At 61.6% G+C, this 57671-nt stretch carries 44 protein-coding genes and 1 pseudogene (1 of these 45 only partly in view); 16 read left to right on the top strand and 29 right to left on the bottom strand.

Going from position 1 to position 57671, the window contains the following annotated elements; genetic code table 11:
- From fliE to HOLFODRAFT_RS21680, 18 genes are all read right to left on the bottom strand, one after another.
- A protein-coding gene (fliE, locus tag HOLFODRAFT_RS0215375) for a flagellar hook-basal body complex protein FliE (RefSeq protein WP_005034702.1) crosses the window boundary here: on the bottom strand, positions 1-281 show its 5' portion. 37 nt of this gene lie to the left of the window's left edge; 281 of the gene's 318 nt are visible here — the first part of the coding sequence; the start codon lies at positions 279-281; its stop codon lies beyond the left edge, outside the window.
- The gene (flgC, locus tag HOLFODRAFT_RS0215370; RefSeq protein ID WP_005034700.1) at positions 281-739 is read right to left on the bottom strand and encodes a flagellar basal body rod protein FlgC; all 459 of its coding nucleotides are present in this window, start codon (positions 737-739) and stop codon (positions 281-283) included. Before flgC ends, fliE begins: the two co-directional genes overlap by 1 nt.
- 8 nt (positions 740-747) lie before the next feature.
- Positions 748-1128, bottom strand: coding sequence for a flagellar basal body rod protein FlgB (locus HOLFODRAFT_RS0215365; RefSeq protein WP_005034697.1), 381 nt, complete (start codon positions 1126-1128; stop codon positions 748-750).
- A 19-nt stretch (positions 1129-1147) separates the two neighbouring features.
- Positions 1148-2278 (bottom strand): flagellar basal body P-ring protein FlgI, encoded by a 1131-nt coding sequence (locus HOLFODRAFT_RS0215360; protein WP_005034696.1) that lies wholly within the window; start codon positions 2276-2278, stop codon positions 1148-1150.
- Positions 2279-2863 carry a flagellar basal body L-ring protein FlgH gene (locus tag HOLFODRAFT_RS0215355; protein WP_005034694.1) on the bottom strand — a complete coding sequence of 195 codons (585 nt, stop codon included), beginning with the start codon at positions 2861-2863 and terminating at the stop codon, positions 2279-2281.
- The gene (locus tag HOLFODRAFT_RS0215350) at positions 2860-3474 is read right to left on the bottom strand and encodes a flagella basal body P-ring formation protein FlgA (protein ID WP_005034692.1); all 615 of its coding nucleotides are present in this window, start codon (positions 3472-3474) and stop codon (positions 2860-2862) included. The genes HOLFODRAFT_RS0215355 and HOLFODRAFT_RS0215350 overlap by 4 nt, the downstream gene beginning before the upstream one ends.
- Before the next feature lie 87 nt (positions 3475-3561).
- On the bottom strand, positions 3562-4356 hold the full coding sequence (flgG, locus tag HOLFODRAFT_RS0215345; RefSeq protein ID WP_005034688.1) for a flagellar basal-body rod protein FlgG: 795 nt from the start codon (positions 4354-4356) through the stop codon (positions 3562-3564).
- Positions 4357-4391: 35 nt separating this feature from the next.
- Positions 4392-5144, bottom strand: a complete 753-nt coding sequence (locus tag HOLFODRAFT_RS0215340; RefSeq protein WP_005034686.1) for a flagellar hook-basal body protein — start codon at positions 5142-5144, stop codon at positions 4392-4394.
- A gap of 45 nt (positions 5145-5189) precedes the next feature.
- Positions 5190-7247: a flagellar biosynthesis protein FlhA gene (gene flhA / locus HOLFODRAFT_RS0215335; protein ID WP_005034683.1), complete on the bottom strand. Its 2058-nt coding sequence runs from the start codon at positions 7245-7247 to the stop codon at positions 5190-5192.
- Positions 7235-8353: an EscU/YscU/HrcU family type III secretion system export apparatus switch protein gene (locus HOLFODRAFT_RS0215330; protein ID WP_005034681.1), complete on the bottom strand. Its 1119-nt coding sequence runs from the start codon at positions 8351-8353 to the stop codon at positions 7235-7237. Before HOLFODRAFT_RS0215330 ends, flhA begins: the two co-directional genes overlap by 13 nt.
- The gene (gene fliR / locus HOLFODRAFT_RS0215325) at positions 8353-9159 is read right to left on the bottom strand and encodes a flagellar biosynthetic protein FliR (protein WP_005034678.1); all 807 of its coding nucleotides are present in this window, start codon (positions 9157-9159) and stop codon (positions 8353-8355) included. The genes HOLFODRAFT_RS0215330 and fliR overlap by 1 nt, the downstream gene beginning before the upstream one ends.
- Positions 9159-9425, bottom strand: a complete 267-nt coding sequence (locus HOLFODRAFT_RS0215320) for a flagellar biosynthetic protein FliQ (RefSeq protein ID WP_005034676.1) — start codon at positions 9423-9425, stop codon at positions 9159-9161. Before HOLFODRAFT_RS0215320 ends, fliR begins: the two co-directional genes overlap by 1 nt.
- A 649-nt stretch (positions 9426-10074) precedes the next feature.
- Positions 10075-11637, bottom strand: coding sequence for a hypothetical protein (locus HOLFODRAFT_RS0215315; RefSeq protein ID WP_026939375.1), 1563 nt, complete (start codon positions 11635-11637; stop codon positions 10075-10077).
- Positions 11638-12030: 393 nt separating this feature from the next.
- Positions 12031-13251 (bottom strand): hypothetical protein, encoded by a 1221-nt coding sequence (locus HOLFODRAFT_RS0215310; protein ID WP_026939374.1) that lies wholly within the window; start codon positions 13249-13251, stop codon positions 12031-12033.
- A 177-nt stretch (positions 13252-13428) separates the two neighbouring features.
- Positions 13429-13698, bottom strand: a complete 270-nt coding sequence (locus tag HOLFODRAFT_RS0215305) for a type II toxin-antitoxin system RelE family toxin (protein ID WP_005034668.1) — start codon at positions 13696-13698, stop codon at positions 13429-13431.
- Positions 13682-13906, bottom strand: coding sequence for a type II toxin-antitoxin system RelB family antitoxin (gene relB / locus HOLFODRAFT_RS0215300; RefSeq protein ID WP_026939373.1), 225 nt, complete (start codon positions 13904-13906; stop codon positions 13682-13684). Before relB ends, HOLFODRAFT_RS0215305 begins: the two co-directional genes overlap by 17 nt.
- 53 nt (positions 13907-13959) lie before the next feature.
- Complete coding sequence (gene xerC / locus HOLFODRAFT_RS0215295; RefSeq protein ID WP_211237970.1) at positions 13960-14994, bottom strand: site-specific tyrosine recombinase XerC; 1035 nt, start codon at positions 14992-14994, stop codon at positions 13960-13962.
- Between the two features lie 35 nt (positions 14995-15029).
- Positions 15030-16211, bottom strand: a complete 1182-nt coding sequence (locus HOLFODRAFT_RS21680; protein ID WP_005034661.1) for a hypothetical protein — start codon at positions 16209-16211, stop codon at positions 15030-15032.
- A gap of 145 nt (positions 16212-16356) precedes the next feature.
- Between HOLFODRAFT_RS21680 and HOLFODRAFT_RS0215285 the strand changes: the two genes are divergently transcribed.
- The 4 genes from HOLFODRAFT_RS0215285 (at position 16357) to istB (ending at position 19877) form a co-directional block, all read left to right on the top strand.
- Positions 16357-16701: a hypothetical protein gene (locus HOLFODRAFT_RS0215285; protein WP_005034658.1), complete on the top strand. Its 345-nt coding sequence runs from the start codon at positions 16357-16359 to the stop codon at positions 16699-16701.
- A gap of 171 nt (positions 16702-16872) precedes the next feature.
- Entirely contained in the window at positions 16873-17745 is an 873-nt protein-coding gene (locus HOLFODRAFT_RS0215280) for a ParB/RepB/Spo0J family partition protein (protein ID WP_005034656.1), read from the top strand.
- Positions 17738-19162, top strand: a complete 1425-nt coding sequence (istA, locus tag HOLFODRAFT_RS0215275) for an IS21 family transposase (protein WP_005034654.1) — start codon at positions 17738-17740, stop codon at positions 19160-19162. The genes HOLFODRAFT_RS0215280 and istA overlap by 8 nt, the downstream gene beginning before the upstream one ends.
- Complete coding sequence (istB, locus tag HOLFODRAFT_RS0215270; protein ID WP_005034653.1) at positions 19152-19877, top strand: IS21-like element helper ATPase IstB; 726 nt, start codon at positions 19152-19154, stop codon at positions 19875-19877. The genes istA and istB overlap by 11 nt, the downstream gene beginning before the upstream one ends.
- Here the strand turns inward: istB and HOLFODRAFT_RS24635 are convergent.
- The gene (locus HOLFODRAFT_RS24635; protein ID WP_005034651.1) at positions 19843-20157 is read right to left on the bottom strand and encodes a hypothetical protein; all 315 of its coding nucleotides are present in this window, start codon (positions 20155-20157) and stop codon (positions 19843-19845) included. The genes istB and HOLFODRAFT_RS24635 overlap by 35 nt on opposite strands.
- Positions 20158-20293: 136 nt before the next feature.
- Here HOLFODRAFT_RS24635 and HOLFODRAFT_RS21675 point away from each other — a divergent pair, with 136 nt between their 5' ends.
- Positions 20294-20671: a helix-turn-helix domain-containing protein gene (locus HOLFODRAFT_RS21675; RefSeq protein ID WP_052572620.1), complete on the top strand. Its 378-nt coding sequence runs from the start codon at positions 20294-20296 to the stop codon at positions 20669-20671.
- A gap of 147 nt (positions 20672-20818) precedes the next feature.
- Here HOLFODRAFT_RS21675 and HOLFODRAFT_RS25590 read toward each other — a convergent pair whose 3' ends face one another.
- From HOLFODRAFT_RS25590 to HOLFODRAFT_RS21670, 3 genes are all read right to left on the bottom strand, one after another.
- Positions 20819-23362 carry a relaxase domain-containing protein gene (locus tag HOLFODRAFT_RS25590; protein WP_005034647.1) on the bottom strand — a complete coding sequence of 848 codons (2544 nt, stop codon included), beginning with the start codon at positions 23360-23362 and terminating at the stop codon, positions 20819-20821.
- Between the two features lie 19 nt (positions 23363-23381).
- On the bottom strand, positions 23382-23642 hold the full coding sequence (locus HOLFODRAFT_RS0215255; protein ID WP_005034645.1) for a hypothetical protein: 261 nt from the start codon (positions 23640-23642) through the stop codon (positions 23382-23384).
- 884 nt (positions 23643-24526) lie between these two features.
- Entirely contained in the window at positions 24527-41821 is a 17295-nt protein-coding gene (locus HOLFODRAFT_RS21670) for an Ig-like domain repeat protein (RefSeq protein WP_005034643.1), read from the bottom strand.
- 548 nt (positions 41822-42369) lie between these two features.
- On the opposite strand from HOLFODRAFT_RS21670, the gene HOLFODRAFT_RS0215240 reads away from it, so the two are divergent.
- Complete coding sequence (locus tag HOLFODRAFT_RS0215240; protein WP_005034640.1) at positions 42370-43032, top strand: RNA polymerase sigma factor; 663 nt, start codon at positions 42370-42372, stop codon at positions 43030-43032.
- 207 nt (positions 43033-43239) lie between these two features.
- The gene (locus tag HOLFODRAFT_RS0215235) at positions 43240-43983 is read left to right on the top strand and encodes a metallophosphatase domain-containing protein (RefSeq protein WP_005034638.1); all 744 of its coding nucleotides are present in this window, start codon (positions 43240-43242) and stop codon (positions 43981-43983) included.
- Between the two features lie 265 nt (positions 43984-44248).
- Here HOLFODRAFT_RS0215235 and HOLFODRAFT_RS23430 read toward each other — a convergent pair whose 3' ends face one another.
- Entirely contained in the window at positions 44249-44710 is a 462-nt protein-coding gene (locus HOLFODRAFT_RS23430) for a helix-turn-helix domain-containing protein (protein WP_084053715.1), read from the bottom strand.
- 250 nt (positions 44711-44960) lie between these two features.
- On the opposite strand from HOLFODRAFT_RS23430, the gene HOLFODRAFT_RS0215225 reads away from it, so the two are divergent.
- From HOLFODRAFT_RS0215225 to HOLFODRAFT_RS0215190, 6 genes are all read left to right on the top strand, one after another.
- Complete coding sequence (locus HOLFODRAFT_RS0215225) at positions 44961-45656, top strand: double zinc ribbon domain-containing protein (RefSeq protein WP_005034633.1); 696 nt, start codon at positions 44961-44963, stop codon at positions 45654-45656.
- 44 nt (positions 45657-45700) lie between these two features.
- Entirely contained in the window at positions 45701-46489 is a 789-nt protein-coding gene (locus tag HOLFODRAFT_RS0215220; protein ID WP_005034631.1) for a hypothetical protein, read from the top strand.
- Between the two features lie 71 nt (positions 46490-46560).
- The gene (locus HOLFODRAFT_RS0215215) at positions 46561-46809 is read left to right on the top strand and encodes a hypothetical protein (protein WP_005034630.1); all 249 of its coding nucleotides are present in this window, start codon (positions 46561-46563) and stop codon (positions 46807-46809) included.
- A gap of 1252 nt (positions 46810-48061) precedes the next feature.
- Entirely contained in the window at positions 48062-48742 is a 681-nt protein-coding gene (locus tag HOLFODRAFT_RS0215200) for a DUF6088 family protein (RefSeq protein WP_005034624.1), read from the top strand.
- Positions 48739-49761, top strand: a complete 1023-nt coding sequence (locus tag HOLFODRAFT_RS0215195; protein WP_005034621.1) for a nucleotidyl transferase AbiEii/AbiGii toxin family protein — start codon at positions 48739-48741, stop codon at positions 49759-49761. Before HOLFODRAFT_RS0215200 ends, HOLFODRAFT_RS0215195 begins: the two co-directional genes overlap by 4 nt.
- 255 nt (positions 49762-50016) lie before the next feature.
- Positions 50017-50565, top strand: coding sequence for a hypothetical protein (locus tag HOLFODRAFT_RS0215190; protein WP_005034620.1), 549 nt, complete (start codon positions 50017-50019; stop codon positions 50563-50565).
- 30 nt (positions 50566-50595) lie between these two features.
- Here the strand turns inward: HOLFODRAFT_RS0215190 and HOLFODRAFT_RS24625 are convergent, their stop codons facing one another.
- From HOLFODRAFT_RS24625 to HOLFODRAFT_RS25390, 3 genes are all read right to left on the bottom strand, one after another.
- Positions 50596-51543: a hypothetical protein gene (locus HOLFODRAFT_RS24625; RefSeq protein WP_005034618.1), complete on the bottom strand. Its 948-nt coding sequence runs from the start codon at positions 51541-51543 to the stop codon at positions 50596-50598.
- A 29-nt stretch (positions 51544-51572) separates the two neighbouring features.
- Complete coding sequence (locus HOLFODRAFT_RS25395; RefSeq protein ID WP_026939370.1) at positions 51573-51797, bottom strand: hypothetical protein; 225 nt, start codon at positions 51795-51797, stop codon at positions 51573-51575.
- 65 nt (positions 51798-51862) lie between these two features.
- Entirely contained in the window at positions 51863-52969 is a 1107-nt protein-coding gene (locus tag HOLFODRAFT_RS25390; RefSeq protein ID WP_005034615.1) for a hypothetical protein, read from the bottom strand.
- A gap of 568 nt (positions 52970-53537) precedes the next feature.
- Between HOLFODRAFT_RS25390 and HOLFODRAFT_RS25385 the strand changes: the two genes are divergently transcribed.
- Positions 53538-53714 carry a hypothetical protein gene (locus tag HOLFODRAFT_RS25385; RefSeq protein ID WP_244432633.1) on the top strand — a complete coding sequence of 59 codons (177 nt, stop codon included), beginning with the start codon at positions 53538-53540 and terminating at the stop codon, positions 53712-53714.
- Here the strand turns inward: HOLFODRAFT_RS25385 and HOLFODRAFT_RS25840 are convergent.
- The 3 genes and pseudogenes from HOLFODRAFT_RS25840 to HOLFODRAFT_RS0215150 form a co-directional block, all read right to left on the bottom strand.
- A pseudogene (locus tag HOLFODRAFT_RS25840) lies at positions 53646-54329 on the bottom strand (relaxase domain-containing protein); the annotation flags it as partial. The gene HOLFODRAFT_RS25385 and the pseudogene HOLFODRAFT_RS25840 overlap by 69 nt on opposite strands.
- A 2-nt stretch (positions 54330-54331) precedes the next feature.
- Positions 54332-54577, bottom strand: a complete 246-nt coding sequence (locus HOLFODRAFT_RS0215155; RefSeq protein ID WP_005034610.1) for a hypothetical protein — start codon at positions 54575-54577, stop codon at positions 54332-54334.
- Between the two features lie 303 nt (positions 54578-54880).
- Complete coding sequence (locus tag HOLFODRAFT_RS0215150) at positions 54881-55390, bottom strand: hypothetical protein (protein WP_005034607.1); 510 nt, start codon at positions 55388-55390, stop codon at positions 54881-54883.
- 151 nt (positions 55391-55541) lie between these two features.
- On the opposite strand from HOLFODRAFT_RS0215150, the gene HOLFODRAFT_RS21660 reads away from it, so the two are divergent.
- Both HOLFODRAFT_RS21660 and HOLFODRAFT_RS0215140 read left to right on the top strand, forming a co-directional pair.
- Positions 55542-56393, top strand: a complete 852-nt coding sequence (locus HOLFODRAFT_RS21660) for an Aca2/YdiL-like domain-containing protein (RefSeq protein WP_005034605.1) — start codon at positions 55542-55544, stop codon at positions 56391-56393.
- A 148-nt stretch (positions 56394-56541) separates the two neighbouring features.
- On the top strand, positions 56542-57285 hold the full coding sequence (locus HOLFODRAFT_RS0215140) for a metallophosphatase domain-containing protein (protein ID WP_005034601.1): 744 nt from the start codon (positions 56542-56544) through the stop codon (positions 57283-57285).
- Positions 57286-57671: the final 386 nt, after the last annotated feature.

The following is a 57671-nucleotide window of genomic DNA, read 5'->3' as shown; positions in this document are numbered from 1 at the left end:
AGCAGCCGATTCCGGACCTGGAGGAAGAGCTGGAAAGAAAGTCGGGTCTCTTCTAACCGGATCATGACCTGGTGAAGGTTCTCCACGTCCCCGGTGGCCAGTTTCTGGAGATCGGTCTGTGAAACCATGAGGTCCTTGTTGATCGCATCCAGGCCCCGACTGACGATATCCCCGAACCCTACAGGTGCGTGGGCCGCAGGAGTCGTGACTGGAGACTCGACCCCCATCACCATCGGAGGAAGGGCCGTCTGGCTGATAGCTGCTATCGCTTCGAGGTTCATCAGGCGTTCCCTCCGATATCCAGAGCTCGCAAGGCGAGGGTCCGGGTCGTATTCATGGCCGCCACATTGGCCTCGTAGGAACGCAGCGCACTCATCATGGACACCATTTCCGTTGCTGTATCCACGCCGGGATAGGTCACATACCCCTTGCCGTCTGCAAAAGGATTCCCGGGTTCGTAGACTTGCTTGGGGGAAACACCGCTGGGTTCTATCACCGCCTGAGGGAGCTCCAGTTGACCAAGACTTGCCAGCCCGCTGTCGACCTGGTGTGCAAAGGCTTCCGGCGCCACCTGCGAGGCGGCCATGGAGCGACTGGCAACCCGCATGGGCTGGAATGCCGTCCCCTCACCCATCTGAACGGTGTGGGCATTGGCCAAATTCAAGGCTGCCACCTCAACGCGAGTGCGCTCCGCCGTCATTCCCGCCGCGCTGATTGCAAAAGCCTGGGAGTAGTCCATGGAAGCTCCTATTTCTTGCCGTCGCTGACCGCGGCGGAAAGGATGGCAAAGTGACGGGACAACCCCTTGGCCAAGGCCTGATACTGGACCGAGTTCTCGGCCATCCTGGCCACCTCCATATCCAACATCACTTTGCCTGGGAGGCCGAGTTCGGTTTGGGTCCGCATCCGTGGCCTCACGCCAGCCAGAGCAGTAGCATCCAGGTGACCCTGGCTTTGCAGCGAAAGCCGGGCGTCCTCCATCTGGCTCTCAAAGTCCACGGTCATGGGCACATAACCCACCGTGTTGGCATTGGCTATATTGGCGGCAATAGCCTGCTGGCGGAGACTCGCCGCATCCATGGCAAGCCCCAACGCCGCTGTGGTGATCGCTTCGATCCCTTCGCTCATCCCTTCACCCCTTCCCTGATCACTGGATCACCAGATCGGCATGCAGTGCCCCCGCAGCCTTGATGGCCCGCAGAATGGAGATCACATCGCGTGTGCCGGTCTTCATCTTCACCAGAGATTGAACCAGGTCCGTCACCGTGTTCGCACCCGGCGCCAGGAAGCCCGGCTCATTCTTCTCACTAACATCCACCGTCGTATTTGTGACAATCGCCGTTCGCACATCCGCACCCGTCCCCCACACACCGTAGGGCTGGGAAGCAGTGTTGTAATTGGCGATGGAGATCTTCAGATCGCCATGGGAGATCACGACCTCGGATATCCGGACATCTCCCCCGGAAACGACAGTCCCCGTTCTCTCGTTGATCACAACCCTCGCGCGGCGGTCCGGCTCCACATGCAGGTTCTCAATCTTGGCCACAAAGCCCACAAGCTGGTTCCGCTGCCCATCCGGCAGCTTGATCTCTATGCCTTCCGCATCCTTGGCAAAGGCTGTACCCGCACCGAACTGCCGGTTGATTGCCTCAGAGATACGATTTGCCGTAGTGTAGTCGGCATCCGCAAGAACAAAGGTCATCTCATGGTTCGGCCCGAGAATCTGCGCATCCACGGCAACCTCGACCTTGGCCCCGTTGGGAATGGATCCTACGGTTGGATGGTTCTTCTGAACCACGTTCCCATTAGCATCGTAACGGTAGCCCCCCAGAGAAAGAGGCCCCTCAGCCAGTGCGTAGATCTGCCCATTGGCTGCCTTGAGCGGAGCCAGCAGCAGGCTGCCACCCAGGAGGCTCCGAGCATCCCCGGCGGAAGTCACGGTCACATCCAAGGCATCCCCCACCCTCGCAAAGGGCGGCAAGGTCGCCGAAACCAAGACAACAGCCACATTGCGGCTCTGCACCTGGCTCGAAGGCACCGTCAGGTTGAATTGGGACAGGACATTGGCCATGGTCTGGCGCGTCACCGCGTTGGTCGGGGAGTCTCCAGTGCCCGCAAGGCCGGTCACAATGCCGTACCCCACCAAGGCGTTCTGGCGCCAGCCCCGGAATTTGCCCAGATCCTTGACCCGCAAGGGTTCTGCCTGTCCAAGAACGGCTCCCAGGAGCAGTGCAAGGATGAGCGGAATCCGAGTCGTGGCCTTCAGCAATCGTTTCATCTAGAACCCCAACCCATCCATCAACCTGCGCCACCAGCCGCGTTTCTGACGCGCCGTAAGGTCACCATCGCCCACATAGTTGATCTTGGCGTCGGCCAACCGGGTGGAAAGTACGGTGTTCTCACTGGAAATGTCCTGGGCGCGGGCACGCCCTTCCAGAAAGACCTTGTGCTTCTCCCCGTTGACGGTGAGAAGCTGCTCTCCCGCAAGTTTCAACTCCCCATTGGGAAGGATCTCCCGCACCGTCACGCTGAGGGTTGCCAGCAATCGGTTGGCCCGTTGGGTAGTCCCACCCCCGTCGAAGCTGCCGTTGACCCCCAGAGTGCCCCCCCACTGCTTGCCGCTCGGTGTCACAGAAAGCCCTGCATTCATCGAGTTGGTGCGCTGAGTCGAGGTATCGGTGCTGGTGCTGGCCGAGGAGTTTTCATAGACCTGGACCGTAATCAGGTCCCCCACCCGAAAGGCCTTGCTGTCCCCAGTCAAGGACTTGAATGTTTTCGGGTTGTAAAGGTCCTCTCCGTAAAGCCCCGTGGCCGTGGAGAGAAGAAGACCCAGGCAGCTGCCCAGAACAAGGTGGTGCCTCATGGCAGGGCCTCCAAAAGATCTGGACCGATCACCCTTGCCCGAAAGGATGAGGACGCGCTGGGCAACTTGACTCGAATAACCTCTCCTGGAGCCCCATCCTGGAGCACTTGCACCCGGCTTTCCATCCGGATGGCCCCGGTGCTGGATCGTAGCGATGCCATCTGTCCGCACTTGAGCACCGGTGGCACGGGAAGGATCCGGTCCTTCGCCACACTGGGCTTGACCGGTTGTGGGAAAGCAGCGGGCTTTTCAACTGGATCGGCCTCAGGGGGAGACTCCAGTGGCACGTCGGCCTCTTCCTCTGATTTCAAGGGCGCCGACATTTCAAAGAGCAGGTTCACCGGAACGGTCCGGACAAAGGCCCCCTCCACCCAGACCTCCACCCAAAGGGTTTTGCGACAGGGGCGTAACGAAGGGCCTAGAGGTACATCCCAAGGCGCCAACTTGAGCTTGACCTGCCCAGCTGGCACCCGGAGATCCCTGGGTTCATGGGCCAGGGTGCAGTGGCCCTGGATGCCGGACTGCTGGATTTTCCCTCGCACGCCCTGCAATGCGAAGCGTCCCAGTTTGAGGCCAGGAAGATCCTGAGAATCCACGGCACCAAGGGGCACAATGCCTCCCAGCAGCCCGAAGAGGACTGCAGCACGGCCCAAGGTGGCGCAATAAGAAGTCAGGGGCGTAGAAACGTCATCACCCCATTACTTGCGCAGATTGTTGATCAGGCCTTGCATCTCATCGGAGGCCTGGGCCACTTTGACACTCGCTTCATAGGTTCGCTGGGCCACCATCAGGTTGACCATCTCGTCCACCATCTTGACGTTGGAGCCTTCCAGGAAACCCTGCTGGAAGGAGCCCAAACCGTCCTGCCCGGCATAGGCCGTGATGGCTTCGCCCGTTTCGACACCAGCCCGATAGAGCCCGTCACCCTGCGGAACCAGAGCCGCAGCATTGCTGAAACGCACAAGTTGGAGCTGCCCGGCATGCACCGGCGTGGACTGGTTGGGCACCGTCACCAACACTTGGCCGTCCGACGAGATCGTGACCCCAGTCGCCGCAGCGGGAATGGTGATACTCGGTTTCATGGCCTGGCCGGTCTGAGTGGTCAGCAATCCCTCAGAATTGACCTTCAGGGTCCCCCCGCGGGAATAGCCCGTGGTGCCATCCGCCAGAGCCACGGGAATGAAACCCTCCCCCTGGATGGCAAGATCCCAGCTGGAGCCCGTCTGGGAGATGGTCCCCGCGTCGAAGAGCTTGCCGACCCTGGTGATCCCGACGCCAGCGCCCAGTCGAGGCACCAAAGAGGCCCCATCCGTTTCAAGGTTGGCCTCTCCGAGATTCATCCGGCTGGCTTCAGACGTCATCAAATCCGTAAAAGTGACCCGCCCCTTCTTGAAGCCGGGGGTATTCACATTGACCAGATTGTTCGCGATGGTGTCCACGTTCAGCTGCTGGGCCTGCATGCCCGTAGCTGCGATGGACAAAGCGTCATGCATGGGTCATCCCTCCACTTCCTCACATTTTGATTCAATCATGACAAATCGCCGAGCTTATGGATAGCCGTCCCCAGCAACTCGTCATAGCCCTGGGCAACCTTTTGCATCGATTCAAAGTGGCGCATGGTCTGCATCATCTGCACCATCTCTTGAAGAGAACTGACATTGGCGTTCTCCAGGTTGCCCTGGCGCACTTGGCCTGAAAGATTGGCCGATCCCAAGTTCGTGCCCGCAGTCATCAGGCCATCCCCTAGGCGCTGCATGGCCTGTGTGGCCTCAAAGCGCACGACCTTGATCTGGGCAACAGGCTCAGGAGAGGCAGATTCGCCCTCCTTGGGCGTCTCCCGGATCTGCCCAGTGGCATCAATGCTTGGGTTCGGGCTTTTCAGAAAGATTTCGCCCCGGGTGCCCATGACCGCATGCCCTTGGGCCGTTACCAGGCGCCCCTGGGCGTCTAAGTGGAAACTCCCCTGACGGGTATAGGCAAGCCCAGCCTCCGTGCTGACTTCGAAGAACCCATCCCCCGTGAGGGCCAAATCCAAGGACTCTCCGGTGCTCTTGAGGGTCCCGGCCCCCAGATCCAGACGGACCTGAAGGGTGGGATGCTGCCCCTCCATCCCACGAACCGAAGTCGCCGCATCTTCCAGCGCACTCAGAAAAGGTCTTGAGACAGCGACCTCCCGCTTGAAACCGGGGGTCGCAGCATTGGCAAGGTTAAAGGCCACCCGATCCAGGCGGCTCATATCCTGATGCATGCTGTTGAGAGTTACGGCAAGGACATTTTCCATGGGTTCATCCGGGGAGGCCAAGGCCTGGAAACAGACAACGACGATTCATAGCGAGACAATACCCCATGATTTTAGCTCAATATTCTGGGGAATTTCATTCATCGACAGCACCCGGAGATGGGGCACCACTCGCTCTGACAAACTGCGAATGTGCCGCCTCAACTCCGGCGAACACAGCAGTACCGGCAACAGGTTGCTCTTCATCATCCGCTCGGCCTGCTGCACCAGGCGCGAAATGAATTTTTCCGCCAACTTGGGATCCAGAACGAAGGGCTGCTGTGCCCCTTCACTACCCCTCGCAGAAGCAACACTCTGCAGGAATTCGCTCTCGATGGCCGGGTCCAGGGTCATCACGTGCAAAGCCTGAGCATCTCCCAGGAGACTCTGACAGATGGCATGACCGAGCCGCTGCCTGACCATCTCCGTCAGGTAGCCACCATCCTTACTCTGACGACCAGCATCTGCCAGGGTTTCCAGGATGGCCTCCAGGTGACGAATCGACACCTTCTCCCTCAGCAGGTTCTGAAGCACCCGCTGAATGTCGCTCACCGCAAGCACCGTGGGAATCAGTTCCTCCACGAGGGTGGGTTGAGCCTGCCGCACCCTGGCCAACAGGCGTTCCGTTTCCGCGCGGGTCAGCAGGGAAGCAGACTCCCGGCGCAGCACTTCCGTCAGATGGGTCAGCAGCACAGTGGGGCCATCCACAAGCGTATATTTCGCCGCCTGGGCCGCCTCTCGCTGGGTATCCAGGATCCAAAGTGCCGGAAGACCGTAGGTGGGGTCCTTGGTGATCTCTCCTGGGATCGAGCGAACATCCCCGCCAGGATGGATGGCCAGGATGCGGTCGACACGGGACTCGCCCCGGGCGCAGGTGGCCCCGTCAAGCACGATCTCGTATCGGTCACCCCCCAATTTGGCAGATTCCCGGAAACGCACCGCCGGAAGCACGACACCGAATTCCAGGGCGTGCTGCTTACGGAAGGCTGAAAGCCTCTCCAGGAAGGGATTCCCGGGCAAGTTCACAAGCGCGTACCAATGGCTTCCCAGGTGTACCTCCACGGGCTCCACCGCGAGCATGGCGTAAGGATCCTCCGGCCCCTGGGGCTCCAGACCTTCCTCCGGAACGGGCTCCAGGGCTTCGGGCTTACGCTTCAGCCGAAAGGTCAGCAAAGCCACCGCCAACAGGCAGATCTCCAAAGCCAAGGTCGGCAGGGCCGGAATCCCAGGCAACAGTAGCAACCCTCCCAAAGCCCCCGCCACTAGAAGCAGGGTCTTGGGAAAGGAGGTGATCTGCCTCAGCACCTCCGTGCTTAGATTGGCGTCGGAAGCCGAGCGGGTCACAATGATGCCCGTGCCCACCGCGATCACCAGGGCTGGCACCTGCGTGACGATGCCATCACCGATGGTGAGCAGGGTGTAGGTTTGGAGCGCCTCCGCCCAGGGCATGCCGTGCTGCATCACCCCGATGACCAGACCACCGACGATATTGATGAGCATGATGATGATGCCTGCGATGGCATCGCCCTTCACGAACTTGCTGGCGCCGTCCATGGCGCCATAGAAGGCCGCCTCCTTTTCCAGGTTCTTGCGCCGCCGCTGGGCCTCCACCTGATCAATGAAGCCCATGTTGAGATCTGCATCGATGCTCATCTGCTGGCCCGGCATGCTGTCCAGGGTGAAGCGGGCCGCCACTTCGGACACACGCTGGGCACCATTGGTCACCACCACGTACTGCACCACGATGAGAATCAGGAAGACAATGAGCCCGATGACATAATTCCCCCCCACCACGAAGGAGCCAATGGAGGCGATAACCTTGCCCGCATTGCCGTCCGACAGGATCAGGCGCGTGGCCGCCACATTGAGCGAGAGGCGGAAGAGGGTGGCAATGAGCAACAGCGAGGGAAACGTTGAGAATTCAACGGGCCGTGCCATGTAGAAGGTCAGGAGGAGGATCAGGAAGGCAAAGCAGAAGTTGGTGAGGATCAGGAAATCCAACAGGCTCGCGGGGATCGGCGCAAAGAGCACCACCAGCACCCCGAAAACCAGAGCCACCAGCGCAATATCACTGTGCTTGCCAAAAAAACGCTTCAGGAAATCCATGCACTGCTCCTGGAGGGGGGAATGGTCGGCTGTCGCCGGGCCCGCTGGGCGTCCCGGCGGGCAAAAATCCAGACGATGATGCGGGCCACCTGGGCATAGAGGTCCGGAGGCACATGGTGGTCCACCCCCAGTTCCCGATAGAGCTGGCGGGCCAGACTGGGGTTCTGAACGACCGGGATCTGGTGTCGGGCGGCGATCTTGCGCATGACCGCCGCCATGTAGCCCTTCCCCTTGGCCACCAGCTGGGGCGAGGCCATCTGGCCGTGTTCGTAGCGCAGGGCCACCGCCACATGGGTGGGGTTGGTGATGAGCACATCCGCTTCCCGGGTGCGACGCAGAGCCATGACCCGCTTCAGCATCTCCCGACGCAGCTCCCGGAGTCGGGCCCGGATCCGGGGATCGCCCTCCCGGTGCTTGTGCTCGTCCTTCATCTCCCGATTGCTCATGCGCATCTGCTTGGCGAACTCGTAGCGCATGTAGATCAGGTCCAGCAGCGCCAGAAAGCCCAGGGTAAGCGCGATCTTCAAGCCCAGGGCCGAGAAATCATCCAGCAGGGTACGAGTCAGACCGAGGGGCGAAAGCCCCGCCAACCGGTAGAACTGAGGAAGCAATGCCTTGAGGGCGAAGGTACAGACCAGGGCCAGGAAGCCCAGCTTCACCAGGGAGCGGATCGCCACGAAGAGGGTCCGCATGGTGAAGACTCGCTTGAAGCCCGTGGCGGGGTTGATGCGGGTCCAGTCGGGCTTGATGGGATGAAAAGAGAAGACCGGTCCCGTCTGAAGGATATTGGCTGCCACCGCCGCGATAGCCAGCATGGCCAGGAGGGGTGCCAACTGCACCAGCGTGCCCCGCAGCCCCCGAGCGACAAGCGGCCAAAGAGCCCCCGACTGGGGCCCCAGTCGAGTGGCCTGGATCAGAAGGGCGTGGTCCAACCGGAACATATCCCGACAGGCCCCCCACCCCTGCCATGCCAGGAAGACGACCGCCGTCGCGAAGACCACCGCCGCCACGACTTCAGGACTCTTGGCGACCTGCCCCTTCTCCCGGGCCTTCTCCAACTTGTAGGGGGACGCTGCGTGGTTGCGGTCCAGATCCTGCTGGGCCATCAGGGGTGCCCCCCTGCCATGACCCCATCCCATGCCCGATAGATGCTGCTGTAGACCCGGCTCATGACGGGACCGATCCCCGCAAACCATAGGGAAAGCGTGGCCAGTCCCACCAGGATCTTAAGGGGAATGCCGAGGGTGAGCATATTGATCTGAGGCATAGACCGGGCGATGGCCCCCAGGACCATCTCCACGAGAAGGATACAGAAGACCACCGGAGCCGCCAGCAGGAACGCCATTCCAAAGAGCCCCGCCGCCTGACGCAGGATGGGTTCCAGAGCGGCGTCCAGGGGCCAGGGTTGCCCAAGGGGAAAGCGCTCCAGGCTGTAGGCCAGGCCCCGAAGGAGGGCGTGGTGGCCGTTCACCAAGAAGAAGACCAGCACGGCAACCTGACTGTAGGCGGTGGCCACCAAGGGCATCCGGGCATTGGTGCCGGGATCCAGGACCTGCCCCATGCCGAAGCCGATTTGGAGATCCAGCAGACGCCCAGCGGTGCTGAAGGCCGCGAAAGCCACCAGGATGGCCGCCGCCAGGGTGCTCCCCAGCGCCCATTCCGTAAAGCAGGCCTGCACCAATAAGCCTGGATGATCCAACAGGCGGGTCGGCAAGGGGGCCCCCGCCATGGGCATCAGGGCCACGGAAAGCCCCAGCACCAGCATCGCCCGGACCCGCATGGGCACGCCCGAATAAGCAAAAATCGGCGTCATCAGAAAGACCGCCCCCAGGCGCAAGGACAGCAGAAGCACACCCCAAAGCCAGGCGCTGCTGAAACCCAGACGAGTGAAGGAATCGAGGGCGAAGGGCATCAGAAGAGCGAGGGGATGCTGAGCCAAAGCCGGGTCGAGAACTGAGCCGCCACCCTGAGCATCCAGGAACCGAAGATGATCAGCGCCACCCCCGCCGCCACCAACTTGGGGATGAAGGTGAGGGACATGTCCTGCACCTGAGTCACCACCTGGAAGATGCTGATGATCAGCCCCACCACCAGCGTCAAGCCCAGCAGGGGCGCACTGACCAGCAGGGCAGTCCAGAAGAGGTCACGCATCATGTGAAGGGCGAGGTCGGGGTGCATGGGGCCTTAGACGAGAGGAATACAAGGTGTTTTATATTGACCACAAATGCCAACAAATTCAATGGAACCGGGTTTGACAGCCGCACGACACCTTGGGGTTGAGTGGCTTTTTCTAAGCATGTGCACCGGGGAGCTTGCTCGGACGCCGGGTGATGTCGAGGGGTGACTGCCTCCGAAATCACCGCAAAGGGTTGTCCAGGGTCGACGTATTAGATATTGCGAAGTAATCACAGTATTCGCAGCGAAAAACTGTAAAATCATTTCCTAAATTAATATTGATTTCATGACATTGACCATACCACTTCTTGCTAACTTTACCTGTGGACCAAAGAATCCCCCCACGGACGATTTTTAAAAGCAATCCTAACTCAAGGTTAGCTCGGCAGTATGGGCAGAGAGCTCCTCTTTGCGGCAAAAAATAAATATCACACTTTGGACACATGGCTGATGCCACTGGCTCCCCGTCCAGCACCGGTTCCCCCCCGATCCTAAAGAACCTTTTCCATCTCGGGTAGGAATCCTTATACCATAACATGCTTGAAAAACCCGTTATTATCACTCCAGAAGACATCATATGGTGACACATCTCGCATTCCATGGGGCTTCCTACTCTATATACAACCAAAATAGAATGGATCGGACCTATAGCCTAATGAAGACAAACGCTATATTGCTCCACTTCAGCGCCATAACTCATATATGCCCCAACTCCCCCGGGATAGAATCGGTCAATAATCGTATATTCTGTCGAAAGCGCTGTACACAATACACCAATAGGCGTACTGTTAGTAGCGCTCCCGACTGCGCCAACCAAATTAAAAGCAGTATTGAGCCATCGATGCTGACTTCCAGTGAGATTTTCTTGTGCCAAACTCTCATCTGAAGCTCTCCAGTCGTTAATAATTGAGGTGGCAGACGTAACCAAAGCCAGACCCTTCATTGGTCCTGAAAATGGTTCCAACTTCGAGTTTATTTTATCAATCCATTTCCCATCCAAACTTCCTAATGGTAGATTGAATGGCATAGTGGAAGTATTCAAATAGAATGAAGCATCCGAAACAAATTGATAACTCAAAGGGCCTGGAGTGCAGCCTCCGTCCGTATCTGTCCACATGTATGCCCCGTGGGCCGCATAATTTGTGAGCCACTTGTCGGCCGAATTGGAAAAAGACTGCCCCATCATCAAGTTGTTTTGGCCTAACTCGAATTCTGAATTAGCCGAATACTGGCTAAAGGAAGTGAAAGAATCCTTGGCGGACTGCCCCAGCATTAAGTAGTTTTGACCTTCCAGGAGTGCAGATTCAGCCGAATAGCGGTTATAGGAAGTGGACAAATTGTCCGACGCATTCCCAAGCCAATTAACAAACTGAAGATTATTTGCTGAAGATTGACTGTATCCGTTACCAAGAATAGCCGCCCCCCGATCAACCCAATCACCGACCATTGAAGCGGCGCCGGTCAAGGCGCTGCCCTCAGCCGCCCAAACCCGGGCTTTCATCAAATCGAGATCTACGGTGGATGCAGGTTCCACGATCTGATTAGTTCGGTTTGACCAAGCGCCGACCTGCAAACTATCCCAATAGGCGCGGTCCTTTGCAGCCTCCTGCTGCTTCAACCGCTCCCCATAGGCAATATCCCTTCCATAGACTCCCAGCCCCGTAGTGGCAGCCGGAGTATTGGCATCAGGAAGATAGATCCTCATATCAGCTGGAATAGCACGAGGGTCCCCAATGCTGTTGATCTCGGAGAGCTGCCCGACATAGTTGTTCACCTCTCTTTGAGTCGGTACTCGTCCAAGCTGGTCGCTCAACTGACCTCGCGCAATGGACTCCAGCCTTCCACCATAGTCCTTGGCATCGACATAATAGCGAACCGCTGTGGCACTAGACTGGCCAACCAGCCCATCCACACTTGCCGCATTGGCCAGACTCGTATCTCGCAAGGGCGTCGTGTATAGCCCATCTGTCCCCTGGTTCAGGAAGGAACTCGAACTACCATCAGCTTGGTATTTCAGATAGCGGTTCGCATCAGCCATCGTCTGATCAGCTAGTGCTCTCCACTTGGCCATATCAGCCTGGAAGCCTTTCGAAATCTCGCTCAGGGTTTCAGTCTTGGCAGGGGCGGTTTGGGCCGAAGCACTCACCAGCATCTCATCCTTGATACTCTCCCCCAGCGCATTGCCAAAGGTTCCCGGAAAGTGGCGCCCATTCAAGGTTTCTACGGTTTCGCAGGGCCTACTCCATAGCCTGCCATGCTTGAAGGCTAGGCCACCCCTGCCCCGGCGCATTAATTCCCGGCTAACCATGATCAACTACCAAAAGCACATCACATGCGACAAATAGCAGCAAACATGCAAACAGCGCAATCAAAACAATCTTCCAGCCGGAGAAGCGTCCTCGAACAATACACACAAAAAAACCAACAAACATTACCAATAAGCATAAAATTGCCACCAAAATAACCATCGAACTATAACTGCAGTTATGACTATTTGCCACAGCAACTGCCCACAAAAGATATAGTAAAAAATCCAACAATAGGACAACTTTTACAGAAATAAGAAGCAGTACCCGACCAAGCATTAACGGAAGTGAGCGCAGAGCTTTTACCATACGATTGAGGGAACAATATTATTGAATTCGTTATTGTCAGACTTAACATTACCAACATACCTATAGTATGTGTTAGTACTTTGCTTGAGCAGAGATCGCCAGTCCGATCTGTAGCCCCAATCGTTCACGACTACACCATTAACACCTGCCCCAGGAGCATAACCTGCAGAAACAGTCATATTTGAGCCTACCACAAATCCGCAATGCCCTGAGGAACCGGGAAGCCCTTCTGAGATAACATCGCCTATAGCGCGTTCATCGAACCCCACCCGCTCCCACCCAGGCCTATCACCCACGCCCCATGTCCATTGCCAAGCGCGAAGGGGCAAAGCGTTATTGGTTGGCATGGAAACGCCAGATGCCCTGCCAACATCATATACGAAGAGATTGCATTTGTACGAATTGGGTTCCATGCCATTGGCGTCGGACTCAAAGGTATAGCTGGGATCTCCAACCATGGAAATTGCCAACTTGGCCATATTATTCCGTATTTCCCAGGGAGTGAGTGCTCTTGTATCTTCCTTAATCAAAACATCATTAATTTGACCTCGAAGGTCTTTACCAAAGTTTGGTAAACCGGCGTTCTCTTCATCTTGAGGTAAACGTAAAGCCGCTCTGATATCGGACGTCGGGAACCCTGCTTCTTTCATTACGTTCTGTTTAAATGCCTTAGCAAACTCACCTTCAGCCGCTGCGGCCCTTGCCTGAATAATGGCGCCTTCTTTCAGATAAGTAGCCTTGCCCTGGGCTTGTACCGGGATCTCGTCAAGCACATCTTGGGAAGGCAAATCGAGCTCATTACCCGCCCGAATCTGATGAGCACTTCTCAATTCATTGTATTTGGCAAGCCGGATCTGATTCTCAATGCTGCCATCTTCGTAATTGTCGTTTGTAATCTTGGAGAGCGTCATCCCCCTCTTGATCGTGATGGTGTCGACATCATCTGAATCAGAGGCTGAATCCCCTAGCTGGCCATCCACACCCGCCGCGTTGGCCATGCTCGTGTCTCGCAGGGGCGTCGTGTATAGCCCATCTGTCCCCTGGTTCAGGAAGGAACTCGAACTACCATCAGCTTGGTATTTCAGATAGCGGTTCGCATCAGCCATCGTCTGATCAGCGAGTGCTCTCCACTTGGCCATATCAGCCTGGAACTCAGCTGTGATCTGACTTACCGTCTTCACAGGCTCTGTTTGGGCCACTGCCGCAGGTTTCATTTCATCCGCAATACCCTGCCCCAGCGCATTGCCAAAGATGCAGAGCCTTGATGCGGGTCACCCGCTGGATGACCCGCTTCATTAGGTACCATATTGAAATTTCAAAGATCTTTCAGCCAGTCTACACCTGAGACCCCCTGATGCGACTTGTGGGGGCAGGCTAGGCTGCGAAACGCTTCAACGATAGACTTCGCGCCGGTTTCCTATCCTCACCACCAGCACCCGCAACGCTCCATCCTCGATCTTGCAGATGATCCGATAGTCTCCCACCCGATACTTCCAGAACTCACCCAGGCGTGGACCTCTCAGCGCCTCCCCGATCCCTCGGGGGTCGTCGAGCGACAGCACCCGCTCCCGGAGAAACAACGTGATCCGCTTCGCCATGGTCTTGTCGAGCTTTGCGAGATCCTTCGTGGCGGCCTCTTCAAATTCAATTCGCCAGGCCAAGGTCCCGCTCCACTTCCTCTAGGGTGAATGTGCGGCTCCGACCAGCGCGGAGATCTTCCAGGCGGCTCTCGGCTAAGTAGATGTCTTCCAGATCGTCCATGTATTCCACGATGGCCTCGCGGGCGTAGAAGGTCTTGGTGCGGCCCGTGGCTTGGGCCAGGGCTTCCAGGCGGTGTTCGATCTCAATGGGAAGGCGGATGGCCAGCATGGGGCGCTCCTTGCTATACAAGTATAACACTTTGGGCAGTGCCGTGAATGACCTCATTCCCGTTCCTCCTCGGCTTCCCGGTCGAGCTGGGCCAGGACATCGGCGGCGGTGGGCTCGGCGTCCTCCTCCAGGGTGTGATTGCCCGCTCTCGCCAGCTTTCCGGGGTGCGTGGCCGTGTGGATGGCCTTCAGCATCCGGATACTCACCTGGGCATAGATCTGCGTCGTGTCGAGGCTGGCGTGGCCCAGCATCGCCTGGATGAATCGGATGTCGGCCCCGTTCTCCAGCATCAGCGTCGCCATCGTGTGGCGGAACATGTGGGTGGAGCCATGCTTGCCGATGTTCGCCTTCTCCACATAATCCCTCACCAAGTCCGTGATGCGCCCCGGCGCGAACGGTCCGCCCAGATTGGAGAGGAACAGCGTGCCGTCATCCTTGCCCGTCACCAGCTCGGGCCGTGCGGTGTCGAGATACTTCTCAATCCAGGCCAGCGCCCGTTCCCCGATGGGGATCATCCGATCCTTCTTCCCCTTGCCTTGACGGATCATCACCGTGCCCCGCTCGATGTCGAGGTCACGGACCCTGAGGCTCACCAGCTCCAGGCGACGAACCCCCGTGCTGTAGAGCGTTTCCAGCATGGCGCGGTCCCGCAGCCCCATGGCATTCCCCACATGGGGCACCGCCAGCACCGCTTCGGCCTCCCTCGCCGACAGGATGGCCTTGGGCAGGCGCTTCTCGATCCGGGGCATCTCCAGCTCCGAGGCCGGGCTGTAGAGCAGGTGTCCCTGCTTCACGAGCCATTGCAGGCAGTGGCGGATGGGCGTGATCCGCCCGAGCTGGCTGCCGATGGACAGGGGCTCACCATTGGCCTTCCGGTAATAGAACAGGTACCGCTGGTAGCGCTCCAGGATGGGCCGGTCCAATTGCTGAGGCCGGGTCAGGCTCCGCTCATCGCACCAGGCGATGAAATACCGCAGATACTGCTCCCGAACATGGACCGTGCGCGGGGAGTAGTTCTTCTCTGCCAGGTGCGCGAGATAGCGCAGCATGTGGTGATAGAGGCTGTCCGGGTCGCGTACATCCCCCACGGGGGCCTTCGGGCGGGGTGGGCTCTTGGGTCGCATCAGCGGGCAGCCGCTAAAGAAGGAAGGTAGGACGGGGCCGCCGCTGACATCGAGAGGGGGGTACTGTGCGTTTTGGCCGGGGTGGAGGCCGCGATCAGGGGGAAACCGGCGTCAGATCGTGATTCAGACGATCCAAACGCCCCCCGAACAGGGGCCGAATCAGCCCCGAATCCCCCCCGAATCGGGGCCGAAAGGTGGGTAGTCTCCCCCCGAAAGGTTGCCGTCATAGACCTAGATTGGAGGCTGGCGCAGTCGATGAGCCCCAGCAGATGAGCCCGACCTTCGGCGTCCTCCCCCTGGTAAAGCAGCTCGTAGCAAAGCGCTTGCTTGTCCCGGCGGGCTACCAGGAACTCCATCTCCACCAGTCTCCCCAGGTGAACCCACAACTGCGTATCCCTCCAGCCCACAGCCTCACGGGCCTGTCTGCGCGTGAAATGGAACTCTCGTTGGTCGACCCCCTGGACCTCGCATTCACCCCGCACCCAGTCGTGAAGCAGGTTCAGCAGCTTCCGCGTCTGGGGCAGCAGCTCGTCCACCGTGCGGGAAAACACCTCCTGGGCCAGTTCATTGGCCAGTTCGATGTCGGAAGGAATCACTTCGATGTAATGCAGGAGCTTCCCTTCATGGGCGAGGGTCTGCACCTCCCGCTGGAACTGGTGCAGCAGGGCGATGGATCGAATCAGGGTCAGGTACTTCACATGGTCTCGTCTGGAGCGGGTCTGATCGTCCCGAAAGCTCAACTGGTCCGCGTAGGGGTTCACCACCGCCAGGGGTTGCAGCAGCCGCTGGGCGTTCCGATGCAGCGCCAGCAGGCTTTCTCGATGGCTTTTCGCTAAAAACCCTTCCAGCGTTTCCCGGCTGCGCTGGAGGGCATGGATGGCGCGGGTCTGCTCCCGGCTTTCGTCCACGGTCAGCACCAGGCAGCGGTTCAGCAGTTCCTCGTCCAGATCGATGGCCGTGGTCGTCAGAAACAGCATCACCGGGCCTTCCACCGTGTAGTCATGGGTCACGAGCATCCCCGTTTGAGGATCTTTCCCCGTGCTGGCCATGGTCACCCGGCCTTCACTCTGGAGCAGCTTCAGGGCATAGCTGGCTTGTTTCGCCCCCTCCTCCTCCGCAATGGCGAGGATCTTATGCTTCAGGTCCTTATCGCCCATGTAGAACAGGGATTGCCCCGACATGGCCTTCAGCGCTCTCCAGAATTCGCCATGGGCTGCTCTCCAGAAGTCGACCACCTGAGGGTGTCATAGGGGGGGGCTTTCGGGTGCGGAGGGAAGTGGTCGGCTGGTGGCGTCGTGGGCAATCTGGACTTCCAGGAGGCCCGGCATGGCGAGGCGGAAACCCTGTGCAGTGTGTGGCAAATGGTTCCGGCCCGACCCCAGGGTGGGGGAGAGGCAGCGCACCTGCGGCAGGCCTGAGTGCCGCAGGGCATGGCACCTGCGATCCTGCCGAAAATGGCATCAGGCCAATCCTGACTACGACAGGCACACGCGACTGCAGCGGCGTCTCGTTAAGGAGGAGCCAGCCGGTCCGCGCGGGCGGCCTCCGGACCCTTTCGCCAGCATCGACTGGGACTTCGCCCGGAAGCGGATGGGCCTGGAGACCTCGGTACTGGTGGAGGAGACCGGGAAAGTCCTGTTCAGGGCTGCGCGAGACGCGATACCCGCCTAAACCCATGAAAATGGGGAGGAAACAAAGAAGTCCTCGGAATAGATGCGCGAGACGCGATACCGTTCCAGCTATCTGATAACAGGATGCTTCCCGCCAAGTCCCCCCCACTGGCCCACGAGACGCGATAGGCTGCCACCATGGTCCGCCCTACGCTGCTTCCCGGTGGCAGCCATGGAACTGGAATTCCAATCAATCGACTTCCGTTACGAGCATTTGCGTCGGCGGAACCCGCCCCTGGAGCGTCAGCTTCTGGCCTCCCTGGCCGATCACGGCCAGAGGGTCCCCGTAGTGGTCCTGGTCCAGCCGCCGGACCACTACGTGCTCCTGGACGGTTACAAGCGGGTGCGGGCCCTGCGTCGGCTGGGGCGGGACACCGTCCAGGCCACCCTCTGGGACCTGGGCGAGGCGGAGGCCCTGCTCCTGGAGCGGATGATGCGGACGGCCGTTGCGGAGAGCCCCCTGGAGCAGGGATGGATCCTTCGGGAACTGCGGGACCGGTTCCGGATGCCTCCGGAGGAACTGGCCCGACGCTTCGACCGCAGTCCGAGTTGGGTGTCGCGTCGGCTGGCCCTCATCCAGGATCTCCCCGAGGAGGTTCAGGAGCATGTGCGCCGGGGACAGATCGCCGCCCACACCGCCATGCGGGTCCTGGTTCCGTTGGCGCGCGCCAACAAGCGGGACTGCCGACGATTCTGCCAGGCCCTTCTCCGGGGACGGTTCACGACCCGGGAAGCGGAGCTGCTCCACCTCGGCTGGCTCCAGGGTCGGGCAGAGGTCCGGGAGCGCCTGCTGGCGGATCCGGTCCTGTACCTCCGTTCCCAGCGTGCATTGGAGGTGCTGGAGGCCAGCCCCTTCCACGGCTGGCTGGAGGACCTGGGCACGCTCTCGGCGGTGGCCCGGCGTGCCCGGCTCCATCTGGAGCAGGGCGCTCTCTTTTCCCGGAGTGCGGAGGAGGTCCAGGAGGCTGGGGCCGCGCTGCGCCAATCGGAGACGGACTGCCAGGCCCTGTTCCAGGGCAGCGCCAGGGACCTGGGCCATGCTTGACCAGGGCAACCGCACGGCCATCCTCCTGCTCCGGCGGCAGGGCCACTCCATCCGAGCCATCGCCAAAGCCCTCCATGTCTGCCGGGACACGGTGCGGGAGGTGCTCAGAGCCGGGAATCCCGAGGTTCCGGAATGCCCGCGCCCGGAAAAGGCCGAGGCGCACCGGGAGGAGATCCTGGAGTTGTTGCCGAAGTGCAAGGGCAACCTGGTTCGGGTTCACGAGAGACTTCTGGACCAGGGAGCGGCACTTTCCTACCAAGCCCTCACCGGGTTCTGCCGTCGTCACGGGATCGGGAGCGCCCCTCCCAGCATCTCGGGGAGCTATGAGTTCCAGCCCGGAGAGGAGATGCAGCACGACACCAGCCCGCACAGGGTTCGGATCGGTGATCGCACGCTGCTGGCCCAGGATGCAAGCCTGGTGCTCTGCCATAGCCGGATGCTGTTCCACCAGTACTACCCAACCTTCAACCGGTTCTGGTGCAAGGTGTTCCTCACGGAGGCCCTGGAGTTCTTTGGAGGCGCCTGCGCCCGGTGCATGATCGACAACACCCATGTGGTCGTCCAGCAGGGCACGGGCGCCGCCATGATCGCCGTGCCTGAGATGGCCGCCTTCGGCGAGCGGTTCGGGTTTGTGTTCCGGGCGCATGCGCTGGGCCACGCCAATCGCAGCGCCCGGGTAGAGCGACCTTTCGACTTCATCGAGAACAACTTCCTGGCCGGACGGGAGTTCAAGGATTTCCAGGATCTGAACCGGCAGGCCCGGGAGTGGTGCGAGAAGGTGAACGCCACCCGCAAGCGCAGCCTCCAGGCCAGTCCGCGGGAGCTGTTCCTCCAGGAGAGACTCCAGCTGAGGGCACTGCCCATCCATGTCCCCACGGTCTACCAGCTCCACCACCGGATCGTGGACGGGGAGGGGTTCATCAACGTCCAGGGGAACCGCTACTCGGTGCCCTACATCCTGGTGGGGCGGCAGCTGGAGGTGCGGGAGACCAAGGACCGGATCGAGGTCTACGAGGGGCCCCGGGAGGTGGCCGCCCATGCCAAGGTCATCGCGGCCCTCAACCAGCGAGTGGTCGAGCCCAGCCACCGCCCCAGGCGGGGGGAGGGTCGATCCAAGCTCGCCTCTCCCCCGGAGGAGGTGGAGCTGCTGGCCACAGAGCCAGAGCTGAAGGACTACGTGATGGCCTTCCGGGCTCGGCAGCCAGGGCGCTATCTGCGGATGCTCCGGCGGCTGCAGGCCATGGTCCGGGACTACCCCCGGGCCCCACTGCTGATGGCGGTGCGGGTGGCCACCACGTACGGACTGTTCGACCTGGATCGCTTGGACCGGCTGGTCCTGAAGCACGTCGCCCGGGACTACTTCGTCCTGGATGTCGCCGGGGAGCTCATCCCCGAGGAGGAGCCCCATGAGGGATGACCTGGAGCAATTGCTGAAGAACCTGCACCTGGGGCGCATGGCCGAGATCCTGGATCAGGAACTGGAGGACGCGTCCGGAGAGGAGCCCAGCTACGAGGAGTTCCTGGCGCGGCTGCTGAGGGCGCAGTGGCACCACAAGCAGGAGTCGGCCCTGGCCTACCGGATCAAGCAGGCGAGGATGCCTGAGCAGTGGAGCCTGGAAAGCTTTCCCTACAAGAAGCAGCCCGAGGTCAACCAGCGCCAGATCAAGGCGTTCGGGGAGCTGGACTTCATCGCCAAGGCAGAGAACATCGTTTTCATCGGCCCAACCGGCGTGGGCAAGACGGGGCTGGCCACCGGCATTCTGCTCAAGGCCATCCAGAACGGACACAAGGGCCTGTTCATCCGCGCCCAAGACCTGTTCGACGAGATGTACGCCTCGCTGGCGGATCGTTCCTCGCGCAAGCTGCTGGACCACCTGGGCAGGATGCCGGTCCTGCTCATCGACGAACTGGGCTACCTGAACATCAGGCCCGAGCAGACCAACATCTTTTTCAAGCTCATGGAGGAGCGCTACAACCGGCTCCCCACCATCATCACAACGAACCTGGACTACCCCGAGTGGCAGAACTTCCTGGGGAATCCCCAGCTCGTGGAAGCCCTCCTGAGCCGCCTCCGGCACCGCTGCAAGACGGTCCGGATCAAGGGCGTCTCCCTGCGGGACCCCCAGGGCTGACCCACTCGCGCCGCGGCGATCCCGGGCAGTTCCCTCCGCGTCGGCCTACGGCCTCCGCTCCGGGAACCACCCGGGATCGCCGCATGCACCCTGAAAAACGAGAGAGACGGGATTCAGATCCTGCGCCCAGGAAGGACTGCTTCTGGAGAGCAGAAGTGGGCTGATTCTGGAGAGCGTTGAAGCCGGTCTTCGTGAGCTGGACACCGGACGCTTCCACCAGGCGCTCCACGCTGATTTCAGCCTTCAGGCGCTCTAGTTCTGCATCAGGGATTCGGGCCATGGTTTCCTCCGGTTGGTGAAAACTCGTCAAGCAGCAATACTGAACCATAGTAGTATCAGTAGTGCTACCATTGTCAAGCCGGAGCGAAAACACGGGAGATAGCATGACGAGCTTCACTGCAACTTGGCTCAACACCATGGAATTCGCGGCACGACTCGTATATCTCCGAAAGCAAAAGGGCTTCTCCCAGCAAGCCTTGGCGGATGCTGTTGGAATCCATGTGTCGCAGATCAAGCGATACGAGGGGGGCGCAACCCAGCCCCAACTGGACGCATTGAAAAAGATCGCCATCGCTCTTGGTGTCAGCGCAGATGCACTCCTGTTCGACGATGGCGAACGCGGCCTTGATGAGGTCTTTCGCCTCCAGCTTGACGTAATCTCGCACCTTGACGAGGATGAGCAACGCATCATCCGCGAAGTGATCGACGGCATGCTCTTCAAATATCAGGCCCGGCGATGGTCGGCTCCACCAATACCGCAGGCAAAACGCCCCAGCCGAAGCCCCGCCAAATAGCCTTCGCACTGCGCCTACGTTTCTTCTTTAGCAGCTAAGAAAAAAAGCCCACCTCCAATACGACGCATGGGGGTTGGGGGTTCTTTTATAAGCAGCTGTACAAGGAACTGCACACGAACGCGGAAACAGCCCATAGGCCGTTCGGCTTCACCTCTGCCTTCCCCGGATCAGCCTATCGATTAGGTGATTCGCTTCGGCCTTGTCCCGTTCAAACCCCTTTCCAAGCTCCTGCGCCAGCTCCCGGATCTTCCCGCCCAGGAATGCCCACCCTGGCCCCTCGTCCAATAGGCCTTGCTTGCGGCACGCCTCGATCCCCTTTCGGATCTCGCCGCGTGGGCTGTTGGCGAAAGCCTCTTTCGTGAAGGGGGTTTCGATCCCCAGGGCACTCATCCGTGCGCCAATCCTCCGCAGGTCCGCGCCAAACTCCTTCTCCAGACCCTGGGGCACATAGGCGGGCTGGGCCTTTTCCTCCTTCTCCAGCGTCGATCCCAGCTTCCCGGCCTTGAGGGTGGCGCGGTAGGTCTCCTCGGGCAGGGAAATGGCCTCGCCCTTGGCCTTCCGGAGCGCCAGGGCTACCAGTTCGGCCTCCTTTCCCTGCCATGCCGTGAGATGTCGGCATTCCTCTGGGCGATGCTCAGCCAGCACCGCCGCGCCACGCTGGAACTGCTCCAACTCGCGCGGCTTTCCGGGTCGGGGTTCATCGAAGGGGGACTCCAGCGGCCTCCCGCGCAGCTCCTCGCGTGCGGCCTGCTCGGCTCGTAGCCCCAGAACCCGGCGCGCTTGATCGGCCAAATCCACGGCCTGATCCACCAGGCGCTCCCAGCCCTGGCGCACCAGACGCCCCAACCGCTCCGGCCAGCCACGCTTCAGATCCTCGTGATCGAGTGGCCGCAGTCCGTAGCCCGCCCGGAACCACGTCTCGGCCGCGCACTGGCTCTCGTGGTTGCGCTCGAACGTGCGACCGAGCTTCGTTTCGGCTGCCGACAGGCAGGCCGTCTCCAGATCGTCCACAACCTCGTGGATCGCCTCCCGCGTGACCCGGATCGGCGCCAGGGGGTACGACCGCCCGTCCGCCAGTTCCAGCACCTCCGTCACCGGCTTCAGCAGGTCCAGCTCCACCTCGGGGAATACCTCCCGGATCTCCTCCGACTGGAACACCGGCAGCTCCCGCAGATCCTGCGGATCGCTGGCCTCGCGCTCCCGGATCTCCCGGACCATCCGCAGGCTGAAAGGCTCGTCCTCTGGAGCGACCTCCGGAGCAGGCGGCGGCACGGCCACAACGACCTCCTTGGGCCTCTCCCCCCTCAGACGGGCCAAGCCCGCTTCCGTGATCCGGTACTCGTTCAGTCTCTCCACCTTCTGGGCCTCCAATAGCCCGAACCTCTTCAGCTTCGAGAGCAGATCCCGGTCTCGCTTCTCCAGGTGCTTCGTCGAAAGCCCGCCCGCCTCCTGGACCATCCTCAGCACCCGCTCGTAGTCCTTCGTCCACCGCATCCGGGCGGCTTTCGTGGACGCCTCCAGGTCCACCGCTCCACCAGCCAGGGCCGCCACCTGCTCCCGCTTCACCCGCACCAGCCCAGCTGCCTCCAGGTGTTTCCCCCCCGTCTCCGCCAGGAACCCTCCGGCCTCCAGCTGCACCTCGGCCAGGGCCAGCTTCCGCTCATAACTCTTCAGCCGCTTCCCCAGCTCGGCCTTCGGCAGGATCTCCCCGTCCTTCCCCAGCATCCCCAACTGGTTCAGCTTCTTGGCCAGGGCCAGCCGACGACGCTCCCCGGGCAGTTTCTGGGGCAGCTTTCCGGTCTCCTTCCGGACGAACTCCAGCTCCCGGGGCGTCAGGGGCACGATGCCGCCCAGCTCCCTCTTCAGCTCCTGGGCCGCCATGATCTCCACCCGCCGTTTCCGGTCCAGGCTCCCCGCCTGGATGACCTGGCCATCCAACCCCCTCACCGTCGCCCCTTGGGCCATTCCCGGCGTCAGGGAGGCCACCCCGCGCCGCAGGTCCACCTCCAGGCCATGGGCCTTCGCCGAGGCCAGCATCGCGTCCGTCGCCTTCTCCCGGCTCCCCCCCGGCGTGGACATCCGGATCACGTTCCGGGCGTTCTCCCAGGTCCGCCACCTTCCATCCAAAGCCTTGGCCGGAAGGAAGGCCAGGGCGTGGGCGTGGTAATGCACTTCGCCCCCTCGGTTCTCGGCATGGAGGTAATACAGGGACAGGGTCCGGGCCGCCTGCCATTCCCGGTTCCCGCCGCCGGTCCTCACCCGGACCGCCTCCCGCTCCACTTCCTGAAAGTGGGCCTCCACCGTCGCCCGCAGGATCTCCCGGGCGATCCCGGGGTGGTTCTTCAGCACCTGGCTGATTTCGGAAGGTAGGGTGATCAGGGCCTCCTTCGGCTGCCGGAACAGGCTGCGTCCGATGGTCAGCTTGGTCTCATGAAGGTCATAGCCCGCCGCCAACTGCTCAAGCAGCTCTGAGGGCGGCAGCTCAGTCCGGTCCGGGTCCCAGCCTACCTCCCGCCACAGGTCCGGGTTGCGCACCTCGGGCTTCACCAGGCCATCCCGGGAGAGGTATCCCGCGCAGGACACCAGGCCGCCCCCCTCCTTGGTCTCCTGGAGGTGCCCCCCGAAATACCCGGCGACCCCGGCGGACGAGACCATGCCGGGGCCATCAGCGTACCGAATCAGGAGGTCCATCCCTCCCCCCTTTGCCGTTCTACCTGGGGATCGCCTTCAGGGCCTTCCGCAGGTTCGCTCCTCCCGCATCCAGGAGCGCGGCAAGCAGGGCCTTGTTGTCCATACCCAGCCCCTCAGCATCCTTCTGGATGGCCAACCAGGTCTCCGCTGCTGTGCCCGTCAGTGTAACCTTCACCGTAGCCTGGGAAGCCGACCTCCCTGCCAACGAGGCGGCGATCTTCTTGGCCAATCGGTTGGTCAGCTCCTTAGGCTCCATCTCGCTCATCTCAGATCCTTCCATAGTGTCCTCCCTTTGGATCCGCTCATCGACCGATCTTCCAGCCAACTTTAGACTTTTAGAGCCCCCGACGCCCGATCTAACTCCCGAACCAATTCCCAGACCTATTTTCCCATTCTGTAATGAAGCACCCTACGCCCACCCCCTAAAGGGGGAGGCCTTCAGGCGCGGAATCGACCATCAGAATCCCTTCCATTACCGGCCAAAAGTGAAACTGGCGGATTCGCGTTGCTCATCCTTGTTTCCCCTTTGGCCTGCCTCGTGAACCTCGAAAAGCAAACCCATGGAGCCAACCAACCCGGACCACCCATCCAAAATCGCGCCAGGAAATGCGTCTGGCACGCTCCCGGAACGCGGGGTGTCCGTGGAAGGTTTCGACCCATTCCCGCGCTTAAAGACCGCAGAGATTGAGCGCATCGCTCGCGCCCGATCATGAGCCCCCTGAATGTGGGGGGCTCACGACCGGGACACACGGCAGAGAAAACCATCAAAAAAGGGGCTGAAGCCCCTTTCTGAAACTGCCGAAAAGCGGGAGGGTCTTCTCTCAAACTCTGGCAGAGAACTATCGAGCCTTGGTAACAATCCCATTTTCAGCCTCAATTAAGGCGGCATCAGCGCCCTCTTTTTCATTCGTGGTGCTTTGTCCCAATGTCAGATCTCATTTTATTTAGAAAGAATTCGCATGCTTCACTTTCGCTATCAAAGATTGTCCTTTCGATCTCTTCCCCTCGTTCGCTGTAATACACTTGCCACAACCCGTTTTCAAAACTCAAGCAATATGCATCTTGATGCCTGCCACCTGTTAACGAGTAGGTGTTTTTTATAAATCGCTCGCTCTCAAGCACAGATTTTAGTTCGTTTATGTTCATATTTTCACCACGGAAGGATTATTTTTTTGGAACAAGAGACAAATATTCATTCAAGGTGTTCACGCGATTGGGAGACAAATCGTACTGCATACCATAACCAGGCATTTCGAACGCAGGTGCGGCTGGCCCCATTCGAACGTCAGGAATCGTCTTGATGACGCGATAAACATTAAAATTGCTCAAATCGGTTCCTGGAGCCATTGATAGCGTAGCTGGGTCTGTCCCGAGTGGCGCAACAAAAGACCCATTGCTAGGGCCATACCTAACAACATATTGCCCTTCGGCAAGCGGTCCAGTTGTGTCAGCGCCATAAACAAATCCTCTATTTGCCGGCCATTCCCAAGTGACATTCTCTGCCCCGTACTTATTTACAAAGTAATCTTTCCACTGCGATCCAGTTACACGCCCACTCAATCCAGCTTCACTGGCGTTCAATCCCGCTGTAGTGTTTGGGGAGAAAGATGTGCGAACTGGCTCGAAAGAAAAGTCTACTCCCGGCTCACCCACAGGGAGGTAAGTTCGGATCGGTGCATAGGATGGTTCAACAAATTTGGCGTAAGGTGTCGACTCGATTGGAGCCTGATATGGAGACTGGCCCATTGCTCCACTCCATTTAGGAGGCGTCCCACCCATGCCTGCAAAGCCATCGGCAATGGCCCATGCACCATCTCCTACAGCAATTCTATTCGCTGTTTCCTGATATTCCGCTCTCCGCTGGGCCTCCCATCCACGGCCCAACTCTTGTCCCTCTGAGGACATCATGAATGCAAACTCTCTAGCTCCTCTTTCCACAGGATGCCAGAGGTCATACTCTGACTGCTTAGCAACGAGGCTCTTGATCTCGTCCTCTGAAGGCTGCTTAGAGAAGAGGATCGATTGAGCCCCGGCAGCCGATTCTTTAAGTTGAGCCGCTGCCGCTATGCGCTCGCGATCATCCGCAAACTGACCCAAACCCCGCTCCCGATCTCCGTCCTGAATATCCCACTTATTTGGGAGATCGTATCTTGTCCCCTTATAGGTGGAATCACCCACTTCCATCCCATTGAGACGCATGAAAGCACCCACCATGGCTGGGTCACTCGTCCCCAGCATCGCCGATGGCCCTTGCCCGGCCTTGGCAGTTACTTGGAAGCGCACATTGTCAGCTGCATCATCCATTTCCTTCAAGCGATCCACCCAGGCATCCGCAATTTCGGGGGATACGATACCAAGCTCATCCTTAACAGCGATTTGATTGGCCGTAAGCCCGACAAGAGGATCTAAGGTACCAGGATTGGCATTGCTCGTGTCCGTCAGGGGAGCCGCAAAGGTCCGTGCCGGACCTGAAAAATCAATGCCATAGTCCGTCCAGCTCGTCGAACCCACGCTTACGGTACGCCCAAACCCGTTACTGGTCTTCACAGGGGTGGTTTGGGCCGAAGCGCTCACCAGCATCTCGTCCTTGATGCCTTCCCCCAGCGCATTGCCAAATGCGTCGGTAGCGATGTTAACCATATTGACCTTGCCGCCGCTGACCAGAGCGGTGGTTATCCCCATTGCTGTTCCGTTCAGGGTGTTCCGAATCAGGTCGTTGCCGAAATCATTGCCCACGTCAATCTTCTGGGTGAGGCTGCCAACGGACTTGCCGACGTATGGCCCAACAGCCGCCACGGCCCCAGCAGTAGCCACACTGCTCCAACTGAAATGATCCTGAACGCCGCAGGCTATGGAAACCCCTTGGGTCATCGCATTGTTCACGACAGCCGCTGTCACTTGACCCGCCATGGAGCTTCCCGTGGCAGTGCCAACTTGGTAACCAACTCCATCTCCGACCCCAATCTTACTCACGTAAGAGAAGGCAGCCGCCTGCCCCACTGACTCCCAATCAATCTCATCGAGGTGCTTCCACATGACCCCCGTAAAAATCTCGGCGACTCCGATGTCTTTGGGATATTTAAAGGCAAGGCCAGTATTCTGTCCGGCAAAATTTCCAGCCATGGCCCCCAATTGCTGATTCTGAGTGAAATAGCTCACTATGACGGTCACCACAATTGTCACAATCGTCGTAATGATCTGCGCAATCCCGCCGCAGCCCCCGCCGCCACCGCTGGACTTGGGCTTGGGCATGGCAAGGTTAGGAGCGGTGCTGCCGACGACCTTGGCGGGGTTGTAGAGGTTCTGCGTGGCGGAGCTATTGTGGGTGCTGCCCACCTTGGTGGGGATGGTCAGCACCTGGCCTACCCTCAGGTCCTGATTGCTCGACAGACCATTGGCCTCGGCAATCAGATACCAGAGGGAGGCGTCCCCGTAGGCGTTCAGGGCGATGCTCTCCAGGCTTTCCCCGCTGCGGACGGGGTAGCTGCCCGTGGAGGCCGCCGGATAGGAGTTGGTCACGGGCGTAAAGCCCAGGTCGAAGTTCGCCTGGTTGATAAAGGTCGGCGCATCCCCAGGCTTGGCATCCGTGTCGTTGAGGTCCGCCCCGGTCCCGTAGATCCCGATCACTTCCCCGTTCGCCACCACCTGCCGAAGAACGCGGCCACCCTGGTATTTGGCCAGGACGTGCCCGTTGGCGTCATTCACAAAGGATCGGCTGTCGGCGGAAAGGGTCTTGGTGGTCGCCACGGCGTCACGCCCGGCGCTCGCCGTGCTGGAGAGGTTGGTCACCCCGATCTGGAACCCGTTGGCGTCGTAGACGTCATACATGGTCCCCTGCACCGTCGTACTCCCGACGATCTTCTTGTAAACGCTGCTCTCCTTGTAGGCCTCGAAGGCGCTCAGAGTCGTGGTCTGTGTCGTGGTCAGGCCCTTCTGCGTCAGGGTGTAGGAGAGCAGGTTGCCAGCGGCATCGTAGGTCTTGTAGGAGATGTCGTAGGAGCTGCCGTTGGCCTCGTTGTTGACATGCTGGGACAGGAGCTTTCCGGCAATGTCATACCGGTACCAGGTGGTCGAAGCGCCGCTCAGATCACTGTTGCTGTCGGTCAGCGCTTTGACATAATCATCTGGCAAACCATCATGGGGACCACTCATGATAAGCCTGGACGCCCCATCGTAATTGCGAGTGTCCAGGGTCATGTCCTGGTGGGTAACATTGGTGACCACCCCGTTCGTGGTCGTGACGGTCGCCTTGTCCACCGTCACCGTCGAGAGACGTCCCATCCCGTCGTAGTGGTACTGCCTTGAGGTCACCCCCTGGTCACCCTGCAGCCCCGTTGTGACCGTGTAGGTGCCACTCCGCCCGTTGTAGACCCAGGTGATATTGTCCACGGTCTTGGAGACCAGCTTGCCCCAGTAGGTGTCGCTGGTCCGGTTACCGTTCTTGTCATACTCCAGGATGTGCCCCTGGGAGGCCGTGATGTTGGCGATGTCGCCCGCGTCGTTGTTCTTTGCCCCATCCGCGAGGATCTGGCGGTTCATCTCGTCGTAGGCGAAGTAGAGCTTCTGGTGCTGCTGGGTGCCGTTGTAGGTGAAATCCGCCGTGGTGGACATCCGATTGCCCACCAGGTCATAGCTGTACTGGATCGTCAGGGCGTCGAGCTTGCTCACCACGCTGACCAGCCTACCCAGGCTGTCGTACGACAGCTCCTGGTCCTGGTAGGGGGTCGCCGCGCCGTCCGTGAACCAGGTGCTGGTCGCCGTCCCGAACCCGGTTCCCGTGGCCAGGGCCACCTGCGCTGCACCGCCGCCGGGGCGGGTGATGAGGTCGGCCTTCCCGTCACCATTGACATCCGCCAGGGTGTAGTCCCCCAGGCCAGCCACACTGCTCCAGGTGAAGGCCCCAAAGCCGCTGCCATTACTGAAGGCCACCTTGAGGGTGCCATCCGTGTTCTGGCACAGCAGATCGGCCTTCCCGTCGCCGTTGACGTCAGCTAGGCGGATCGTGGCATCGGTAGCGATGTAGCTGGTGGCGCTGGTCCAGGTCACCGTGGTGGAAATACCATCCGCATTGTTTAAAGCAAGCAAGACTTTCCCGCTTCCCAATTTCGAGACGATATCAGCCCTCCCGTCGCCATTAACGTCCCCCACCTGGAATGCAAGGCCACCGCGAGAAAAAATACAGCTACCCCCAATGGAGCCATTGGCATACCCCAGGCCAAGCGTAACTACATAACCATTATAACCTTGACTGGTATAGTAGTAGGCACCAATAGCATCATCCCGCCCATCCCCATTGACGTCTGCGAACGTGGTCATCTCGGAGAATAAGCTTAGATTTTTAGCGCTGGTCCAGGTCTTAGCCAAACGGGTGCCATCGCTGATGAAGGTGGTGACAACCCCATCCTTGATGGCCGTCAGGTCCGACTTCCCATCGCCATTGATGTCAGCCAGACGGATCCCAGAAGAATTATCCAGCAGACCAGCATCGCTTGCCCAGGTGTTCCCAAACCCGGTCCCATCGCTCAGGGCCGTGTGAACCACCCCGCCACGGGTCGTGTAAACCAAGTCCGCCTTCCCGTCGCCATTCACATCCCCGAACAGCATCCGGTCCGTGTTCTCGCCGATCGTCCCGGAACTGATCCAGTGGCTGGTGCCCCCGCTCAGGTTCACATGAATCAGTCCGCCCTTATCCCGGCCGATCTGGTCCACCTTCCCATCGCCGTTCACATCGGCATACCAGAGCTTGTCCATGCTGGCCCAGCCATCGTTCTTCTCCACCCGCTCCAGAGTCCGCTGCCCCCTGGCATTGTAGGCATAGGTCGTGACCGTATTCCCGGAGTAGGGGTCCACATCCGAGATCTGGGTCAACTGCCCCGCCCCATCGTAGGCGTAGCTCAGATCCTGGCCGTAGGTGTTGGTCTGATGAACCAGCTGGTTGGCCTTGTCGTAGGTGAATTCGAAGGTCTTCCCGCTCAGGTCCATATGGGCCATCATATGGCCGAAATCATCGTAGCCCCAGGTCTGGAGCTTCCCATTGGCGTCCTGGGCCGCGGTCTGCTTGCCGGAGAGATCAAACGCGGACCGACTGACATTGCCTTCGGCATCCACGCTCACCACGGTATTGCCCCGGAGGTCGAAACCAAAGCGTTTGACATCACTGGATCCTGGGTCCTGAACGGAACCCTCCTGCTGGAAGACCTTCCTCCCGAGTTCGTCATAGGACATGCGCGTGATGACATCCTGATCTTCGTAGAACCGCGTGGTTCCGTCCCAGTCCGTCGCCACGGTCATGCCTGGGTGGATGATCGCGGTGTTCTCTCCCCGGCGATTGTACTGGTACCGCGTGATGTTCCCTTCGGCATCGGTGATCTGGGTCTGGTCCCCGAAGGCATTGTAGGCGTGGCGGATCACCCCGCCGTCGGCGTGGATCTCCGTGGCGAGCTGACCGGCCCCGTCCCAGGTCTGCCCGTTGATATGCCAGTTGATATGCCCGTTGATATCCAAGTTGGCATCCTTCACCGCCACCTGCTGACCCAGGGCGTTGTAGTAGATATGGGTTGTGGGGTTCACGACCTCCGCAACCTTCACTTGGACCGTGGTCGTGCCCCCGGACGAGGAGCCGATCACCATCTTTTCCAAGGTCCGCACGGTCTCCACGGTCTGCGGCGGCTGGATCTGCTTGATCACCTGGTTGTTGTGATCGTATTCGAAGGTGGTCGTTGGCACTGAGGCCTGCCCAGACACATAGGGCACGGTCTGCGTCAGGACATTCCCCCAGCGATCGAAGGTCTGGTCCACCTGGGCTGTGATGTCTTTGGGAGCGTTGTCCGCAGTGCCATTGTCCTTCCGAGTGGGCAACACCTGGCAGAGCGCCCTCCCCAGGAGGTCCAGCTGGCTCACCATGCGGCGCAGGCCGATGGCCCCCAGCTGATCCGCACCCTGGGACGAGGTGACGGCCTGCTTCAGGTCCACGTTGCCGCCAGCACTCCCCGAGCTCGTGATCTGTACCGTTTGGCGGCCCTGGAGATCGTAGAGAAGCACCTTGACGGTGCCATCCTCCTGGTTGGTCCGCCAGAGGTGCCCCGCCTGGTCATATTCGAAATATTCATCCAGGGCTTCAGCATCGGTGGCGGGACGCTGGCCATAGGTGTAGCTGCCCCTGCCCACCACCTCGCCGAAGGCGTTGTACGCCAGCTCGGTCTTGATGGTGCTGGCCGCCTGCGCCACGATGGCCGTGCCGTTGGAGACGCTGTTGGTCCCAGGCGTCAGGATCCCGACCTGCCGCCCCAGGGCGTCGTACTCGAAGGCCGTATAGAAGGTGCTCCCCGAGACGGCCTGCCAGGTCTTGACCATCCGGCCCGCCGCATCGAAGGAGGCAAAGCGCTTCACCCCCTCGCCATCCACCGTCTCAATGGCGTTCCCATGGCTGTCGTACTGGGTCAGGGTCACACGATTGGCCGAGGAATCCTGGACCGCCCCATTGGTCATGTCCAGGTAGGCCATTTGGGAGGTGGTGTGGTAGTAACTCCCGAGGGAAGCATTATAGAGGCGGGAGAGTGCCTGATTCCCCCCGCCTGAGGTCATCTGGGCACAGCCCACGCTGGTCTTGGTCCACCCCGCAGCCACGGCGGCGTCCGCCTCGCTCGCGCTGGTCGTCAGGTAGCTCTTCAGGCTGGTGATGTACGTATAGCCATAGGTCGTAGCCGTGGTTTTTTTGGTCAGACAGTAGGCCACCGTGTTGCCCGTGGCGGCCCCAGTGTCCAAGTACCCGATCAGCCCCTCGTCAGCCCATTTTCCATAATACGTATCAGCCAGGAGCTCATCCCGTTCGCTTTGGGAGAAGGCATAGGTATTGGTCTTGAAACTGGGCGACCACAGTCGATAGACCGGAACACTCGTACTGGACGGGGCCGCAGACAGATAGCCGACGATCCCCTGGTCAGCCCAATCGGGATTCACCACGCCGTTCTTGCTGCTCCAGATCACCTTGGAATTGGCGTCCGTAAAGACGAGATTCCCGTCCTTCTGCACCGTCAGCGTCGTGCCGCCCTTCCCGGTAGTCCCAGTGCTCCAAAGCGCAGTCGTCCCCTTGTAAAGCACGAGGTTCCCATCCGTCTGCACGCAGAAACGGTCCGCACCGGTGATCACGGCACCCTGGCCTCCTGTCGCCTGCCATTCCACATGCCCGCTCTGGCATTCCAGGAGCGCCAAACTCCCGTCAGCGCGCAGCTTCAGCTCATAGTGCCCATCCGCGGACTTCACACTCGCACTGGCCACCGTCAGGGTCTGCCCCGAGCTTAGCTTGCCCGGTGCACTGTTCAGGGCTTGGTAACCCACGACGTTGCCGCTCGGTTCCTTCAGTAATACCCCGCCGTACTCGTACTCGGTCTTCACCACCACCTTGCCGAAGGCGTCCAGCTTGAACTCCGTCAGGGGCGTCAGGGGGCTGCCATCAATGGCGTCGGTGCGGGTAGGGGCCATTACCGCAACGGTTCGGCCCAACGCGTCAAAGAAGGTGTATGTCGTGTTGTTGAGGGCGTCCTTGGTCGAGGTCAGATTGCCCAGCACATCGTAGCTGTAGGTGGTCGTTACATCCTGCACGGTGGTGCTGACACTCACCGGGTTCCCGCTGGCGTCGTAGCTGATCCCGGTGCCATCGCCGGTCCTCGGCGCGGCAATCACGCCCTTCTGAGTCTGGGAGAGCTTGCGATTGGCGCGGTCGTAGGTGAACGTGGTCGTGCGGTCCGTCGTTGTGCTCGTTCCGTCCGTCGCCGTGATCGTTGTGCTGCTGGGCAGGGCATCACCCGGCTTCCAGCCTGGGAGGGCCGTGGCGTATTCCACTTGCGTGGTGAGGTTCCCGGCCTCGTCATAGGTATAGGTCGTCACGTAGCCCAGGGGGTCCACCGTGGCGATCTGTCGGCCCATGGCGTTGTGGTAACGGGTCGTCACCGCCCATACGGCTCCAGGCCCCTCGGTACCGTTGGGAGCCTTGGCCAGCACCTGGCTCTGGAACACTTCCCCGAAGGCGTTGTACCTCGTCCGCGTCACCGCACCGGTCGTGTAGGCCTGCAAGGCATCCGTTCCATCATTCACATAAGCGCTCGGCTGCGTCACCTGAACGGCTCGACCGAGTTGGTCGTAGTCGGTCTTGAGGACCCGGTCCTTACTCGAGGCGACCCTAGGCGTGATCGTTGTGGGGATGGCTCCGCTATTGACGTTTGCCACCGTGGTGGGCGTGATCGCCCCGTCAAAGCGGGTCAGCGACGTCGTTTCCCCAAAGGTGTTCCGGTCGTACTTCGTCACATACCCAAGGGCGTCCACTTCGAAGGCCACCCGCCCAAGCCGGTCGTAGGTCTTGATGGAAACGTTATTCGCCACATCGATATTGGCGACCGCATCCCCGAAGCTGTCATACACCGTTATCGTGCTCAGGGTCCTTGAGGTCTCCGTGCGGGCGCTGGCCCCGGAACCGTCCGTCGTCAGGTTATTCAGGTCGCTTATGTTGTAGACCCCAACCGCGGGGTAGATCACCTTCACCTGGTGGCCCAGGGCGTCGTACTGGTACGAGGTGGTCCGGGCGCTGGGGGTGCCCGCCGCCTCCGTTCGGCTCAGCAGATTCCCTACCCCGTCATAGCTGAGCTGGGTCACCAGTCTCACGCCTGATGTCGTGCTGGGCGTGAGATTCCCATTGGCATCTGCCGCGATGGTTGTGACGTCCACCGCCGGGCCCGTCTCCTGGATCAGGCGACCCGCCGCGTCATAGGCGTAGTTCCAGGTGTTTTTCTTCTTGTTGGTAAAGGTGACCTTGTTTCCCACCCCATCGTAGGTGTAACTCTCCGTCTGCCCCAAAGCATCCGTGCTTGAGGACAGGCGGCCCGCAGCGTCATAGCTGAAGGTCGTTGTTCGGTCCAACCCTGGGGTGGCCACGGGCGTCGTCGTCGAACCCGTCACCGGCTGGTGATAGAGCGTCGTGCTCACCACACGTCCAGCCCCATCGTAGGTCATCCCCGTCACAAAGCCCAGGGCGTCGATCGTGGCAATCCGACCTCCTGCGGAATCGTAGGCGTAGCGGGTCGTGCGGTCGTTGACCGCATCCGCCGTCCAGGTGCAAAGCGCGGTGCTGCCATTCATGGCGGTATAGGTGTTGCCGTTCACCGCCAGACTGCTGATCGTCGTTCCCGAGGGTAGGGCCGTGCTTGCCAGGTTCGCAAAAGCCGTCTGGGCCACCACCCGCCCACTTGCGTCGTAACTCGTGGCGCTCAACGCCCCCATCGCATCCAGGGTGTAGGTCAAACGCCCTGCCGTGTCATAGACGAAACGGGTCACACGGTCCGTCAAGGCATAGTTGGCTGGATTGTTCGATACGGAGGGTGGCGTAAAGGACGCCGGGTCCGTGCCGACCGTGGGCACCGCCACCCGTTGGGCGAAGGCGATGGTCTGCACCACCCGTCCAGCTTTGTTGTAGACCGCCTGCGTCACCCCTCCCAGGGCATCCACCGTGTAGGTCCGTCGCCCGGCCGCGTCGTAGACCATCAGGTTCACCCGGTCCAGGGCGCTGGCCGTCACCGTCGTAGGATCCGCCCCCGCGCTGATCCGGTTCGCATAGGCGATCTGCTTGGTCAGGTTTCCGTTGGCGTCAAAGAACTGCCGCGTCACCGCGCCCGTCCCGTCCACGCTCCAGATCAGTCGGTTGGCCTCATCAAAGACCCGCCGGATCGTCGCATCGGGCGTGCTTGCTGCCGTGCGGCCGTTGAGCGCAGTCTGCACCGCCGACACCGTCGCCGCCGTGCTGGTGGGGATTGTCCCTGCGTAGGCCGTGCGGGAGGTCTCGTTCCCATTGGCGTCGTAGGTGTGTTCCACCACGGACACCTGGGTGCCATCCCCCGTGCTGCTCAGCGTATACCGCACCCGATTCTGCTTGTCGTAAACCGTCCGAACCTGCACATCGTGGGCCGTGTCCGGCGCCACCGTCGGTGGGGTCCCCTTCGTCCAGCTTGCCACGTTGATCGTGTTGGCATAGGAGATCCGGTCGGTCTCATTGCCGTTGGCATCGTAATCGTGGTACGTCACTCCTCCGACCCCGTCCACCGTCCAGCTCAGGCGGTTGTCCTCGTTGTAAACGTAGTACGTCATCCGGTGGTCCGGATCCTCCACCGAGGACACATTCCCATTGGCATCATAGGTGTACTTGGTGACGAGGTTCTTGCCGGTCGGGTCTACGATGCTCTGCGTGCGCCGCCCCAGGCTGTCGTACCGATACTGGGTCGTCACCCCGCCGTCCACCACCGTCAGCGTATGTCCCGTCTGGTCGTAGGTGAAGCTGGTCACCAGCTTCAGCCCCCCATCGTCCACCGTCTGGGTCACGACCTCGCCCTTCAGGTCGTAGTCCAACTTGGTGACCATGCCCATCGGGTCGGTCACCGTGATCTGTTGACCCTTGGCATCGTAAGCGTAGCGAGTCGTGAGGTTCAGCCCCTCGGCGTCCAGTGTCCGGGTCAGTACCCGGTTGACGGCGTCATACTCATACTTCGTCTGAATGCCCTTGGCGTCCTTGCTCCAGTCCAGGCGACCGGCCACATCGTAGGCGTTCTCGAGCGTCTTGCCCAAAGGCCCGGTCACCGTCAGCAGCTGCCCATCCTCGTTGTAGGTGTAGCTCGTCGTATTCTGACGGCCATCCCTCACGCTCAGCGTCAGCCCCTGCCGCGTGTGCGTCGTCACGACCTGGCTGCCATCCGCCAGGGTCGTCGTCATCGTGCGATTGGCCGTGTTGTATCTGTAGGACGTGGTATTCCCGTTGCGATCCACCTGGCTCAGCGTCCGGCTGAAGGCGTCGTAGCTTGTCCTCTGCACCTTAGTCAGGGCATCCGTCACCGTCACCACGCGGCCCAGCTTGTCATAGCTGCTCTGGGTCAGGTTGTTCAGACCATCCCAGCTCTTCTCCAAACGTCCGAAGGCGTCGTACTCCGCCCGGGTCTCCACCCGGAAACCCTCCGTATCCTTCAGGGTCTCGATCCCCAGGCCCCGCCGGTCGAACTGCTGGGTGCTGGTGACACTGCTGCTACCGGTCAGGCTCTGGGTCGTCTGCACGACCTTCCCGACCTCCCCGAAGGCGTTGTAGACCCGCGTCGTCGTGCCGCCCAGCTTGTCCCCACCCACCGTCAGGTCCTGCTGGGTCGTCTCCAGCTCCCCATCCGCGTTGTAGGCGTACGTGGTCGTGGCGTTATGAACGGCGTCCGCAGCCTTGGCAGCGGCCAGGGCGCTCACCGTGCTCTGGTTGGCGCTGGCTGAGAGCAGACCGCCCACCAACCCGGTCAAGTTCCCCCCGCTCAGAGCCGTCGCATACTGGATGGTGCTCTTCACATGCCCCAGGGCATCGTAGGTCTGCTCCGTCACGCTTCCCGCAGCATCCACGGTGTAGCGAAGTCTCCCCGCATCGTCATACAGAAAGACGGTCTTGTGCCCCTGAGCGTCCGTCTGGCTGATCCGACGTCCCGCCGCATCGTAGGCATAGGTCGTCTGATACTGGCTCCAGATGCTGGCCTCATCTCCCCCCGCAGCGATCTTGGCGGCCCCGACCCCGCTCAGCTCCGCCACCACCCGACCCTGGAGGTCATACTTCACCCGCCCGATCCGCTGGTCCGTCGTCTCCGAGGCCGTTGTCGTGCGGATCACGCGCCCCAAGCTGTCGTAGTCATAGCTGGTGACCGTCCCTTCCGCATTGGTGCTCCTACTGAGCCGCCCCAGCGCATCCCACTTCTGCTTCGTGACATGGTCCTCGGGGTCGGCTGCGACGGAAGGTTTGAGCGCGGGCGTAACCGTCCCCTGGACCTTGGTGGCATAACGGGTGGTCTGAGTCAGCTGGCCATCGGCATCGTAGGTGTACTCCGTCAGGTACCCTTCCCCATCCACCTGGGCGATGACCTGCCCCTTGCCGTCGTAGTAGGTGAAGGTGCTGATGTCATCACCGCTCGTGGGCACCAGTCCCGTCAGGGAATCCGTGGCGCGAGCCGTCGCCACTTGGGCCGCGACGCTCGCAGCATCCGCGAAGTTGGTGACCCGGGTGGCATGACGGATGGTCTGGACCTGCCGCCCCGCCGCGTCATAGCCGTACTCCGTCAAAAACCCTTCCCCATCGATCGTCGCCCGCAGCAGGCCATCCTGGTTGATGATCGAAGTCACCGTCCGGTCCTGCATAGACCGGCTCACCAGCAGCTTGTCTGCCGCTCCGGCCGTGACCGTTTCGCTCAAGGTGGCCGAGAAGCCGCCCCCGTTGCTGCCATCCCCCCCGTACACCGCCCTCAGGTTCGCCGTCCCCACGGGCAGATTGATCCCACTGGCCACCAGGGTCGCCGTCCCATTCACCACGCTCGCCGTCCCCAGCACGCTGGTGCCCGCCAGGAAGGTCACGACCCCGCTCGGTGCATTGCCCGTCACCGTCGCCGTCAGCGTCAGGCTCCCCCCCTGAGCCACGCTGCTGGCGGAGCGGGACAGCGTCACACCTGCGGGCGCGCCCACCACCGCTTCGGCAATCACCGTGGAGCTGCTGGTGGTGTTGCGCGTATCTCCCGCGTACACGGCCTTCAGGCTATGGGCGCCAGGCCCCAGATTGCTCACCGTCAGCGCCGCCATCCCCCCGGACAGCGTGCCTGTCCCGAGCACCGTGCTCCCATCATAGAAGGTCACGGTCCCGCTGGGCTTGGCACCCAGCACCTGCGCCATCAGCACCAGGGGCTTGCCCTGCCCCAGGCTGTTCGCAGGCTGCACCGCCAGCGTCGTTGTCGTGCTCGCGGGGGTGATGGACGTCGTAAAGGACAGGGAACCCGCCGCGTTCGTCGCATCACCCGAGTAGAGTGCCGTGATCGGAAGGCTGCCCAGCGGCAGGTTCACGCCCTGGAGCGTGGCCACCCCGTAAATCACATTCGCCACCCCCAGCACCGTGGTGCCGGTCAGGAAGGTCACGGTGCCGCCAGCGTACACGTTGACGAACACTCCCAGGGCGCCATTGCAGGCGATCGTAGCGCCCGTCAACGAGGTCAGATCCGTCCGGCCCGCGACGGTCCTGCTCACCGCCGTTGAGGTGCTGATGGCCGATCGGCTGTCTCCCCCATAGGACGCCGTCAGGCTGGCCGTGCCCACCGGGAGGCTCCCCACGAGCAGGGTCGCTAGGCCATTTGTCACGGTTGCCGTGCCCAGCACCGTGCTGCCATTAAAGAAGGTCACCGTACCCGTGGGCGGGACCGGAGAAGTGCTCACCACCTGGGCTACCAGGCGCAGCCCACCTGTCACCAGGTCGGGGGTCGAAGCCGTCAGGGTCGTCGTGCTGACGCCCGCCGTAACAGTTTCGGTAACCGCCGCCGAGGCCACACTGCCCAGAAGCGTCGAGTTCCCCGAGCACACCGCCGTGATCGCATTGCTACCCACGGGCAAACTAGCGATCGCCAGGGTTGCTTGCCCCGCCGCATTGCCGGAAGTGACCTTTGCGCTCCCCAGCAGGGTGCTGCCACTGAAAAAGACCACCGTGTTCCCAATGTAGGCAACCGCAGTGTTCGCCTTCAGGGTCACGGCCGTGCCACAAACACTCGAGGCCACCGACAGCGTCACCGTCGGCGCCGTGGCCTTGGTCGTCGGCAGCCCCGTGCCGGTCTTGGCCACCGTGAAATTCACGGCCACCGCACCGGAAACACTGCTCTGATTGCTGGCATCCCCTGAGTAGGTGGCCCGGATGCTCGCGGATCCGATCGCCCGGCTGAAGTTCGTGAGCGTCGCCACGCCCCCACTCACCACCGCGCTGCCCAGCACCGTCGTCCCATCCATGAAGGTCACGGTCCCGTCCAGCGTCCCGCTCCCGGTCACCGTCGCCGTCAGCGCACCCCCGCTGTAGGTCGAGGTCGAGGCGCTCAGGGCGGTCACCGAGGAGGCCAGGGAGGCCGTGATGGTCTCCGTCACCACCGCTGAGGTGCATGTGAGATTGCTGGCGTCTCCCCCATAGACGGCCTTCAGGCTGTCAGGCCCCACCGGCAGATTGCTCACCGTCAGGGAGGCCATCCCATTCACCACGCTGGCCGTGCCCAGGACCGTGCTCCCGTTGTAGAACGTCATCGTCCCACTGGGCCGCAGGGCGGTGCTCCCGGTCACCTTGGCCGTCAGCACCACCGGGGTCCCCTGCTGGGCCGTCGGCGACGAACTGCCCGTGCCCGTCGACGACGAGCTGCTCGTCGGCGACGAGCTGCTCAGGGTCACCGTGGCCGTCGCCGGGGTCACCGTCAGGGTCTTCACCGCAGACAGGCTGGAGCTGTTCCCCCCATCCCCCGAATACAACGCCGTGAGGCTCTGGCTCCCCCCAGGGATGGCCATGGTCGCCAGGGCCGCCGTGCCGCCTGACACCCGGGCACTGCCCAGAAACAGGCTTCCCGCATAGAAAGACACGATCCCGCTGGGCGTTGCCCCCGCAATCGTGGCCGTCAGCGTCACCGAAGCCCCCACCGTGACCGCTGTTCCGTTACTGGGCAGCGTCGTCGTCAGCGTCGTCGTAGTCGTGGTCGGGACCGCCATCACCGTCTCGCTCACTGCGGCCGAGGTGCTGGCTGCGTTGCTCGTGTCCCCGGCATACTTCACGCTCAGGTTCGCCGTTCCCGCCGTCAGACTGCTGACCACCAGGCTGGCCAAACCGTTTACGAGATTCGCGGTTCCCAGCGCTGTCCCACCATTGTAGAAGGTCACCGTCCCGGTCGGGTTCGCCCCACTCACCTGCGCCGTCAGCGTCAGGCCCGCTCCCACCAAGGTCTGGCTGTTATCCCCCAATGTGCTGGTCGTCCTCAGCACCGTGGTGCTGGTGGCCCGGGAGACAACCTGTACGCCCGCTGCGGACGTCGACTGGGCGTTCAGCCCATCTCCCAAATACATGGCCGTGAGGTTGTTGTTCCCCACGGGCAGGCTGTTCAGGCTCAGGGTCGCCTGCCCATCCACCAACGTGCTGCTCCCAATCGCCACCCCATCCCGGCAGAACACCACCACGCCACTCGGCGTCTGCCCCGTAACCCTAGCCGTCAGCGTCACCATCGAGCCCGCCTGGGCCGAGGCCCCCACCGTCAGGCTGGTTGCGCTATCCAGGCGCGTATACATGCTCGACAGCTCCAGGCTCACCCCCAGGCTCAGCTGGTTCGGATCCATCGGCGTCGCCAGCCGCGTCACCGCCAGCACGTGCGAGGTCCCGTCGTACTGCGTCTGCGTCACATACCCCAGGGCATCGACCTGGTAGGTCAACCGACCCGCCTGATCGTAGAAATTCCAGGTCTTCTGATCCTGGGCCGTCGGCGTAACGGCCAGGCCGCTCAGCGTGGCCTCGCCATTGGCCGTCGTCGGCTTCCCATTCACATCCACCAGTCCACTGGTGCTGACCGCGTTGACATACCGGATGGTCTGGACCAGCTGGCTGGCTCCATCGTAGACATACTTCGTCAGCCCCCCCGCGCTGTCGATATCCGCGAGCTTACGGCCCGCCATGTCATACAGCGTCCAGTTCCGACGACCCGTAGGATCCGTCGTCATCAGCAGACGGCCATCCGCATCATAGGCGTACTGCGTGGTGCCCAATGCCGATCCACCTCCGGCCTGAGCCACTGAGACCAGCCGCCCCGCCCCATCGAAGGTCGAGGTGCTGACCAGGCCATTGGCCAGCGTCACCGTAGTCTTGCCATTCGCATCGTCATACTGCGTCACCGTCGCCGTTGACAGGTCACCCCCCTTGACCTCCGAATACACCACCCGCCCAAAGCCGTCGTACACCGTGTGGCTGCTCCCCAGCCCATCGGGCGTCGTGGTCAGCAACAGCTCACCCCGCTGGTTGTACACGTACTGCGTGGTCGAGGCCTTCCCCGACACCCCGGCCCCCGTGCTGTCTGTGCTCCCCCAGCTGGTGCTGCTCTGCAACTGGCCCCGGAAGTCGTAGGCGAAGTCGGTCCGCTGGCTCTGGGTCAGGTCCTGGGCACCCTGCCAAGTCTCCATCTGCCCTTCGGTGGGCACTTCCGCCAGCCCCAAGGCACTCGTGTCATAGGTCCCGGCCGTATACCGGATCGTGCTGATCCGCAGTCCCTGGCTGTTGTATCGATACTCCGTAACGCGGCCATTGGGGCTCACCCCAAAGCGCAGCAGCGTCGCATTACTGGCGTCATAGACGTAGCGCGTCGTCTGGGCCTGGCTAGGACCGGTGCTCCCCTGGGCGGGCGTCGCATAGCGGGTCTCGGTCTTGACCTGGTTGGCGCCGTTGTACGTCCACTCCGTCGTGTCGCCAGCCCCATCCACCTGCTTCGTCAGGTTTCCCTTCTCGTCGTAGCTCAGGGTGGTCACCCGCCCCAGGCCATCCGTGATGCTGGCCACTTCCCCCAGGGTGCTGGTGTAGCTGTAGGTGAGCAGCGTCTGCCCTGTCGGGTACCCTGCAGTGATCCCCGTGCGGACCTGGGTCAGCTGGCCCTTGCTGTCGTACTGATACGACGCCGCCACCCCCAGGGGGTCCGTCACCGTGGTGGTGTTAGTCGTCGTGTTGTACGCGAAGCTCGTGACCTGGTTGTTCCCATCCGTCACCGTCGCGATCTTGAACTGCCCATCCGCCAGTACATAGGTGAACGCCAAGTGGGTCCCGTCCGGTTGGGTGATGCTGGCCACCCGATTACTGGTCCCATCGTAGGTATAAGACGTGGTGTAGGCCGTCAGCGTTTCGCCAGCGGTCACCTTGTCCAGTCCCTCGGGATTCAGGGTCACGCTGACCGAACTCAGCCGATTGGAGGTGTCATAGGTGTAGGTGATCAGGTTCAGCACCGTTCCCGACTTGAGGGTCGTGCTCACCGACATCAGGTTGTTGCCGCTGTAGCTGTAGTTGATCGACTCCCCGTCGGCGGTCGTCACCCTCGTCAGCAGGTTGCCCGTGTAGGTGTAGGACAGCACGTTGCCGCTGCTGTCCTGGGAGGACTGGATCAATCCCGACCCACTTCCCTGATACCTCTCAGTCGCGCCGGAACCGCCGCTTGTCCAGGTCAGGCTCGTGTCCCCGTTCACCTGGATCGTGTCCGCCGCCCCCCCAGGGCTCAGGGTCTCAACGTAAAGCTGCCGTTCCGCATTCCAGACATAAACAGTGGTTGATCCATCGATATCCGTCCGCTGGTAGCTCCCATCCCCCAACTTAACGACAGACTTATACTGGCCATTGAGCCACCCGTCGTTATTCGTGAAGTTCGCCCCCCCCTGGCTGTTGTAGGTCCGCAGACTGGCCACGTCCAGCCCCAATCCCTCCAACACACCGTCCACATCCTGCAGGACCAAGTTGCCCGTTGCGATATTGACGTAGGCTCGCTCTCCGTTCCGGCCCTGGGCCGAATTCCCGATCGCCCCCCCGCCAAAGCGGTTCAGCGCCGATGCCGACCCCGTGTTGAGCCCCAGATCACTGCCGCTGATAATCGCAACCATGTCAACCGACCCATGAAAAACAAGTTGGAAGAAACCCCGTTCAACCCGCGAAATTCAACATTCAGCATCCATGACTCATACCCACTCTTTCAAGGAAAATTCTGCACACCTCACACCTTTCTCACCAACGCACACCATCGACGCACAGCACCCATGCTGGCTGGCAGGAAACCAGCCACGCATGGGCATCAAAGAGGCGTCGGATTGATCGACAGCGCAAGACCGACACATATTCTCCGGAAACAGGACGCCGGGCATAACGGGTCGCCGATGAAACCGCTCTAATTCGCTGACGAAGCCCCCCTCCCCCCGGGGGCTCCTAGGTTCCCTCACAGCCGGAGTTCTCCGAACTGGGTCCAACCGCCCTTATGTGCATTCAGGGCTCTCCCCACTCCCCCTGGCTCTGCTGCGGGGCTGGCGGCGCCATCGGCGCTACCCGCTCCGCTTTTTGGGGCCCCTGCCCCAATAAGCTCCCCGGTCCGCCCCTCAGGAGCTCTTGCCCCTTGCCCTGCTCGGCAGGGTGCGCCAGGGGGCGCGGGGAGAGCACCATGAACGAACTCACTATTTCAGAGGCGGTCGAACACACCTCTTCAGACCTGCAACTGTCCGGGGTTCCCGCAACAACATCCGAATCCGCCATCAGCCATCCCAAGGAAGACCTTGGCGCGGATGATGCCGTGATCATGGCCCAAGTCCAGGCGGGTCAGGTGGAAGAGTTTGCCATTCTTTTCGAGCGCTACCGCCGACACTTGCTCCACTTCTTCCAGGGAGTGACCCGGGATGTCCCAGCCAGTGAGGACCTTGTTCAGGACGTCTTCTACCGGATCCTCCGCCACCGTGCGACCTACCAGCTTGGTGCCCCTTTCCTCCCCTGGATGTGGCGTATCGCCCGCAATTCGAGCGCGGACTATTTCAAGAGCCTGAAGCACCATGCTTCCCTGGATGGATTCGAGGACATGCTCCCCCACGGGGGGGATCGGGCCGACGACATCTCCAATCGTGCCGAGGAACTGGAATGTCTGGACCGCGCCCTGAGCCAACTGTCCCCCGAGAGGCGGGAACTCCTCTTGATGACCCGGGAATCGGATCTCTCGTACTCCGACCTGGCCACCATGAAGGCCTCCTCCGTGTCTGCCATCAAGAGCCAGGTGCACCGGGCGCTCAAGGAACTCCGCAAGCACTTCCATTCGCTTCAGGGTGGTAGGCGATGATCTTCGAACCCGGCGGGCCATGAAGGCCCGCCGGAGCATAGTAGTCCGGGATCTGCCCCTTCTGGCAGAGGTCCGGAGGATGGAGGACACCCGACCGAAGGGGAGAGTTCGACTGGAAGCCGCCGCCAAAATTCAGTTTCCTGCAACTCCACTGCGAGACGCCAGTATGCATCTCCATATCCTTTACCCAGAACACCTGGAAGGCCAATGCGCATCATATGCATGAGCGACACCCACGGAGAGCAGGACCGATTCAAGGTCCCCGGTGGGGACGTGCTCGTCCACGCTGGGGACTTCTCCAACATGGGAACCGAGCGGGAGGTCCAGAAGGCCACCCAGTGGCTGGCCCGCCTACCGCACCAGTGGAAGATCGTGGTGGCGGGAAACCACGACCGGTTCTTCGAGGAGGAGCCCGAGTTGGCTCGCGCCTATTTGGAACCCGGAATCATCTACCTCCAGGACAGCGGCTGCGAGATCGCTGGTATCCGTTTCTGGGGTTCTCCTTGGCAGCCCTGGTTCTACAACTGGGCCTTCAACTTGCCCAGGAAGGGTGCCAAGTTGCGTGAGAAGTGGAGCCTCATCCCCTTGGACACCGATGTGCTCATCACCCACGGGCCGCCGCATGGGACCCTTGATGCCGTCCAGCCTCGATTTACCCCCTTGGGGATGACACAAGCAGGGACTGGCCCCCTAGGCTGCGAGGAGCTGGCCATCCGCCTTCATGTGGTACAGCCGCGCCTTCACGTCTTTGGGCATATCCATGGCGGCTATGGTTGCCGGGAGCAGAACGGCACGACTTTCGTCAACGCATCGGTCTGCGACGAAGACTATCACCCCGTGAACCCTGTCTGGGTTGTGGATTTGGAGCCCGGCACACCACCGACAGTCTCAGCCCCCCTCCCCGGGAAACGGAGATGCAAGAGAGCCCAGAAGGGCCGAACCGCCGAATGATCCCATCCGAGACCAGGTCCAATCAGGAACCAAAACACAGTGAGGTTTCGGGGCTGCCGATCTCAGCCTTGCCCATCGCCAAAACAGCGCATGACACAATGAGCGATCACTGAATAATCCAATCTCCACCCTCACGCCCCACTCCTCGAGTTCCTGGCGTAGGACATTGCCATTGCTGACTCCTGCCAGGCACCTCGCCCTCAGCCAGTTCGCGGATTCTGACAGGGATGTCCGAGGTTCTTGAACCCGCGGGAATCAATCTGTTCTATGGCAGTTGCGAGACGACGATTCTCACTCTGCATCCATGCTTCTGGGCGCGATCCATGTATGCCTTGGCTTCACGAAGACCCATCGAGTCGATCGAGCCTGTATCCAAATCGATCGTCTCGATTGCATCTGTTCCATTGGTAGGAACCAAAGCCTCGATCGCTTGCCGCAGAGACCCTAAGCGGCCCTCATGCTCGGAGTCTGCGGGGAAATCAGGAATCGTGAAGCCTTCTCCAGTGAGGAGGGATTCAGCGGGAAGACGAAAGACCTGAGCCAGCAGTTGCAACGCTGATCTGGTGGGTTTTGCCTTGTCACGTTCCCAGTACGAAACCACCTGCTGATCGCTGTCGATGGCCTGTGCGAGATCTTTCTGAGTCCAGCCCCACGCCTTGCGGACCATACGAATCCGTCCTCCAAGCGTGGAGGCAATGCCGGAATTTTGCAGAGTGCCCTTGACCATCAGGGCAACCCGCACATAGGATTATGTAAATATTCAACCCCACTCCCTAGCCTCAAAAGTCCGAGGCGAGCATGGCGGGAGTTGGCCATCGTCGGATTCTACAACATTTCCGCGCTCCGCGAGGACAGGAAGCGTGTCTTTGGACGTGGGTGCCCGAATCGTTAAATCCTTTAATTTCCTGCCTGTACCGCGCCTTTTCAGGGTGCCTTCATGTGCTCCCTTACCTGTCCACCTACTGATTGGAGGAGTCGTGTCCCAGAGTCGGATCCCACTAAGCAAGGATGAGCACCTGCTTTTCCAGACCAGTCCCCACTGGATCATCCTCGTGCCGTCAGGGCTCCTCGCCCTTTGGTCGATCGTCAGCATGGCGACGACCAAGCGTGGAGAACTCTCATTCGGCCCGTTTGAGTTCATCCTGGCGTGCCTCTGGGGCCTTGGCTCCCTGATCGACTACCGGACTTCGGTCTATATCGTCACCAGCCACCGGGTGTATGCCCGCTGGCGGCATGGGCTGTTCTGGCTCCGCTCCGGACACCTGGACATGCGGATCCGCCAGATCGAGAGCAGCCGGACCGGCACCACCCTGCTGGGCTTCATCCTCGGGCTGTTCAGGCGTGGGTATGGGACCGTGGTAGTCCATGGGACGGGCACCGGAGCCGTGGGCATCAGGAAGGTATTCAAGCCCATGGAATTCAAGCAGGCCATGGACGAGGCCATGCGCCAAAGCGACGATGGTGTCCGTCAGGCCTCGCTTACTGGGAAGGCCACAACAGAAGAGCTGGTGCGTGCGCAGGGAGGAACCCACTGCCCCCAGTGTGGAGGATTGGTACCCCATAGCGCAGCCTTCTGTATTACCTGCGGAACGGCGACGACGCGAGCCTGTCGGCAATGCGGGGCCGCCGTTCATGCTGCCTTCTGTTCATGTTGTGGTACCCCAAACGCCTGACCCCCACCCCCAGTGTTCGATCCCACTTTCCTTGCGAGGAGCCTATGAGAGCCCATATTTTTGCATCCCTGATGCTGGTTGCATTGCCCTGGCTGACTGCCCCGGTCCAGGCCCAGGAAGAGCCGGAGAAGCCCAAAGGGGTGTTCGGCCTGCTGGGCAGGCTGACCAACCCGGCGGGAAGCGCCTTCATATACAAGGATGTCGCTGGGAAAGAGTGGAAGACCAAGAACTTCAAGCACATCTCTGCGGCAGAGGGGAAGAAGTTCCAGGAGGCCCTGGATGCCAAGAACGGCTTCCGGCACTATACCTTCGGCATGACGATCGAGGAATTCCTCAAGGCAGCCAAGGCTCACCAGGACGGCTTCCTGAAGGCGGATCGCCTTGGGCCGGAGCAGGTTGAGATCGTCTGGATTCAGGCCTCGGGCCGTCAATATTTCAATAACCTTGCGGCGAGCATCAAGTATGGCTTCTTCCGGAGAAAGTTCGCGGCTGTGACCATTCAGAGTGAGTCATCGACCGATCGGACGCAGGGGGCGGCTGAAACGGCATACCAGGGGATTGTGGACTCCTACGGTCCTGGATTGCTGGCCTCAAATGCACACCCTGCAAAGTTTGAGTACGCAGGGCAGCCACATATCTTATGGTTCAGCGACAAGGCGGAGATTCACCTCTTCAGCAACTACGACCCTTCTGCGGTCGTGAAGCGGAAGAGTCGGCTTGATGCGGGCACGGTCGAGGAGCGTCCGGGGAAATTCGGAATCGACATCAGGAGCCGTGAATACCTGAAGGATCACTACACGGCCATCAAGAAGGATGCAAAAGCCGGGATGTAGCCGGTTCCAGGAGGACCTTCGAGGTGGGCCGTCATTCGAGTCGAGGGCCGTTGGTCATTGAGCCAGCGGCTATGCGGGAGTTGGAGGCCATTGCCTTTTCCGCAGGTGAGTCCAAGGCTCGCCGGGCGAAAGCCAAGGTGATGATCGCCTATTCAAGGGGGCTGCGAATCAGCAGGCTTGAGGTGATGCTCCAGATGAACCGACCGAGGATCAGTCGGATCCTGGATCTGGCTCTGGAGCTGGGGCCGCTGGAGGCCATGAAGGAGCGGCGTGGGAGAGGGAAGCGCCAGAGAAGCCCTCTCCATGAAGAGGCCGTCTAATCTGGGTTGGGATGGGAGGCTGTAATGGAGATGCCCGAAGCACGGGTCCCCAGGATCATCCGCATGCAGCAGGAGTGGGAGAGGCGACAGGCCGCCTCGTCGGCCAAGGCCCCGACCAAGGAGGGTGAGGATAAGCCGAAGCGCCGGTCCTCCGGAGGGGTGTACTGCGGTCCCTGGCCCAGGTGGAAATACCTCCTATTCCGAGTGACCAGGGCGAGGTGCTTCCTTCCACCTCCGTTTAGCCGGGGGTAGCCGAGTCCGAGTCACCCAGGCGACTCCCGAGCTCCAAGCAGCCTTTGTTTTCGCTCAACGCACAGCGGAACGCGTCAACGACTTTGAGACAGCAGGTGGCCTGAATTCTCGCTTGGGGCCACCCGCTACGGAGAGGCGCCGGGGCCATGGAAAAGTCTTCGACTTGACCACAGCCCCTTGGAAAACCCGCTGGGTTTCCCACACCTCTCCGCAGCCGAAGGCAATCATCATGCGGCAATTCCCTTTTTCGGGGGATTGATCCATGCCGGACTCGGTAGCTCGGGCGGCTTGGGCCTGCCTTTGGAAAAGCGCTCGGGATGAGCCTGGAAGGCCTGATCGAGCACGGCTTGGCGGCTCACAAGAAGGATTCCCCGATGGACTTCTGTATATGTCAAACAACTACTGCCTCCCCGGCAGAGCCGGGGGGTTTCCTGAAGTTGGTTAGCTGCCCGGTCCGCCCATCAGGAGCTCTTGCCCCTTGCCCTGCTCGGCAGGGTGCGCCAGGGGGCGCAGGGAGAGCACCATGAACGAACACCCTGATTCAAGGGCAGTCGGGCACCCTTTCTCGCCAGGATTGCCACGACGCCGGAGGCCAGCCTGCCCACCCTGGTGGACGAAGCCAGGCGCTTGTGGACTTGCCGATGGGTGGCGCCATCGCCCAGGAGGCCAGGGCCAGCGAGGCAAGCTTTGCGTACCAGGACTCAAAGGTGCAACCTGGCCAAAGGCGGCCCTCATTTGGAGCCAGGCCCCCTGCGCGCGGGGATGCCACCCGATAGGTCCGAGCCTCTTTGGGTTCCCTCGTGTCCCAGGCCTGCCCTCGGACACATGTCTGGGAACACCAGTCCCGACCTGACCCGGAGGAGAACCGGACGCCATGTCACAATCGTCATGGTTCCTTGCACCAAACCCTCTGCCCGTCGTGGCACAGGAAGCATCGCCCACGGCATTATGTTAAAAAAATGACCTTGTTTTCTTAACACAAACTCCCCATTCTTAGTCCATGGGAACCAGAAGCCATCCACCCTCCAGCCTGGGCAAAGTAGCCCCCGCGGGCAGCGGGCTTGGCCAGGCTTCCATCAGCCGAAGGCTGGAGGCCAGGATCCGCCGCCAGTCCAAGGCCGACCCAGAGCGGGTCTTCACACCCTCGGACTTCTCGGACCTGGGATCGCCCCAAAGTGTCGGCATGGCGCTCATGCGCCTGGTCCGCGCAGGGACCCTCAGGCATCTCTCGCGTGGGCTCTACGATGTCCCCCGGTCCCACCCCCTACTGGGCGAGCTCCTCCCCACGGCCGAAGCCATCGCCCAGGCCCTGGCCCGCCGGGACGGCGCCACCCTGCTCCCCATGGAGGCCATGGCCGCCAATCTCCTGGGGCTCTCGGAGCAGGTCCCCGCCAAGGCCGTCTTCCTCACGGACGGGCCTGACCGTCTGGTGACCATCGGCCCCCTCACGGTCCAGCTCCGGCAGCGCCCGGTGAAGAAGGTGGGCAAACCCGCCCCCACCAGCGGCCTGGTCTTCGCCGCACTCCGCAGCCTCGGCAAGGAGCACGTGACCCTGGAGCGGATCAGCCACCTCCAGGAGACCCTCTCAGCCAAGGATAGGAATCGTCTACTGAAAGACCTGCCCCTGGCGCCAGCCTGGATGCACCCCTTCCTGCGCCATATCGCAGAGGTGAGCCGATGAGCACCTTTGCCCTCCAACCCGCCGCCGAGCAGCAGCTGATCATTGACCAGATCGCGGCCCGTCGGGGCATCCTCCCCCTCATCGTCGAGAAGGACTTCTGGGTCTGCTGGGTGCTTGGGCGGATCTATGCCCACCCCGCCATGGCCGGAACCCTGGTCTTCAAGGGCGGCACCAGCCTCTCGAAGGTCTTTGGGGTCATTGATCGCTTCTCCGAGGATGCCGATCTCTCCGTGAGCCCCACCGCCCTTGGGTTCGTGGAGGCCGACCTGGACGAGGCCCCTTCGACGACCCAGCGCAGCAAGCGCGCCCAGCGGCTTGCTGCCGCCTGCGAGGACCATGTACGCCAAGTCGTCCAGCCCACCCTGGAGGCGGCCATCCATGCGCTTCTGGGCTCTCCCCAGGGAGGAGCCCCCTGGCTGGCCTTCGAGATTGATCGCGTCGCCGGAACCCCCAACCTCTGGTTCCGATATCCCTCGGTGCTGCCCCAGCCCGGCGGCTACATTGCCAAGCAGGTCAAGCTGGAGTTCGGAGCCCTCACGAACCAGCAGCCCACCGGCCATCACCACATCCAGCCGCTGCTGGCCGATGCCCTGGGCCTAGCCTTTGAGGACTTTCGGAGCCCGGTGGTGGCTCTGGAGATGGAGCGCACCTTCTGGGAGAAGGCCACCATCCTCCACGCGGAGTTCCACCGCCCGGCAGACCAGCCCATCAAAGACCGATCCGCCCGCCACTACTCGGACATGGCCGCCCTATGGCGCCACCCTGGCCGGGACCTGGCCTTGCAGCGGATGGACCTCCTGGAGGATGTCGTGCGTCACAAAGGCCGCTTCTTTGCCTCCTCCTGGGCCAGCTATCCCACCGCAGTGCCGGGCTCGCTCCGCTTGTGCCCGCCCCAGGCCAGGGAAGCCGAATTGGCCCGGGACCTCCATGCGATGAGCCCTATGTTCCTGGGCGCCTCCCCGACCCTCGGCCACATCCTCCAAGCCCTCGCCGAGGCCGAGACGGCCCTGAACAGCTGAAGTCCGAGAGGCGGCACCGGTTCCCGGGGTCCGCATTCCAAGTCGCCAAGGCCAAGCGGCTGGTCCGGGCTCCTTGGGTTGGATTTGAGGGCATCTCTCCGGGGCGTGAACTTTTCCCAGAATCTAGCCATCCGGAATACACAGCGGCCTGACATTATGGGCAGCCTTGATCCCGGTGTTCCTCGCCGGAAATGCTCGAACCACCCTGGCCCTCAGCCTATTGTCCCCGGATCCGAATGCCCTCCAGCCCCCATCGTGGATCAGTGGACCGTTGACGCGGTGGCCGCCTCCCGCCATCTGCTCAAGCTCTACCGCCGCCTGGGGGACCCCAAGCAGGCGACCCGTGCCATCCAGGCTGGCCAGCCCGCCGAGGAGCGGGCCAGTCGGCTCGCCCTCGCCCAGAGGCACGAGGCCTTCCGCGCCACCCTGGCGGTCCTGACCGAGGAAGAGGGCGAGGCAACAGCCTGGTGTCAGCTCCTGGAAGCCCTGGCAGGGCAATGTGCCTTCATCGCCCTGGTAGAACAGGAAGGCCCGGCCCGGGGCCTTCAGGGCGCCCGGCAGGCCAACCACCGAGCCTTCACCATCGCCCTCCAGGGCTATCGGACGGCTTTTCCAGAGCCCCTCGCCTCCCAGGGCATCACCTCTGCCCTTCAGGACGCAGCCGCGACCTGCGCCACGAACCTCGCCCAGAATCTTGAGGAACCCCCCGACCTGCGGGCATATCTCCATGCATCCATTCTGGACGGCCTGAGAAAGGCAGCAGGACTGGAGAAAGGGGAGCCCCCTCCCTCCAGTCCTGATTGACCGTTGCCTGGTCCCCGGAAGGACCGGCGCCTACTCAACTACGCTCTGCTTGACCAGCTCCCCGGTGGAGGTGTCCCAGGCCTTGGCCAAAGGAACCTGGTCAGCCTCAATGGTCCGCCCCTCCCAGGTCCATCCCCCACCAGGGTTCCGGGTCATCTGCCGGAGACTGCCATCCCCCATCACTACCAAGGGGGCCTCGAGCACATGCCCCTGGACCTGGGTTCCCCCGCCGACCAAAGGCACCAGGTTATAAGCCATGCCTCGCATCACCATATGCCGATTGAGACCGGCCACCACTTCCTCCCGGATCTTCCGTCCACGACTCCCCTCCAAAGACCCCTGGACGACGAAAAAGATCGCCCAAATGGCAGCCGTCAGCACGCAACAGAACAGTCCCCAACTGACCCCCTCCCGGGCCCAGAACAAGTACTTGGGCAGGAGGCCACGGGCCCGCTTCCCCAGTTCCCTCAGCTCTTTCATCGCCTCCACTTCCGCCTTCAGAACGGCCTGCCGCAGGTCCATTTCATGGTTGGCCACCGCCTTCGACACCTGCGCAAGCCGCTCCTGGATCCCCTCCAGGGCCTGCTGCCCGGCCAGGCCCTGGTCGGTCAGCCCCTGGAGCGCAGCACAAGCCCGCTCCGCGCCCTCGGTGGAAGCCTTCAGGGCAGCCAGGGGCTTCTCGACCTCCTGGCTCATGGAGGCCCGGAACGCCTGCACGGCGGAGGCCGCTTCGGAAACCGCCTCGTGAGAGGCCTTCGTCACCCGGCCGACGACTTTCTGGAGCTCCTGGACCTGCAGGTCCGCCGCCTGGCGGGCGGACGCCTCCAGAGTCTGGGCGATGGCCTGGCCCGCCGAGGGGACCAGATCCTCCACGCGTTTGAGGGCCTGCTCCAGCTGGGCCTGCCCCTGTTCCTGGACCTGACTGACCTTCGTCAGCATGTGCTCCAGCTGTTCGAACTGCTCTGCGAAAGTCGCCATGGTTCCTCCTTGGTTTGGGGTGGTGGTGGTCACTTCTTGAGCCGGGGCCGCGGTTGGGTGGGCCCTGTGGTTGGAGTTCGGTCTGTCTTGGGGACAAGCTCAGGGGAGGGAGAGAGCCAGTCCGTGATGAGCTGGACAGGTTTGGCCAGGGCCACCGAGAGCCTGCCGAGTTGGAGGAGGTCCAGGCCCAGGTGCTGTCCGGCTCGCCGGACTTGACGGGCCAGGGCCCGGACCCGTTCCAGACCCTGGGCCACCAGGTTCCGAGGCAGCCCCAGGCCCTGGAGGGGATCGGGGCGCCAGGGGCTCCGGGGCCGAGCCCTCAGAGGGTCGGCATCCAGCCCTCCCCAGCTTCGGCTTCCCCCGGCAGCAGGGGACGCCAGAGGTATCCCGGCCCCCAGGAGTCCACGGCATCCTGGCAGCAAAGATTCACCGCGGCCGCCGCCCGGTACTCCGGGGTCACGTACCAGGAAGGCAGGCGGGGCTGCCGGGAGACCCACTCCTCGAGGACTGCGAACTGCGCGCGGGTCGCGGGGACCTGCTGTCCGGCTTCCCACCCCGACAGGCTCTTCCAGAGAGCCTCCGGGACCCCAGGCCAGGCCTTCAGCGGCAGGACGCCAGGCTCCAACAGGGCCAAGGAACTGACGATTTCCAGGACCGGATGGAGAAAGACTTGGGGCACCGACCCCACCGAAACCAGCTGCCGAGCCTTGGAATCCCACCGGCAGCGCACGAGGACGAGGGCCTGACGGTCGAGCTGCGCGAGGAAGGTCGGGAAATGTTCGCCCGGCACAGCCAGGATCAGCGTCTCGGGCAGATGGATGCAGTCCTCCCCCTGGAGCACCCTCTGCAATTCCTCCGTCCCGTATGCTGTCCACGACGTCCCGGTCTGGAGCACTTCCTGCCATTCCCCGTCTTCGTCCCGGTGCCAGTTCCGGGCCGTGGTCGGCACTCGTTGAGCTTTTTGACTCGCTACGACCCGGCTCTCGAACAGGTCCACCGGCAACCACTCCCGCAGTTCCGGCGGACGGGAGTCGTACGGCGTGAGTTCGGGCGTGGGCGCCAGATCCCACTTCTGAGCCACGTTCATCCCCCGCATATTCCACCACATCAGATCCTGCTGGTACTGGTAGTCCAGGTCCTGCACCTTTTCGTGCCACTGGGCGTAGTCCGCCTGGTAGCTCGCACGGGCTTCCTGATCCGTCGGGTCCCCGAGGAACAGGGGCTCCGGCGGGTAGAGGGGAGGCGCCGGCCTCTCCCCCTGCGCCTTCTCGACCTCCTGAAACCGCACCTGGACCGGCACCTGACGCCAGCTGCAGTTCGGCACGAATACCCGGCAGCAGACCAGCCACCAGGGCACCTCGTTCAGCGAGAAGTTCTTGAAGCTTGGAAGTGCCGAGTTGGCTGAGAGTGTAGGTGATGCGCCCATGATCCTTTTCCCCTAGAAGATGACCGACCCGTTTGAGTTTCGAGAGCAGGTCCCGGTCGTGTTTCGTTAACGATTCAGTCGTCAGCCCCGTCAGGCCCGATTGGTGGACCAGGAGCAGGATGCGTGTGTAGTCCTGGGTCCAGCGAAGGCGAGCGGCCTTCTCGGACGCCTGGAGGTCCTCCTCGGATCCCAGCAGTTCCTTCACCTGCTTCCGCCGGGCCAGGACTAGGCCTGCGGCGACCCCGCTGGCCTTCCCATCCCCAGGCAGGGTCCTGCCCGCCTCGAGCTTCACCTGGGCCGCGGCCAGGTTCCGCTCGTAGGCCTGGAAGGCGGCCGTCAGGGCCTTCTCGGAGGGGATCTTGCCGTCCTCGCCCAGCATCCCCAACTGGACGAGCTTGCAGGCGATGGCCTGGTAGCGCTTGTCCTGCGGCAGATCCTGGAGCTTTTGGCGGAAGGTCTTCTTCCCACTCTCCCGCCGGAACAGTTCGAGCTCCCTGGGAGTCAGAGGTGTGACCCCACCCAATTCAAGCTTCATTTCCTTCGCGGCCAGAATCTCGGACCGGCGCTGGTGAGTGATGCTCCCTGCTCGGATGACCTTCCCATCCGGGCAGGTCACCGTCGCGCCCTGAACCTCTCCGGGGGCCTCGGCGGCGGTCCCGCGTCGGATGTCAACCTGGTAGCCGTGCCGGGCCGCGGCCTCTATCATGGCCTGGGTCGCAACTTCGCGAGTCCCCCCAGGCTTTGACATGCTGGCCACATGGGCACCATTATCCCAGGCACGCCAGCCCTCGCCCGGCAGCCAGGCTGGGGGGAAGATCATGATGTGGGGATGGATGTGGGGCTCGCCCTCGCGGTTTTCCCCGTGGGGGTACAGCAAGGTCAGGATCTTCCCACTGAGCCACCCCCGCTTCCCACGTCCGCTGCGGGCCCGGATCGCGACCTTTTCGGCCTCGGCCAGGACCGCCTTGGCCCCGGCCATGATGATGTCCATGGCCGCCACCGGGTCGCCCTTCGTGGCCTCGCTCAGCTCGCAGGGGACGGTGATCAGGACCTCCTTCATAGGCCGGAAAAGACTCTTGCCGCGGGTCAACTTGTTCCCGGCAAGGTCGCACCCCTTGGTCAACTGGCGGAGCAGTTCCGCAGGCGGCTGTTCCTCCACCTCCGGGTCCCACCCCACAGCCTTCCAAAGTTCCGGGTTGAAGGCGATTGGCTTCACCTTCCCCTCCCGCGAGAGGTAGCCTTCGTACCTCCGCAACTCACCCGCTTCGGCGACCGATTCCAGGTGCTCGGCGATATAGTCGGCCGTCCCCTGGGGGGACCGCTGCCGGGCCTCGGCGTCGTACTGGACGAGGAAGTCCATCCCTACCCCCGCGGGATCGAGCGCAGCGCCTTCCGGAGCGGGACTGCCCCGGCGTCCAGGAGAGCGACAAAGATCCCCTTGGTGTCCAGGCCGAGCCCCTCAGCGTCCCGGACCAGGTCACGCCAGGTTTCAGCGGCCGTCCCTGAGAGGGTGACCTTCACGGTGACTTGGCCCGACGCTTTGCCTGCCAAGGTGGCCTGGATCCGTTGGGCCAGCCGATTGGCACTGGCGTTCTTGCTGTCTTCCATATCGCGTTCCTCCAAAAAGCCCTTCCTGGGTCCCACCTCAGACCCATTCCTTCATGGGCGGGGGGTGATTAGGGGAGAAGCACTCTACGCCCACCCCCCGAGGGGGGTGGTCTACCGGTCGGAGCCACCACCCCCTGAGCAAAACTGGCGGACGCCTGGAAGGCGCCCTTGTTTCGCTCCGCGGCTGCCGCCTCCGAGAGGGAGAGTTCATGTGCTGCCAGGCGGATGACCATTGGAGGCACTCCAGGTGAAGTCGTTGCGAGGAGTTCCGGGGCCACCCAGAACGGATGGCCCCGGAGAGGGCTATTGCCCCAGGGCAGCGCGGAAGCGGGCGTCGACGAGATCGTTCGCGATGACACCAGCGCAACCAGGCACGCAAGCATGCGCAAATGCGTTCGCAACCACCCTCAGCACCGCCCAGCGAGACAGCGGCCCCCAGGCCTGCACCTTGGCGAGCAACCCCAGGAGCACCTCGCGCTCCCGACCACCCCGCCCCAGCCCCCTCAGTTGCCCCTCGATCCAGCCAGTCTCGAGCGCCACGCTCCAGTCGAGGTCGAAAGTCGCCTCAGCCAGGAGCCAGAGCTCAGCCGGGCTCAGATCACTGCGAAGATCCGACCAGGCTGGAACCAGCAGACCGTTCAAACACTCGAACAAGACGACCGCCGTGTGGTCCAGATCTTCCTCCCAAATCCCCGTCAGAGGAGAGATGGCGTCGGCGATCTGGCGGGCGAAAGGCACCCAGGGCATCGAGCCGTCGAGCCTGCATTCTTCCGCGAGGGCGAGCGTTTCGGGGGCGGGAATGGGGTTTTCCATGTGAACCTCCCAAGATGATGGCACGGAAGTGTGCCTATTGTGCAATCGCATGCTTGATTGCACAATAGGAATAAGCGCCGAATCTTGGGGTGTCAACCACCTTTTTGTTTGCCAAGAAAATCCGGTCTACACTAGCCAGAGAGGAATTCACATGGATACCGCCGAAGAGATAGGCAAGCGGCTGTGCATTGCGCGCGAAGCCTGTGGGCTGACCAAATCCCGGGTTTCGCTTGGCCTGTCGACTCACCCTTCGACCGTAATGCGCTGGGAAACCGGGCGCATGCGGCCCAAAGCGGATGATCTCGCCCATCTCGCATTGATTTATGGAGTGCCCATGATGTGGCTTCTCCATGGGGGCGACACACCCGATTTCTCAGACCCCGAAGGGGTAAAACGATCCGCGGCATGGCAGCGAATCATCGAGGTGAGTTCTCTCCGCGTCGGAAAGCGCCTGGCAGTGGCGCGCCGAACGCTCGGCCTGACGCCGTCAGAGCTCGCCAGTCAATTATCCGTTCCGCTCGCGACCTACATGCAGTGGGAGGAAGGCGAGGCCCCCATCCCCCCAGAGGCCTTGCACTCTTTGAAAAGCCTTCATCAGATCTCAAGGAACTGGCTGTTGCATGGCCTGGGGCCACTCAATCGCCCTGTTTACCCTCCGGAATTCACGCACGACGTATCATTCTCCATTCCAACCCGACGACCTGCGGCCACCCCCTCAACTCACGAAACGTTGGCAACCGATGGCAAAAGCGAGTGGGCCGCCCCCTCACTAGGAGCTCTCGGACACAGCGGCGATCCTGCCGTCATCCTCACAGAAGTGAGCGACAGAATCCGCCCCATCTTGCTTGCACAACTCCAAATGCCCACCATCCCAGGCATCCCCAAGGAAGTCATCGAAGCCATCCGAGATGGACTCGTCATCCCTGCTCCCAGACTCATCCGTGCAATCGCCGAGAGCTTGAACATCTCATCCAGTTGGATTCTGCACGGAGAGAGGAACTAGGATTAGGCCGCACCGGTTGCCGTGGGAAAAACACTTTGGAAACTGACCGAATTCTTTGAACGATGACGCAAGGTCCCGAGCAACTCTTCCCTTTGATTACGGTATGTGTCACTGAGCCACAATTCCACCCACTGCCTCTGGAAATCCCATGCGCTTAGTCTGCCTCAGCGACACCCACGGCGAACAGGATCATTTCAAGATCCCTGACGGGGACATACTCATCCACGCCGGGGATTTCTGCAGCATGGGCTCGGAGCGCGAGGTCCTGAAGGTCGCCCAGTGGCTAACGCGGCTGCCACATCGATGGAAGATCGTAGTGGCAGGCAACCACGACCGACTATTCGAGCAGCAACCCGAGGTGGCACGGGCCATGATGGGACCGGGGATTCTATACCTCCAGGACAGCGGCTGCGAGATTGAGGGGTTGCGGTTCTGGGGATCCCCCTGGCAGCCCTGGTTCCAAAGCTGGGCCTTCAACCTACCCCGGAAAGGGGCGAAGCTTCGCGAAAAATGGAACCTCATCCCGATTGATACCGATGCACTCATCACGCACGGGCCACCGCACGGCATCCTCGATTCCGTGCGACCCCGAATGACCGCCTGGGGTCCCTCCGAAGAAGGCAGCGGCCCTCTCGGGTGTGAGGAGTTGGCGATTCGTCTGGCCACCGTGAGGCCGCGCCTGCATGTCTTTGGGCACATCCATGATGGTTACGGATTCGCAGAGAAGGACAGCACTACCTACGTGAATGCCTCGGTCTGCAACGAGGATTACCAGCCTGTGAATCCCATTTGGATCGTGGACCTGGAGCCGGGGGGAAAAGCCGAGGTCTATGCAACCCCTCCAGGGAAGCGCCACCCGCGGAAGGCCGCGAAAGTAGATCCTGACGAATAGTCTCGGGATGTGAATCCTGGCCTTCACGCCAGGGTTGGATCTAGCTGAGGCGTGGCCTCCGAGAGGAGGCTAAAGATTCTTACGCACTGATCCCACCCCAAACAGTGAGCATTTCGTCGGTGGGGCGTGGGCGAGGCTGCCTCAGGTAGACGGAGCCCCCACCGATGAAATGCGGTGTTGAACAAGCCCGGAGCGGCGGGGGAGTTGGGCGAGGGCTATGGGGAAATCGCGCCTGCTGATCCACTTTTGGGGACGCCAGGTCCCCTGTCGCCCAGGGATTGCTGACTGCTGAGCCCGACAGTCCCGGCAGGGGCTTGGACCGAGTTGGCGTCATAGCAGGGCTTCGCCGTCCCGCCGTGGTGGAGGTCGTGGTGCAGGTGATGGAT

This window comes from Holophaga foetida DSM 6591 (assembly GCF_000242615.2).
Classification (GTDB): Bacteria; Acidobacteriota; Holophagae; order Holophagales; family Holophagaceae; genus Holophaga; species Holophaga foetida.
Note: the sequence above shows the minus strand (reverse complement) of the source record. Positions and strands in the feature narration are given on the sequence as shown.

Coding starts and splice junctions, on each gene's coding strand:
- flgC (WP_005034700.1), bottom strand. CDS start 739: ATGGACTACTCCCAGGCTTTTGCAATCAGCGCGGCGGGAATGACGGCG.
- HOLFODRAFT_RS0215365 (WP_005034697.1), bottom strand. CDS start 1,128: ATGAGCGAAGGGATCGAAGCGATCACCACAGCGGCGTTGGGGCTTGCC.
- HOLFODRAFT_RS0215360 (WP_005034696.1), bottom strand. CDS start 2,278: ATGAAACGATTGCTGAAGGCCACGACTCGGATTCCGCTCATCCTTGCA.
- HOLFODRAFT_RS0215355 (WP_005034694.1), bottom strand. CDS start 2,863: ATGAGGCACCACCTTGTTCTGGGCAGCTGCCTGGGTCTTCTTCTCTCC.
- flgG (WP_005034688.1), bottom strand. CDS start 4,356: ATGCATGACGCTTTGTCCATCGCAGCTACGGGCATGCAGGCCCAGCAG.
- HOLFODRAFT_RS0215340 (WP_005034686.1), bottom strand. CDS start 5,144: ATGGAAAATGTCCTTGCCGTAACTCTCAACAGCATGCATCAGGATATG.
- flhA (WP_005034683.1), bottom strand. CDS start 7,247: ATGGATTTCCTGAAGCGTTTTTTTGGCAAGCACAGTGATATTGCGCTG.
- HOLFODRAFT_RS0215330 (WP_005034681.1), bottom strand. CDS start 8,353: ATGGCCCAGCAGGATCTGGACCGCAACCACGCAGCGTCCCCCTACAAG.
- fliR (WP_005034678.1), bottom strand. CDS start 9,159: ATGCCCTTCGCCCTCGATTCCTTCACTCGTCTGGGTTTCAGCAGCGCC.
- HOLFODRAFT_RS0215320 (WP_005034676.1), bottom strand. CDS start 9,425: ATGCACCCCGACCTCGCCCTTCACATGATGCGTGACCTCTTCTGGACT.
- HOLFODRAFT_RS0215310 (WP_026939374.1), bottom strand. CDS start 13,251: ATGAAACCTGCGGCAGTGGCCCAAACAGAGCCTGTGAAGACGGTAAGT.
- relB (WP_026939373.1), bottom strand. CDS start 13,906: ATGCTGGCCATCCGCCTTCCCATTGAGATCGAACACCGCCTGGAAGCC.
- HOLFODRAFT_RS21680 (WP_005034661.1), bottom strand. CDS start 16,211: ATGTCGGGGCAATCCCTGTTCTACATGGGCGATAAGGACCTGAAGCAT.
- HOLFODRAFT_RS0215285 (WP_005034658.1), top strand. CDS start 16,357: ATGGCGAGGCGGAAACCCTGTGCAGTGTGTGGCAAATGGTTCCGGCCC.
- HOLFODRAFT_RS0215280 (WP_005034656.1), top strand. CDS start 16,873: ATGGAACTGGAATTCCAATCAATCGACTTCCGTTACGAGCATTTGCGT.
- istA (WP_005034654.1), top strand. CDS start 17,738: ATGCTTGACCAGGGCAACCGCACGGCCATCCTCCTGCTCCGGCGGCAG.
- istB (WP_005034653.1), top strand. CDS start 19,152: ATGAGGGATGACCTGGAGCAATTGCTGAAGAACCTGCACCTGGGGCGC.
- HOLFODRAFT_RS24635 (WP_005034651.1), bottom strand. CDS start 20,157: ATGGCCCGAATCCCTGATGCAGAACTAGAGCGCCTGAAGGCTGAAATC.
- HOLFODRAFT_RS21675 (WP_052572620.1), top strand. CDS start 20,294: ATGGAATTCGCGGCACGACTCGTATATCTCCGAAAGCAAAAGGGCTTC.
- HOLFODRAFT_RS25590 (WP_005034647.1), bottom strand. CDS start 23,362: ATGGACCTCCTGATTCGGTACGCTGATGGCCCCGGCATGGTCTCGTCC.
- HOLFODRAFT_RS0215255 (WP_005034645.1), bottom strand. CDS start 23,642: ATGGAAGGATCTGAGATGAGCGAGATGGAGCCTAAGGAGCTGACCAAC.
- HOLFODRAFT_RS21670 (WP_005034643.1), bottom strand. CDS start 41,821: ATGGTTGCGATTATCAGCGGCAGTGATCTGGGGCTCAACACGGGGTCG.
- HOLFODRAFT_RS0215240 (WP_005034640.1), top strand. CDS start 42,370: ATGAACGAACTCACTATTTCAGAGGCGGTCGAACACACCTCTTCAGAC.
- HOLFODRAFT_RS0215235 (WP_005034638.1), top strand. CDS start 43,240: ATGCGCATCATATGCATGAGCGACACCCACGGAGAGCAGGACCGATTC.
- HOLFODRAFT_RS23430 (WP_084053715.1), bottom strand. CDS start 44,710: ATGGTCAAGGGCACTCTGCAAAATTCCGGCATTGCCTCCACGCTTGGA.
- HOLFODRAFT_RS0215220 (WP_005034631.1), top strand. CDS start 45,701: ATGAGAGCCCATATTTTTGCATCCCTGATGCTGGTTGCATTGCCCTGG.
- HOLFODRAFT_RS0215215 (WP_005034630.1), top strand. CDS start 46,561: ATGCGGGAGTTGGAGGCCATTGCCTTTTCCGCAGGTGAGTCCAAGGCT.
- HOLFODRAFT_RS0215200 (WP_005034624.1), top strand. CDS start 48,062: ATGGGAACCAGAAGCCATCCACCCTCCAGCCTGGGCAAAGTAGCCCCC.
- HOLFODRAFT_RS0215195 (WP_005034621.1), top strand. CDS start 48,739: ATGAGCACCTTTGCCCTCCAACCCGCCGCCGAGCAGCAGCTGATCATT.
- HOLFODRAFT_RS24625 (WP_005034618.1), bottom strand. CDS start 51,543: ATGGCGACTTTCGCAGAGCAGTTCGAACAGCTGGAGCACATGCTGACG.
- HOLFODRAFT_RS25390 (WP_005034615.1), bottom strand. CDS start 52,969: ATGGGCGCATCACCTACACTCTCAGCCAACTCGGCACTTCCAAGCTTC.
- HOLFODRAFT_RS0215155 (WP_005034610.1), bottom strand. CDS start 54,577: ATGGAAGACAGCAAGAACGCCAGTGCCAATCGGCTGGCCCAACGGATC.
- HOLFODRAFT_RS0215150 (WP_005034607.1), bottom strand. CDS start 55,390: ATGGAAAACCCCATTCCCGCCCCCGAAACGCTCGCCCTCGCGGAAGAA.
- HOLFODRAFT_RS21660 (WP_005034605.1), top strand. CDS start 55,542: ATGGATACCGCCGAAGAGATAGGCAAGCGGCTGTGCATTGCGCGCGAA.
- HOLFODRAFT_RS0215140 (WP_005034601.1), top strand. CDS start 56,542: ATGCGCTTAGTCTGCCTCAGCGACACCCACGGCGAACAGGATCATTTC.